52 protein-coding genes (1 of these 52 running past the window's edge) are annotated in these 57,371 nt (G+C 67.5%); 21 read left to right on the forward strand and 31 right to left on the reverse strand.

Going from position 1 to position 57,371, the window contains the following annotated elements:
* Positions 1-239: 239 nt before the first annotated feature.
* The 17 genes from LGM56_RS30675 to LGM56_RS30755 form a co-directional block, all read right to left on the reverse strand.
* The gene (locus tag LGM56_RS30675) at positions 240-887 is read right to left on the reverse strand and encodes a glutathione S-transferase family protein (RefSeq protein WP_226207722.1); all 648 of its coding nucleotides are present in this window, start codon (positions 885-887) and stop codon (positions 240-242) included.
* 100 nt (positions 888-987) lie between these two features.
* Positions 988-4,149, reverse strand: coding sequence for a multidrug efflux RND transporter permease subunit (locus tag LGM56_RS30680; protein WP_226207636.1), 3,162 nt, complete (start codon positions 4,147-4,149; stop codon positions 988-990).
* Between the two features lie 21 nt (positions 4,150-4,170).
* Positions 4,171-5,532, reverse strand: a complete 1,362-nt coding sequence (locus LGM56_RS30685) for a metallopeptidase TldD-related protein (protein WP_226207637.1) — start codon at positions 5,530-5,532, stop codon at positions 4,171-4,173.
* Positions 5,532-6,983 carry a TldD/PmbA family protein gene (locus LGM56_RS30690; RefSeq protein ID WP_226207638.1) on the reverse strand — a complete coding sequence of 484 codons (1,452 nt, stop codon included), beginning with the start codon at positions 6,981-6,983 and terminating at the stop codon, positions 5,532-5,534. Before LGM56_RS30690 ends, LGM56_RS30685 begins: the two co-directional genes overlap by 1 nt.
* Positions 6,976-8,619 carry an ABC transporter ATP-binding protein gene (locus LGM56_RS30695; protein ID WP_226207639.1) on the reverse strand — a complete coding sequence of 548 codons (1,644 nt, stop codon included), beginning with the start codon at positions 8,617-8,619 and terminating at the stop codon, positions 6,976-6,978. Before LGM56_RS30695 ends, LGM56_RS30690 begins: the two co-directional genes overlap by 8 nt.
* Positions 8,619-9,731, reverse strand: coding sequence for an ABC transporter permease (locus tag LGM56_RS30700; protein ID WP_226207640.1), 1,113 nt, complete (start codon positions 9,729-9,731; stop codon positions 8,619-8,621). Before LGM56_RS30700 ends, LGM56_RS30695 begins: the two co-directional genes overlap by 1 nt.
* The gene (locus LGM56_RS30705) at positions 9,685-10,734 is read right to left on the reverse strand and encodes a microcin C ABC transporter permease YejB (RefSeq protein ID WP_089494911.1); all 1,050 of its coding nucleotides are present in this window, start codon (positions 10,732-10,734) and stop codon (positions 9,685-9,687) included. Before LGM56_RS30705 ends, LGM56_RS30700 begins: the two co-directional genes overlap by 47 nt.
* A gap of 13 nt (positions 10,735-10,747) precedes the next feature.
* On the reverse strand, positions 10,748-12,670 hold the full coding sequence (locus LGM56_RS30710) for an extracellular solute-binding protein (protein WP_226207641.1): 1,923 nt from the start codon (positions 12,668-12,670) through the stop codon (positions 10,748-10,750).
* 238 nt (positions 12,671-12,908) lie between these two features.
* Entirely contained in the window at positions 12,909-15,689 is a 2,781-nt protein-coding gene (locus LGM56_RS30715; protein ID WP_089494913.1) for a TonB-dependent receptor, read from the reverse strand.
* A 336-nt stretch (positions 15,690-16,025) separates the two neighbouring features.
* Complete coding sequence (locus tag LGM56_RS30720; RefSeq protein WP_011352155.1) at positions 16,026-16,601, reverse strand: helix-turn-helix domain-containing protein; 576 nt, start codon at positions 16,599-16,601, stop codon at positions 16,026-16,028.
* Positions 16,602-16,901: 300 nt separating this feature from the next.
* Positions 16,902-18,092, reverse strand: coding sequence for a tetratricopeptide repeat protein (locus LGM56_RS30725; protein WP_089494914.1), 1,191 nt, complete (start codon positions 18,090-18,092; stop codon positions 16,902-16,904).
* Between the two features lie 16 nt (positions 18,093-18,108).
* The gene (locus tag LGM56_RS30730; RefSeq protein WP_089440151.1) at positions 18,109-18,540 is read right to left on the reverse strand and encodes an ExbD/TolR family protein; all 432 of its coding nucleotides are present in this window, start codon (positions 18,538-18,540) and stop codon (positions 18,109-18,111) included.
* A 174-nt stretch (positions 18,541-18,714) separates the two neighbouring features.
* Positions 18,715-19,137 carry an ExbD/TolR family protein gene (locus LGM56_RS30735; protein ID WP_021160935.1) on the reverse strand — a complete coding sequence of 141 codons (423 nt, stop codon included), beginning with the start codon at positions 19,135-19,137 and terminating at the stop codon, positions 18,715-18,717.
* Between the two features lie 20 nt (positions 19,138-19,157).
* The gene (locus LGM56_RS30740; RefSeq protein WP_089456263.1) at positions 19,158-20,072 is read right to left on the reverse strand and encodes a MotA/TolQ/ExbB proton channel family protein; all 915 of its coding nucleotides are present in this window, start codon (positions 20,070-20,072) and stop codon (positions 19,158-19,160) included.
* An 86-nt stretch (positions 20,073-20,158) separates the two neighbouring features.
* Positions 20,159-20,857, reverse strand: coding sequence for an energy transducer TonB (locus LGM56_RS30745; protein ID WP_226207723.1), 699 nt, complete (start codon positions 20,855-20,857; stop codon positions 20,159-20,161).
* Positions 20,858-21,681: 824 nt separating this feature from the next.
* Positions 21,682-22,167, reverse strand: a complete 486-nt coding sequence (locus LGM56_RS30750; RefSeq protein ID WP_031401741.1) for an aminoacyl-tRNA deacylase — start codon at positions 22,165-22,167, stop codon at positions 21,682-21,684.
* Positions 22,168-22,291: 124 nt separating this feature from the next.
* Entirely contained in the window at positions 22,292-23,269 is a 978-nt protein-coding gene (locus LGM56_RS30755) for a cysteine synthase A (RefSeq protein ID WP_226207642.1), read from the reverse strand.
* A 143-nt stretch (positions 23,270-23,412) separates the two neighbouring features.
* Here LGM56_RS30755 and LGM56_RS30760 point away from each other — a divergent pair, with 143 nt between their 5' ends.
* Positions 23,413-23,901, forward strand: a complete 489-nt coding sequence (locus LGM56_RS30760) for an adenosine-specific kinase (protein ID WP_226207643.1) — start codon at positions 23,413-23,415, stop codon at positions 23,899-23,901.
* A 224-nt stretch (positions 23,902-24,125) separates the two neighbouring features.
* Positions 24,126-24,419, forward strand: coding sequence for a YciI-like protein (locus LGM56_RS30765; protein ID WP_039357977.1), 294 nt, complete (start codon positions 24,126-24,128; stop codon positions 24,417-24,419).
* Between the two features lie 7 nt (positions 24,420-24,426).
* On the opposite strand, the gene corA is transcribed toward LGM56_RS30765, so the two are convergent.
* Positions 24,427-25,404, reverse strand: a complete 978-nt coding sequence (corA, locus tag LGM56_RS30770) for a magnesium/cobalt transporter CorA (RefSeq protein WP_089494918.1) — start codon at positions 25,402-25,404, stop codon at positions 24,427-24,429.
* Positions 25,405-25,582: 178 nt separating this feature from the next.
* Between corA and cydX the strand changes: the two genes are divergently transcribed.
* Together cydX and LGM56_RS30780 are read left to right on the forward strand one after the other, a co-directional pair.
* Complete coding sequence (cydX, locus tag LGM56_RS30775) at positions 25,583-25,729, forward strand: cytochrome bd-I oxidase subunit CydX (RefSeq protein ID WP_043182986.1); 147 nt, start codon at positions 25,583-25,585, stop codon at positions 25,727-25,729.
* Positions 25,726-26,343 (forward strand): AAA family ATPase, encoded by a 618-nt coding sequence (locus LGM56_RS30780; protein WP_226207644.1) that lies wholly within the window; start codon positions 25,726-25,728, stop codon positions 26,341-26,343. The genes cydX and LGM56_RS30780 overlap by 4 nt, the downstream gene beginning before the upstream one ends.
* A gap of 96 nt (positions 26,344-26,439) precedes the next feature.
* Here the strand turns inward: LGM56_RS30780 and LGM56_RS30785 are convergent, their stop codons facing one another.
* The gene (locus LGM56_RS30785; protein ID WP_039357959.1) at positions 26,440-27,540 is read right to left on the reverse strand and encodes a saccharopine dehydrogenase family protein; all 1,101 of its coding nucleotides are present in this window, start codon (positions 27,538-27,540) and stop codon (positions 26,440-26,442) included.
* Positions 27,541-27,787: 247 nt separating this feature from the next.
* On the opposite strand from LGM56_RS30785, the gene LGM56_RS30790 reads away from it, so the two are divergent.
* The 4 genes from LGM56_RS30790 to LGM56_RS30805 all read left to right on the forward strand — a co-directional run bounded on the left by LGM56_RS30790 (position 27,788) and on the right by LGM56_RS30805 (position 31,211).
* Positions 27,788-28,570: a hypothetical protein gene (locus tag LGM56_RS30790; protein ID WP_226207645.1), complete on the forward strand. Its 783-nt coding sequence runs from the start codon at positions 27,788-27,790 to the stop codon at positions 28,568-28,570.
* Between the two features lie 47 nt (positions 28,571-28,617).
* Positions 28,618-29,058 (forward strand): hypothetical protein, encoded by a 441-nt coding sequence (locus tag LGM56_RS30795; RefSeq protein ID WP_089494921.1) that lies wholly within the window; start codon positions 28,618-28,620, stop codon positions 29,056-29,058.
* Positions 29,059-29,139: 81 nt separating this feature from the next.
* A complete protein-coding gene (locus tag LGM56_RS30800) occupies positions 29,140-29,805 on the forward strand; it encodes a response regulator transcription factor (protein WP_089440160.1) in 666 nt (221 codons plus the stop codon).
* Entirely contained in the window at positions 29,781-31,211 is a 1,431-nt protein-coding gene (locus LGM56_RS30805; protein WP_226207646.1) for a sensor histidine kinase, read from the forward strand. The genes LGM56_RS30800 and LGM56_RS30805 overlap by 25 nt, the downstream gene beginning before the upstream one ends.
* Positions 31,212-31,214: 3 nt before the next feature.
* On the opposite strand, the gene LGM56_RS30810 is transcribed toward LGM56_RS30805, so the two are convergent.
* Complete coding sequence (locus tag LGM56_RS30810; protein ID WP_006481526.1) at positions 31,215-31,679, reverse strand: Lrp/AsnC family transcriptional regulator; 465 nt, start codon at positions 31,677-31,679, stop codon at positions 31,215-31,217.
* 254 nt (positions 31,680-31,933) lie between these two features.
* On the opposite strand from LGM56_RS30810, the gene LGM56_RS30815 reads away from it, so the two are divergent.
* Together LGM56_RS30815 and LGM56_RS30820 are read left to right on the forward strand one after the other, a co-directional pair.
* The gene (locus LGM56_RS30815; protein WP_089494923.1) at positions 31,934-32,485 is read left to right on the forward strand and encodes a Spy/CpxP family protein refolding chaperone; all 552 of its coding nucleotides are present in this window, start codon (positions 31,934-31,936) and stop codon (positions 32,483-32,485) included.
* Between the two features lie 135 nt (positions 32,486-32,620).
* The gene (locus tag LGM56_RS30820) at positions 32,621-33,052 is read left to right on the forward strand and encodes a PGDYG domain-containing protein (RefSeq protein ID WP_089494924.1); all 432 of its coding nucleotides are present in this window, start codon (positions 32,621-32,623) and stop codon (positions 33,050-33,052) included.
* Between the two features lie 33 nt (positions 33,053-33,085).
* Here the strand turns inward: LGM56_RS30820 and LGM56_RS30825 are convergent, their stop codons facing one another.
* From LGM56_RS30825 to LGM56_RS30865, 9 genes are all read right to left on the reverse strand, one after another.
* Entirely contained in the window at positions 33,086-33,448 is a 363-nt protein-coding gene (locus LGM56_RS30825; RefSeq protein ID WP_226207647.1) for a DUF3022 domain-containing protein, read from the reverse strand.
* A 13-nt stretch (positions 33,449-33,461) separates the two neighbouring features.
* Positions 33,462-34,253 (reverse strand): YhfC family intramembrane metalloprotease, encoded by a 792-nt coding sequence (locus tag LGM56_RS30830; protein ID WP_226207648.1) that lies wholly within the window; start codon positions 34,251-34,253, stop codon positions 33,462-33,464.
* 54 nt (positions 34,254-34,307) lie between these two features.
* Complete coding sequence (locus LGM56_RS30835) at positions 34,308-35,351, reverse strand: LacI family DNA-binding transcriptional regulator (protein WP_226207649.1); 1,044 nt, start codon at positions 35,349-35,351, stop codon at positions 34,308-34,310.
* A gap of 425 nt (positions 35,352-35,776) precedes the next feature.
* Positions 35,777-36,742: an NAD(P)-dependent oxidoreductase gene (locus LGM56_RS30840; protein WP_089495296.1), complete on the reverse strand. Its 966-nt coding sequence runs from the start codon at positions 36,740-36,742 to the stop codon at positions 35,777-35,779.
* 5 nt (positions 36,743-36,747) lie between these two features.
* Complete coding sequence (locus LGM56_RS30845; protein ID WP_089494927.1) at positions 36,748-38,028, reverse strand: MFS transporter; 1,281 nt, start codon at positions 38,026-38,028, stop codon at positions 36,748-36,750.
* A 261-nt stretch (positions 38,029-38,289) separates the two neighbouring features.
* Complete coding sequence (locus tag LGM56_RS30850) at positions 38,290-39,282, reverse strand: sugar kinase (protein ID WP_226207650.1); 993 nt, start codon at positions 39,280-39,282, stop codon at positions 38,290-38,292.
* Between the two features lie 28 nt (positions 39,283-39,310).
* The gene (locus LGM56_RS30855) at positions 39,311-40,075 is read right to left on the reverse strand and encodes a sugar phosphate isomerase/epimerase (RefSeq protein ID WP_226207651.1); all 765 of its coding nucleotides are present in this window, start codon (positions 40,073-40,075) and stop codon (positions 39,311-39,313) included.
* A gap of 200 nt (positions 40,076-40,275) precedes the next feature.
* Positions 40,276-40,596, reverse strand: coding sequence for an aminotransferase class V-fold PLP-dependent enzyme (locus tag LGM56_RS30860; RefSeq protein WP_089494930.1), 321 nt, complete (start codon positions 40,594-40,596; stop codon positions 40,276-40,278).
* Positions 40,593-41,600: an iron-containing redox enzyme family protein gene (locus LGM56_RS30865; protein WP_124583423.1), complete on the reverse strand. Its 1,008-nt coding sequence runs from the start codon at positions 41,598-41,600 to the stop codon at positions 40,593-40,595. Before LGM56_RS30865 ends, LGM56_RS30860 begins: the two co-directional genes overlap by 4 nt.
* A gap of 350 nt (positions 41,601-41,950) precedes the next feature.
* Between LGM56_RS30865 and LGM56_RS30870 the strand changes: the two genes are divergently transcribed.
* The 6 genes from LGM56_RS30870 to LGM56_RS30895 all read left to right on the forward strand — a co-directional run bounded on the left by LGM56_RS30870 (position 41,951) and on the right by LGM56_RS30895 (position 47,559).
* Positions 41,951-42,157, forward strand: a complete 207-nt coding sequence (locus tag LGM56_RS30870; protein WP_226207652.1) for a hypothetical protein — start codon at positions 41,951-41,953, stop codon at positions 42,155-42,157.
* 144 nt (positions 42,158-42,301) lie between these two features.
* Entirely contained in the window at positions 42,302-42,481 is a 180-nt protein-coding gene (locus LGM56_RS30875) for a hypothetical protein (protein WP_089494932.1), read from the forward strand.
* 76 nt (positions 42,482-42,557) lie between these two features.
* Positions 42,558-43,523: an iron-containing redox enzyme family protein gene (locus LGM56_RS30880; protein WP_226207653.1), complete on the forward strand. Its 966-nt coding sequence runs from the start codon at positions 42,558-42,560 to the stop codon at positions 43,521-43,523.
* A 37-nt stretch (positions 43,524-43,560) separates the two neighbouring features.
* Complete coding sequence (locus tag LGM56_RS30885) at positions 43,561-44,529, forward strand: hypothetical protein (RefSeq protein WP_226207654.1); 969 nt, start codon at positions 43,561-43,563, stop codon at positions 44,527-44,529.
* 8 nt (positions 44,530-44,537) lie between these two features.
* On the forward strand, positions 44,538-46,025 hold the full coding sequence (locus tag LGM56_RS30890) for a hypothetical protein (RefSeq protein WP_226207655.1): 1,488 nt from the start codon (positions 44,538-44,540) through the stop codon (positions 46,023-46,025).
* A 37-nt stretch (positions 46,026-46,062) separates the two neighbouring features.
* On the forward strand, positions 46,063-47,559 hold the full coding sequence (locus LGM56_RS30895; protein WP_226207656.1) for a GMC family oxidoreductase: 1,497 nt from the start codon (positions 46,063-46,065) through the stop codon (positions 47,557-47,559).
* 16 nt (positions 47,560-47,575) lie between these two features.
* On the opposite strand, the gene LGM56_RS30900 is transcribed toward LGM56_RS30895, so the two are convergent.
* Positions 47,576-48,469 carry a LysR family transcriptional regulator gene (locus LGM56_RS30900; RefSeq protein ID WP_226207657.1) on the reverse strand — a complete coding sequence of 298 codons (894 nt, stop codon included), beginning with the start codon at positions 48,467-48,469 and terminating at the stop codon, positions 47,576-47,578.
* Between the two features lie 112 nt (positions 48,470-48,581).
* On the opposite strand from LGM56_RS30900, the gene LGM56_RS30905 reads away from it, so the two are divergent.
* The gene (locus LGM56_RS30905) at positions 48,582-49,649 is read left to right on the forward strand and encodes a YeiH family protein (RefSeq protein WP_226207658.1); all 1,068 of its coding nucleotides are present in this window, start codon (positions 48,582-48,584) and stop codon (positions 49,647-49,649) included.
* A 103-nt stretch (positions 49,650-49,752) separates the two neighbouring features.
* Complete coding sequence (locus tag LGM56_RS30910) at positions 49,753-51,486, forward strand: ClcB-like voltage-gated chloride channel protein (protein ID WP_208450617.1); 1,734 nt, start codon at positions 49,753-49,755, stop codon at positions 51,484-51,486.
* Positions 51,487-51,540: 54 nt separating this feature from the next.
* On the opposite strand, the gene LGM56_RS30915 is transcribed toward LGM56_RS30910, so the two are convergent.
* The gene (locus tag LGM56_RS30915; protein WP_089494940.1) at positions 51,541-52,161 is read right to left on the reverse strand and encodes a TetR/AcrR family transcriptional regulator; all 621 of its coding nucleotides are present in this window, start codon (positions 52,159-52,161) and stop codon (positions 51,541-51,543) included.
* A gap of 186 nt (positions 52,162-52,347) precedes the next feature.
* On the opposite strand from LGM56_RS30915, the gene LGM56_RS30920 reads away from it, so the two are divergent.
* The 3 genes in view from LGM56_RS30920 to LGM56_RS30930 are tightly spaced (at most 2 nt apart) and all read left to right on the forward strand, a layout consistent with a single transcriptional unit that may run on beyond the window.
* The gene (locus LGM56_RS30920) at positions 52,348-53,457 is read left to right on the forward strand and encodes an efflux RND transporter periplasmic adaptor subunit (RefSeq protein WP_226207659.1); all 1,110 of its coding nucleotides are present in this window, start codon (positions 52,348-52,350) and stop codon (positions 53,455-53,457) included.
* Positions 53,454-56,600, forward strand: a complete 3,147-nt coding sequence (locus tag LGM56_RS30925) for an efflux RND transporter permease subunit (RefSeq protein ID WP_226207660.1) — start codon at positions 53,454-53,456, stop codon at positions 56,598-56,600. The genes LGM56_RS30920 and LGM56_RS30925 overlap by 4 nt, the downstream gene beginning before the upstream one ends.
* Positions 56,601-56,602: 2 nt before the next feature.
* Positions 56,603-57,371, forward strand: partial view of an efflux transporter outer membrane subunit gene (locus LGM56_RS30930; protein WP_226207661.1) — the start only. 797 nt of this gene lie beyond the right edge of the window; the window shows 769 of its 1,566 coding nt (coding positions 1-769); the start codon lies at positions 56,603-56,605; the stop codon falls past the right edge of the window.

A 57,371-nucleotide genomic window follows, 5' to 3' on the forward strand; every position in this document is an offset into this window, starting at 1 on the left:
GTGATCCGTTCCGTTACAGCCATCGCAGCCTCCGGCGCCGGACACCCGGCGACCGAACAGCTTACGCGGCCCGAAAGCGGACATTTCTATGTAGCCAAAAGCGGACATTTCAATCTAGCCACTACAACCAAATCCGTCGATAATGTTGATTATGTCAAATACTATATTTCAGCCCCAAACCCCACGACAAGCAGCCTTCAACCGACCGCTGCCGCACTTTTGAGCGCGTTCGAAAACGCTCAGGCAACCGGATTCAACCACTCCGTCAGTCCTTCGCGCGCGTTCAACTCGATGAACGTCGGCAACGCGCGAAGCGCGTGGATATAGCGCGCCAGATTCACCCACGTCGTTGCCGGACGCGGCATGTTGCGCGTCCAGCGCATGAGCATCAGCGCCAGGAAGTCGACCGTGCTCAACCGATCGTCGATCAAATACGAGCGGCCATCGGACAGCAGATCGTCGAGATGCGCCATCGCCCCCTCGACTTGCCCCTGCGAAAAAACTTTCACCATGTCAGCGCATCGCGGATCGCCATCCGTCTCCGCATAAAACCAGTTTCGCATCGCCGGCAAGACGGAATTGGCGAGATAGATCATCATCTCCAACCACGCGGCACGTTCAGGCGAGCCCGGATCCGGAGCCAGGCGCGGCTCCGGATGGCGTTCGGCGAGCAGCATCAGCAACGCGGCCGATTCGGTCCGCGGTTTGCCATCGACGACCAGCGTCGGCACTCGGCCCGCGGGATTCAACCGCAGGTACTCGGGCGTATGCTGCGCCCCCGTATCGATATCGACGAGGCGCGTTTCGAACGGCACGCCGAGTTCGATCAACATCCAGTGCACGGCCATGCTTGCCGCGCCGGGCGAGTAATACAGAACGTAGGACATGGTCTGAATTCGTCTCCTTGAATTGAAATGTCGGTGAACCGTCTGCACGGTAATCGCATTTAATCAACACAACGCTCGAAAATCACCTGTCGAAGCGACCTCACTCCCCCACCACCTCCGCCTGACGATCGTCCCGCTTCGCCACCGCCACCCGCCGTCCGCGTCGCCCGACCGACGCCACGACCCGAAACGCCACCGGCGCGAACACGAGCCCGAACACCGTCGCCGCCAGCACACCGCCGAACGCGCCCGTGCCGATCGACCGCCGGCTTTCCGCCCCCGCGCCCGTTGCCAGCACGAGCGGCACGACGCCCAGAAGGAACGCCATCGACGTCATCACGATCGGCCGGAATCGCGCGGCGGCCGCGTCGACCACCGCCTGCCGCAACGGCACGCCCTGCACGACCAGGTCACGCGCGTATTGCACGATCAGGATCGCGTTCTTCGCCGCCAGCCCGACCACGGTAATCATCCCGACCTTGAAATACACGTCGTTCGGCATCCCGCGCGCGAGCGCCGCCGCGATCGCACCCATCATGCCGAGCGGCACGATCGTCAGCACGGACAGCGGAATCGTCCAGCTTTCGTACAGCGCGGCCAGCGCCATGAAAACCGCGAGCACCGACAACCCGACGAGCAGCGGCGTCTGCCGCGCGGCAACCTGCTCCTCGCGCGCCGCATCGACCCAGTCGAAGCCGATCCCGGCCGGCAGCGCAGCGGCAAGCCGCTCCATCTCCGCCATCGCCGCGCCCGAACTCGTGCCGGTCGCCGCCCGGCCGCTGATGTCGAGCGACGGATAGCCGTTGTACCGGTTCAGCATCACCGGCCCGATCGTCCAGTGCGGCGCGGCAATGGCCGACAGCGGCACCATGTCGCCGGTACGGTTCGGCACGGTCAGCGCCATCAGCTGCGTATCGGTCGCGCGTGCAACCGGATCGGCCTCGATGATCACCCGTCGCATCCGGCCCGACGCCGGAAAGTCGTTGATGTAGTTCGAGCCGAACGTGCCGCCCAAGAGCCCCGCGATCCGCTCGAACGGCACGCCGAGCGCGTACGCCTTCGCGCGGTCGACATCGAGCTCGATACGCGGTGCATCCGGCAGGTCTTCGAAATGCACGGCCGAGAGCAATGGACTCGCCTTCGCACGCTCGGCAAGCTGCTCGCGGGCCGCCTTCAACGCATCGAGCCCGACCCCGCCTCGATCCTCGAGCCGGAACGTGAAGCCGTCCGAATGCCCGATGCCGCGCACCGAAGGCGGCAGCGCCGCCTCGACGTCGCCGTCGAGGATCGCACTGAAGCGCCCGTTGAGCCGGTCGCGCAACGCCATCGCATCGACGTCGCGCTTCGCCCAGTCCTTCAGTTCCACGAACGCCATCCCGACGTTCTGTCCGCTACCCACGAAGCTCCAGCCGATCACGCTCGTCACGTTCGCGATCGCCGGCTCCCCGTGCAAGATGGCCTCCACCCGCTCGACGACCGCGAGCGTGCGCGCCTGCGTGGCGCCCGCCGGCAACTGGATCATCACCTGCAGTTGCCCCTGGTCCTCGGTCGGCAGGAAACCGCCCGGCATCATCCAGTACAGCAGCCCGCACCCGATCACGAGCACCACATAGACGGCCACGACCATGCCGGTGCGGCGCACCGCAAACACGGCGACGCGGCGATAACCGGTTTCGGCGCACGCGAAAGCCGTACCGAACCGGTCGGCCAGACGCGCGCCGATGCCGCGTCGCCGCGCACGGCCGGCGCCGCGATCGTGCCGCGCGACCGGCTTCAGCAGGTTCGCGCACAGCGCGGGCGTGAGCGACAGCGCCATGAACGACGACACCAGCATCGACGCGATCATCGCCACCGCGAACTGCCGGTAGATGCCGCCGACGCTGCCCGGGAAAAACGCCATCGGCACGAATACGGCGGTCAGCACCGCGGTCACGCCGACGATCGCCCCGCCGATCCGCTTCATGGCCCGGCGCGTGGCGTCGCGCGGCGACACGCCCTCCTCCATCACGCGATGCACGCTCTCGACGACGACGATCGCATCGTCGACCAGGATGCCGATCGCCAGCACGAGGCCGAACATCGTGAATACGTTGATCGACAGCCCGAACGCCCACATCGCGACGAACGCACCCATCAGCGTGACCGGAATCACGACGGTCGGCACCAGCGTGTAGCGCAGGTCGCGCAGGAACAGCCACATCACGCAGAACACCAGCACGACGGCCTCGACGAGCGTCAGCACGACTTCGTGGATCGCGATCTTGACGAAATGCGCGCCGTCGAACGGAATCTCGACCGCGACGCCCGGCGGCAGCGTCCGCGAGAGTTCCGCGAGCCGCGCGCGGATCGCATTCGACGTTTCGAGCGCGTTGCCGCGCGGGCCCAACTGGATGCCGACCGTCGCGGCCGGCCGGCCGTTCAGCCGCGAATAGAACGAATAGTCGTCGCGACCGATCTCGACGCGCGCGACATCGCCAACACGCACCACCGAGCCGTCCTGTTTCGACTTCAGCACGATCCGGCGGAACTCCTCGGGCGACGTGAGCTGGCCCTTGACCACGACCGTCGCGGTGAGCTGCTGGCCGCGCACGAACGGCGCGTCGCCGATCGCACCGGCCGTGACCGTCGCGTTCTGCGCGCTGATCGCCGTGATCACGTCGTCGGCGCCGAGATCGTATTCGCGCAACTTGACCGGATCGAGCCAGACCCGCAGCGCCTCGTCGGCATCCCAAAGCTCGGCCGCGCCCACCCCCGGCGCGCGCTTCAGCTCGCGCAGCACGTAGCGGTTCAGGTAATCGCCGAGCTGCGCGGAATCGCGCGTGCCGTCGGTCGACGTCAGCGTGACGAGCATCAGGAACGTGTTCGCCGCCTTGAACACGCCGATCCCCTGCTGGACGACCTGCTGCGGTAGCCGCGGCTCGACCTGCTTCAACCGGTTGTTGACGTCGACGAGCGCGATGTCCGGATCGGTGCTCGGCGCAAACGTCACGTCGATCTCGAGGTTGCCGTGGCCATCGCTGCTGGTCTCGTAGTACAGCAGCCCGTCGGCGCCATCGAGGCTTTCCTCGATGATGCTGCCGACGTCGGCATCGACCGTCTCGGTCGACGCGCCCGGATAGGACGCGGTGACCACGACCCGCGGCGGCGCCAGGCGCGGATACTGCGCGATCGGCAGTTGTGGAATGGCCAGCACGCCCGCGACGACGATCGCGAGCGCGACGATCCACGCAAAGACGGGACGGTCGATGAAGAATGACGGCATCGGCGAGTGTCGGCGAACGCGCTACAGCGTGAGCTCGAACGAACGCGCGAGCAGCCCCGGCAACTGCGCGCCTCCGGTGGCGCGCTCGCCGTACGTGTCGTCGCTCGCGAGCAGCGCCGGCACCGCACCGAGCTGCTCGAGCTCCGACCCGAACAGCCGGTAGAAGCTGTCGTCGAACCGCATCGCATCGACCGGCGCGACGATGCGCCCGCCTTCGACCCAGAAAGTCGCGAACCGCGTCATCCCCGTCATCCGGCACGCGATCGGGTCCGAGAAGTTCAGGTACCAGAGGTTGCCGACGTAGAGCCCCGTGTCGAGCGCGGCCAGCACGTCGGCGTCGGCGAGCGTGCCGCCCGCGATCGACAGCGACTGCGGCGCTTCGGCGTTGTCCGCGCCATTCGGTGTGCGCCCGTGCTCACGCGCGGTGCGTGCACACACGAGCTGCCCGGCGCCCCGCCCTTCGACGACGAGCGGCACGCTGTCGCGCCGGTAGCCATCGGCATTGAACGCCGGCGCGAGGCCCAGCGTGAAATCCTCGGTGATCGACACGCGCGGATCGAGCGCGACCTCGCCGGCGTATAGGCGATGCAGCGGGCTGCGGGCGCTCGCCACCGCGCGCGCCGAAAAGCCGCTCCAGCCGAGCAGGCTCGTCATCTCGTGAATGGCGTCCGGCGCGAAATACGCGCGGTAGCGCCCGGGCGCAAGCGCCTTCGGCGCGCGGCCGAGCACGGGCAGCCGCGCGGCGGCCGCGTCGACCTTCGCCGCGAACGCCGCATCGCGCCAGTCGTCGCCCGCATAGACGGTCTTGATCGCGCGGCCGCTCGGGTCGTACAGCGACCAGCTGAAGTTGAAATTCTCGACCTCGTACCAGCCGCGGCTGCCGGTCGACGATGCGAAGCCGCGCGCCAGCGTGCCGCCCGCGTAAAAGCCGACGAAGTCGAGCCCGCGCGCGCATTCGGCCACGATTCGCGCGAGCCCGTCCGCATTCGGCAAGCGCCCGGTGCGGCGCGTTTCCTGCACCCACGACGAAGTATCGAACAGCAGGTGCGGATCGTCCTGCGCATCGCGCAGGCCGTCGCGCAGCACGGCGAGCGCGTCCGCCAGTTCATGCAGATCGGCCGCCGGATCGCCGCAGACGGTCAGCGCCGAGTGCGCCTGCCGCGCGCCGTCGATGAGCCGCACGGACAGCCGCCCCTGCGTGACACGCCCGGTCTGGCGAATCCTGCCGCCATTGAAACGGATGAAGTCGGACGTTTCGCCGGAGAAGCCGAGCAGGATGGTTTCGGTCGGTGCGGTCAGCCGTTGCGTAGCGTCGGCGAGCCGGGCGAAATACGCGTGCCAGTCGATTCCGGCCTGGCGGGCCATCGGATCGAATCCCGTCATCACGCGCCTCCGAAGACGTCGACGCCGGCGAACACGCAGGCCGGCGCGGCGTGGCCGACACGGATGATCTGTGCAGGCTCGCCCTTCCCGCAGTACGGCGTACCGTAGATGCCGAACGTGCCCGCATCGCCGACCGCGCGCAGGCTGCGCCAGAACTGGGCGGAGATGCCGCGGTAGTTCGGGCGCTTGACGACCTGCGTGAGCCGGCCGTTCTCGATCAGTTGCCCGAACTCGCAGCCGAACTGGAATTTGTTGCGGTGGTCGTCGATCGACCAGGACGTGTTGGTGCGCATCAGGATCCCGTGCTCCGTGCCCGCGATCAGCGCATCGAGCGACTGGTCGCCGGGTTCGACGTTCAGGTTCGCCATCCGGTCGATCGGCGCGCGGTTCCAGCTCGACGCGCGCGAGTTGGCCACGCCCGGCAGGCCCGCGCGCTGCTGCGACAACGCCCCGCCGAGCAGCCGTTCGAGCACGCCGTTGCGGATCAGGTACTGCTTGCGCGCCGGCGTGCCGTCGTCGTCGAATGCGTAGGACGCGGCTTCGGCCGTCGGCTCCGGATCGAACGTGACGTTCAGCAGTGGCGAGCCATATTGATAGTGGCCGACCATCTCCGGCCTGACGAAGCTCGATCCGGCGAAGTTGCGCTCGTCGCCGAGAATCCGGTCGAGTTCGAGCGGATGGCCGATCGACTCGTGGATCTGCAGCATCATCTGGTCCGGCATCAGCAGCAGGTCGCGCCGACCGGTCGGGCAGTTCGGCGCGGCGAGCAACTGCAGCGCCTCGTCGGCCACACGCGCGCCGGCGCCGTCGAAGCCGTAGCGCGCCAGCACGTCGATGCCGCCCTGCGCCAGCGTGCCCGATTGGCCGAGCGAGCGCGTCTGCGTGTCGCCGTCGCCATGGGCGACGGCTTGCAGCTCGGGCATCAGGAAGCGGAAGCGCTGGTCGATCCGTACGCCGTCGCTCGTCACGTAATACTGCTCGGTGTGCACGATCATCACGCTCGTCGAACGCTCGACGATGCGCGCGCCGAGGTTTGCCGCCGCACATTCGTGCGCGAGACGCTCGATCCATTCCGCGCGCGACGGCAGCGTCGCATCGACATCGGGCGACGCATAGGTGCCGCTCGCCTGCGGACGCGCGGCCTGGCGATGATCGACCAGTGCCCACGGCGCGCTGGCCCGAGCCCGCGCGGTCGCGATGTCGAGCGCCGCCTGCAGCCCGGCCGGGGACAGGTCGGGCGTCGCCGCATAGCCGGCGCCCGTGCCGGCCCAGGCCGTCAGCATCGCACCGCGCTCGCGCGTGCGCGAAAACGGCTGCGCGACGTCGTTGCGCACCGCGTGTTCGTCGATCGTCTCGTCGACGATGCGCAGCGACCAGAAATCGGCGTCGCTGCGCAACCCCTGTGCTGCCTGCACGGCTCGGGCGCCCGGCGCCCGGTTCTCGTCAATCATCGGCTCTCTCTTGCCTCTCCTGCGGGCCGCGCTCGGGCGCCAGCATGGACGACGCGAGCAGCGCCCGCGTATACGGATGGGATGGCGCGTGCAGTACGTCGAGCGTCTCGCCCGCCTCGACCACGCGCCCCGCCTTCATCACGATGACCCGGTGGGCCATCGCGCGCATCACCGCCAGATCGTGCGTGATGAACAGGTAGCTGAGTTTGTACGTCTTTTGGAGATTCGTCAGCAGATTCAGCACCTGCTTCTGGATCGACACGTCGAGCGCGCTCGTCGGCTCGTCGAGCACCAGCAGTTCCGGCTCCACCGCCAGCGCCCGCGCGATCGCGATCCGCTGCCGCTGCCCGCCGGAAAACTCGTGCGGATAGCGCAGCATCGCCTCGGGCGGCATGCCCACCTCCTGCAGCAGCGCGGCGATCCGCGCGCGCCGCGCGTCGCCGGCCACCTGCGGCCGGTGCACGGCGAGCCCCTCGCCGACGATCTGCTCGACCGTCATGCGCGGCGACAGCGAGCCGAACGGATCCTGGAACACCACCTGCATGCGCCCGTACAGCGTGCGCCGGCCCTGCGTCGTGCGCAGCGACGCCAGCGGCATCCCGTCGATCTCGATCCCGCCCGACGCCGGCCGCTGCAGCCCGAGCACGGCCGACGCGAGCGTCGATTTCCCCGAGCCCGACTCGCCGACGATCCCGAGCGTTTCGCCGCGCTTCAGGCTCAGCTGCACGTCGTGCACCGCGCGGAACGTCGTCTTGCCGAGCACCGAGCGCCAGCCCTTCGCCGCGATGCGGTAGTCGACGGCGAGGTGCTGCACGTCGAGGATCGTCTGCGCGCCGGCGGCGACCGGCTCGACCGCCCGTTGCGGCGCGCTGTCGAGCAACCGGCGCGTATACGGATGTTGCGGCGCCGCGAACAGTGCGGCGGTCGTGTTGGTCTCCACCAGCACGCCCTTCTCCATCACGGCCACACGCTGAGCGAAGCGCCGCACGAGGTTCAGGTCGTGCGTGATCAGCAGCACGGCCATCCCGCGCGCGGCGGCCTCCTGCTCCTGCAGCTCGATCAGCAGGTCGACGATCTGCTGGCGCACCGTCACGTCGAGCGCGGTGGTCGGCTCGTCCGCCAGCAGCAGGCGCGGCCGGCACGCCAGCGCCATCGCGATCATCGCGCGTTGCCGCTGCCCGCCCGACAACTGGTGCGGAAAGCTGTCGATGCGCCGCTCCGGCTCGGGAATCCCGGTGCGCCGCAGCAGCGCGATCCCGCGCTCACGCGCGTCGCCTGGACGCAGCCCCTCGTGCAGCCGCAGGCTCTCGGCGATCTGCTTGCCGATCGTATACAGCGGATTGAGCGCGGTCATCGGCTCCTGGAACACCATCGCGATATCGGCGCCGCGAATCCCGCGCATCTGCTGCTCGCTCTTCGCGAGCAGATCCTCGCCGTCGAACAGCATCCGCCCCGACAGCGTCGCGTGCTGCGCGAGCCGCAGGATCGACAGTGCCGTCACACTCTTGCCCGACCCCGATTCGCCGACGAGCGCCACGCGCTCGCCGCGGCCGATCGACAGGCTGAGGTCCTGTACGGCCGCGTTCGCGCCGAAATGCGCGGAAAACCCGTCGATCTGCAGCAACGGTCTCGTCATCACCGCCCTCCGCCGAATGCCGAACCGCGCGTGCGCGTGTCGAGCGCGTTGCGCAGCGCATCGCCCATGAAGGTGAGCAGAAGCAGCGTCACCACCAGCGCCGCGAACGCCGCGATCGAGATCCACCACGCATCCAGGTTGTTCTTGCCCTCCTGCAGCAGCTCGCCGAGGCTCGGCGTCGGCGGCGGCACGCCGAGGCCCAGGAAATCGAGGCTCGTCAGCGACAGGATCGCCGCGCTCATCCGGAACGGCAGGAACGTGATCACCGGCGTGAGGCTGTTCGGCAGCACGTGGCGCCACATGATCTGTGCGTTGGTCAGCCCCATCGTGCGCGCGGCCTTCACATAGTCGAGCGCGCGGTTGCGCAGGAATTCGGCGCGCACGTAGTCGGACAGCACGAGCCAGCCGAACATCGACAGCAGGATGAACAGCAGCCACAGCGACGGCGTGAAGATCGACGCGAAGATGATCAGCAGGTACAGGTCCGGCAACGCGCTCCAGATCTCGATCAGGCGCTGCCCGACCAGGTCGGTGCGGCCGCCGTAGAAGCCTTGCAGCGCGCCCGTCAGCACGCCGACCAGCACGCCCGATACGGTCAGCGCGAACGCCATCAGCACCGACAGCCGGAACCCGTACAGCAGCCGCGCGAGCACGTCGCGGCCGAACTGGTCGGTGCCGAGCCAGTTGCTCGACGACGGCGGCGCCGGATACGGCCGCGACGCGAAATAGTCGATCGTGTCGTAGCGGTACCGGTTCGGCGGATAGATCGCGAAGTTGCCGTGCGACTCGATCTTCGTGCGGATATACGGATCGAGATAGTTCGTCATCGCGGGAAAGTCGCCGCCGAACGCCGTCTCCGGATAGTCCTTCACGATCGGGAAATAATAGTGCCCGTCGTAGCGCACGATCAGCGGCCGGTCGTTCGACAGCAGGTCCGCACCGAGGCTGAGCGCGAACAGCACCGCGAAGATCACGAGGCTCCAGTAGCCGAGCGGCTGCGCGCGAAAGCGCAGCCACGTGCGCCGCCACGGCGACGGCGACGCCGCGCACGCGGCGCAGGCCGGGTCAGTGGTCCAGGCGGTTGAACTGGATACGGGGGTCGACGAGGACATAGCAGATATCCGCGATGAGTTTGGTCAGCAGGCCGATCAGCGTGAACAGGAACAGCGAGCCGAGCACGACCGGATAGTCGCGGCGGATCACCGAGTCGTACGACAGTTGCCCCATGCCGTCGAGCGAGAACAGCGTCTCGATCAGCAGGTTGCCGTTCAGGAAGGCGCCGACGAACGCGGCCGGCAGCCCGGTGAGCAACGGGATCGCCGCGTTGCGCAGCACGTGCTTCCACAGCACGTCGCGCTCCGGCGCGCCCTTCGCGCGTGCGGTCAGCACGTACTGCCGGCCGATTTCCTCGAGGAACGTGTTCTTGGTCAGGATCGTGACGATCGCGAAGTTGCCGACGACCGACGCCGTCACCGGCATCACGACGTGCCACAGATAGTCGAGCGCCTTGCCGATCAGCGTCAGGTCGTCGAAGTTGTCGGACGTGAGCCCGCGCATCGGGAACACCTGCCAGAACGTGCCGCCGCCGAACAGCATCAGCAGCAGCACGCCGAGCACGAAGCCCGGCACCGCGTAGCCGGCCAGCACCAGCACGCTCGTCACGGTGTCGAACCGCGACCCGTTGCGCACCGCCTTCGCGATGCCGAGCGGCACCGACACCAGGTACGTGAGGATCACCGTCCACATCCCGAGCGTGATCGACACCGGCAGCTTCGAGCGGATCACGGCCCACACGCTGCGGTGCGCGAAATAGGACTGGCCGAGGTCGAACGTCGCATAGCTTTTCAGCATCAGCACGTAGCGTTCGAGCGGCGGCCGGTCGAAGCCGAACTGCTTGCGGATCTGCTCGATCTGCTGCGGGTCGACGCCCTGGCTGCCGTGGTAGCCCCCTGCGCCGCCCGCCTCCCCGCCGCGCGCGCTGCCGTGGCGCAACTGCGCGAGCACCTGTTCGACCGGGCCGCCCGGCACGAACTGCGTGACCGCGAACGTGATCGTCACCACCCCGATCAGCGTCGGGATCATCAGCAGCAAGCGCCTGAGTATGTATGCCAGCATCGTCGTTCCTCCGTCAGGCGGCCGGCGCGGGTTTCGCCGCCGGTTGCTTCACATACCAGTAGTCGATGATCCAGTCCTCGTATTGATAGGAGTCCGGCACGATCGCCGGGTGGCCGAGCGTCGCCTTGTACGCGATCCGCGCATTCGGCAGGTAGTACTGCGGGATCAGCGCGTACAGGTTGATCAGCACGCGGTCGAGCGCGTGCGTGGCCGTCTCGAGATCGTCGAGCGTGTCGGCCGCGAGCGCCGCGCGGATCAGCGCATCGACGGCCTTCGATTTCACGCCCGGATAGTTCTCGGAGCCCGGTTGCGACGCGGCCGCACTGCCGAAGCGGCGCGTCAGCTCCGCGCCCGGAATCGTCACGGGCAGGTAGATGTACGTCGTCATGTCGTATTCGAAATTGTCGAGCCGCTTCAGGTAGAGCGCGCTGTCGATCTCGTGGAGATACGCGTGGATGCCGAGCATCGCGAGCGCCTGCGTGTACGGCAGGATCAGGCGGTCCATGCCGGGCTGGTCGTCGATGATCTCGATCGTCATCGGCGTGCCGTTCGCGTCGCGCAGCGCGCCGTCGCGGTAATGCCAGCCGGCCTGCGCGAGCAGGTCGCGCGCCTCCTTCAGGTTCGCGCGCAGCGAGTTCGGCGGCAGCGTCGACGGCTGCCGGACCATCGGGCCGAACACCTCGGGCGGCAGCGTCGAACGGAACGGTTCGAGCAGCGCCAGCTCCTTCCCGCTCGGCATGCCGGATGCCGCGAACGGGCTCGCCTCCCAGAAGCTGTTGGTGCGGCGATACTGCCCGTAGAACATCATCCGGCTCATCCAGTCGAAATCGAACGCCAGCGCGAGCGCATGCCGCACCCGCACGTCCTGGAACATCGGCTTGCGCATGTTCATCAGGAAACCCTGCATCTGCGCGGGGCCGTCGGGAAACTCGCCGCGCATCAGCATGCCGTTGCGAAAATTCTTGCCGACGTACTTGCGCGCCCACTGCGTCGCGCTGTATTCCATGCGCGCGTCGATGTCGCCGGCCTTGAACGCTTCGAGCGCCGTGTATTGATCCAGGTACAGTTTGAACGACACGTGTGCGAAGCGGAACATGCCGCGTCGCGACGGCAGGTTCGCCGCCCAGTAGTGCGGGTTACGCACGTAGCTGATCTGCTTGTCGTTCCTGCGCTGGTCGATCAGGTACGGGCCGCTCGCGATCGGCGGCACGTTCGCGATCTGGTCGAACGGCGGTCGCGTGCCGTCCGGGCGCTGCCCCCATTTCGGCGAGAACACCGGCAGGTCGCCCGCGATCAGCGCGGCGTCGCGCTCCACGTGCTTGAACTCGAAGCGCACCGTGTGGCCGTCGACCACCACCGCGCGCTTGATGATCGAAAACTGTGCGTTGTACAGCGGCGACGCCTGCGGGCTCGACAGCGTGTCGTACGAATACTTGACGTCGGCGGCGGTGATCGGGTCGCCGTTCGAGAATCGTGCGGCCGGGTTGATGTGAAACGTCGCCGACAGTCCGTCGGGCGCGATGTCGACGTCGTCGGCGATCAGTGCGTATTCGGATGCGAGCTCGTCCCAGCTGCGCTGCATCAGCGTGTCGAACATCAGGTTCTTGATGTCCGGTGCGGGCGCGCCGCGCACGAGGAACGGGTTCAGCGAATCGTAGCTCTGCGCTTCGTCGTAGTTTTCGAACTGGAGCGTGCCGCTGTCCGGCGCATCCGCATTCGCGTAGTCGAAATGCGCGAAGCCCGGCGGATACTTCGGATGGTCGTATTGCGAGATCGCCGGCACGGCGAGCGCGGCCTGCGGCATGACGCCGCCCGACACGAGCCACACGGCGCACGCGAGCAGCGCGGCGCGCGTGGCGGTGCGCATCCGCCCGTGCGTGCGCGTCAGGTGCGAGTGGCGCGGCACGCGTGCCCGTCGCCCATTCAACAGTCTCATGGTCAGTCTGTCCGGAAGCGTGCGGGTGTGAAGCCTGCGCGCGGTCGATGCCCGTGCCGGACGCCGCATACGGCCGCGTCCCGCGGATGGTTCGTGCTGTTCACGATCGGATGAACTGCGCCGCCGCGCGTCCCGGTTGCGGGCCGTCGTGGCGCCAGGCGAAAAAAGGCCGCCCCGAAAAGGGGGTAGTGGACGTGGAGCGGCCTGTCCAAAGCCTGTCAGTGCATCGCGATCGCCGTCAGAACTTGTACGTCGCGCCGACCTGCGCGAACCGGCCGATGTACGAGTACACCGACGTGTCGTACCCGCTCTGGCTCAGCGTGCCGTTCGCGAAGATCGGGTCGTACGGCGGCGTGCGGTTGAAGAGGTTGTCGATACCGCCGTAGATCGTCCAGTTCTTGAAGCCCGTGTACGTCACCATCAGGTTGAACTGGCTGTACGAACCGACCTTGCTCGGCTCGGGCATCAGGTTCTGCGCGTACGGGCCCGTGAACTGCCACGTCAGCGCCGCATCGAACTTCCGGTAGTTCCAGTCCAGCGTCGTGTTGCCGCGCCAGCGCGGGAAGCTGCCGCCGAACGGCTGCGTGATCGTGAAGTTGTTGCCCGCGCCGTTGACCGGCGCGGCGCCCGGGAAGCCGATCTTGTAGCTGTTGACGTAAGCCCAGTCGCCCGACAGCGTAATCGTGCCCCAGCCCTTCAACGGCAGGCCCTGGCGGAACGTGCCTTCGAAGCCGTTCGTGTCGAGGTAGCCGAGGTTCTGGTACGGAATCACCTTGTACAGCAGCTGGCCGGTCGTCGGGTCGGTCACGACCTGCGATGGCTTGCCCTGGCCGATCACGTTGTCGATGCGGATCTTGTACCAGTCGAAGCCGAGGTCGGTGTAACGGCTCGGCGAGACCTGGAAGCCGATATTGAGGTTGCGCGTGCGTTCCGGCGCGAGGTTCGGATTGCCGACGGTGATCGACGTGTAGTTCTGGCCGGTGGCCGGATCGACCTGGATGCCGAGCGTCTGCGACTTGCTGTCCTCGACGAAGGTCGGCGCGCGGAAGCCGCGGTTGTACGACGTATACAACGTGAGCGCCTTGATCGGCTGGTATCGCAACGCGAAGCGCGGCGAGAAGGCCCCACCCACGTCGGTGTAGTGATCGTAGCGGCCTGCCTGGCTGAACGTCAGGTTCTCGATGATCGGTATGTTGATCTGGTAATAGATGGCCGCGACGTTGCGCTGGCCATCCACCGTCTCGAGGTCCGGCGTGATGACGGCGCCGCTCAGGTACTCGGAGCCCGGCGTCAGCGTTTCGCTCTGGTGCGTGAACTGCGCGCCGAAGCCGATGCCGACGTCACCAGCCGGCAGATGGAACAGGTTCGGCGTCGACAGCGTCGCATCGATCGTGTCGAGCTTCGAGATGCCGAGGTTGTTCGCCTCCTGGAACAGCCCGTTGAACGCGTTCGGCGTCGCGGCCGGGTTCGCGAAATTCAGCGTGCCGTTCTGGTAGATGTTGTTCAGCGCATTCACGTTCAGCTGGTTCGTGAACACGTTCGACACCGTGCTCTGCGAATGGCTGACCGACGTCGCCCAGTCCCAGTCGCCGTACGGCAGCGTGAACGACCCCTTGATGCCGGCGGCCGCCCGCCAGTAGTTGGCCCAGGTCTTTTGCGCGACCGTGTTCGGAAACGCGTAGGTGAGCGGCGTGGCCGCGCCGGTCGTGTTGTACGGGTTGCTGGCCGGCACCGTGTAGTTGAACGGCGACAACAGCTTCGTCTGCGGATTCCACACGAGCGCCGGGTTCTGCGAGTTGCCGATCACGTTGTTCCACAGGCCGTCGTTGGTCGTGGTCGTGTTGTAGCTCTCCATAAAGTCGGCGAACGCGGTCGTCTTGTCGTCGATCTTGAAGTCACCGTGGAGCTTCGCGTTCAGGCGCTCGGTCATCGGCAGGATCGACGTGCTTTCCGCCGTGTTGTACCCGCAGATGGTGCCCGGCAACCCGGCCGACAGCGAATTCGGCGCGGCCGGATGAACCGAGCCGCCGAACGGACAGCCGCCGTTCAGCGCCTGCGCACTGCCGTCGGGCATGTTCCAGTACGACGGCGCGAGCAGCGAGAAGCCGCCCGGCTTGCCCGTGAAGTCCTGGTTGCGCGTGGAATCACGGTCGGCCAGCGTGAAGCCGTTCGACTTGTAGTAGCTGAGCGCGGCCGTCACGTTGAAGCGGTCAGCGTTCAGGTCGCCGAAGCCGCCGAGCACGCCGAATTTCATCGTGCCGTCGCCGTTGCCGGCGTTGATCGCGCTGCCGAGGCTGCCGTCGAGCTGCAGGCCGCGGAAATTGTGTTTCGTGATGATGTTGACGACACCGCCGATCGCGTCCGAACCGTACTGCGACACGGCGCCCGTCTTCACGATTTCGATCCGCTCGATGTCGTTGAGCGGGATCGTGTTGAGGTCGAAGAACGAATCGACGCTGTTCGAGAAGAATGCATACGGCGCGACGCGCTGGCCGTCGACCAACACGAGCGTGTACTTCTCCGAGAGGCCGCGCAGTGCAATGCCGGCCGCGCCGGCCGCGAAGTTACCCGATTGCCCTTCGCCCCAGCTGTTCGCCGAGTTGGCTGCCGCATCGCGCAGGAAGTCGGCGACGGTCACCGCGCCGCTGGCCTGGATTTCCTTCGGCGTGATCGTCTGCACCTGCTGGAAACCCGTCTTGTCGGCTTGCCGGATCAGCGAGCCCGTCACTTCGAACCGCTTGATCTGCGCGACCTTGCCCTGCCCGTTCGCGGCGGGTGCGGCAGGCGTCGCGTCGGCCGCTGCACCGGGTGCCGCATCGGGCGCCGCAGCGTCCGGTGCAGCGGCGCTGCCCGCCTGTGCAACGGTCACGGGCGCGCCGCTCGCGACCGCATCCGCGATCGCGACGGCGCCCGGCGCCGGCTGGCTCTGGGCGAACGCCGGCGGCGCCAGTACGGCCGTCAACGCGAGTTCCGCCCAGACTATCCTGTTGATGGCCAACGCCAACACTCTCTGCTTCATCTTGTTCCCTCTCGCTCGTAGTAAGACCCCACCTGCTGTGCGCCGGAACCTTGTGAATTCCTTGCGCGTCCTGGGTGCCCGTGTACCGGAACCCGCGATTGCCACGCTATCGACTGCCACGACTCGAACGGATCGGCCTCGTAGCACCAGCGCCATTCGGCATCACCGTCTTTTTCTGTTTTGATTCGTCATACTAAACACCTACATTGAGCGCATTGCCTGCTTCTTCCCGGCTCGACGGGCAGCGGATTCCGTACAACGCGAACCTGTGCATGCGCCGTACCGCGCACCCTCTGCCCTCGACCGGGTACTGCTCCTTCCTGCCGGCCGCCTTCGCTAGAACAGCCTCGGCGTGCCGACCCAGACGATCACCGCCTCTTCGTCGGCCGTATTGCGCCACGCATGCGGCATCGTCGATTCGTAATGCGCGGTATCGCCCTCGTTCAGCGTGAACGTGCAATCCTCGAGCGTCAGCGCCACCTGCCCGCGCAACACGTAGACGAACTCCTCGCCCGCGTGCGTCGTCATCTCGGACGACAGCTGCCCCGCCGGCATCCGGACGAGAATCGCGTCGAGCTTGCGGCCGTCCACCAGGTTCGTCAGCCTGGCGAACCGGCTGGCCGAGTTCGTGAACTGGAAATACTGCAGCGCGTTGCCGCGGCATACCGAACGCGCCTCCGTCGGCGTGTCGATGAAGTACTGCATCGTCACGCCCAGCGCCTTCGCGATCCGCACCAGCGACGTGATCGACGGCGTCGCCCGCCCGCGCTCGACCTGCGACAGGAACGGCTTCGAAATGCCGGCGATCGTCGACGTTTCGTCGAGCGTGAGCTTCAGGCGCTGGCGTAGCGCCCGGATCTTGTTGCCGAGCGACATGGCGACGAGCACCGACTCATCAGGGGGCAAAACCATGGAAAGACGGTTCCTCGCAGTCGAAATCGGTTTGATGTCGTCAAGCCTCGACCGATGCCGCGACGCAGCCGGCCCGGCGCGATCCCCCGCCGCACGCTGTCGCGACGTGCAAGCCACGCGCGGTGCGGCAGCGCACCGGCGCCGTGGGGCCGCGCGGCACTCGCCCATTTCATTCGGTTTACTAATTAACAAGGTTTCCCCTTTCCATCGGCTGACATGCCCGTCGTGCATGGGTGCGATCGCGGCGGCACACCGCTTTCCGACCGCTCGCGTTGCGCGCGGCCGTGTACTTCCGTTGCGTTACCGGGAGGCCACCACTGTCCAGAGCCGTGCCAGATCACCGGAACCATCGGTGCCCTTGACCGTGCGCAGCACCTGGACCGCACGCGCCTTCTGGCCAGCCACGTAATACGCCTCGCCGAGCCGCAGCCGCGCCGCGTCGGGATGCTCGAGGCCGCCCTTCGCGATCGCCTGCTCCATCATCGGCAGCCCCTGTTGTGCATGGCCCTCGAAGACGAGGTTCATGCCTGCGTCGATCGGCGCTGCCGGCGTCGTGGCGTCGCCGCCCGATTGCGCGCGCTTCGCCGCAAGCGCCTGCAGCCGCTTCTCGCGATCCGCCTGCGCGTCCTTGCCGAGTACGCCGGATGCGAACCCCTGGTCGATCACCTGCTTGCCCTCGGCGGCCGAGCCCGCCACCAGCGCGAGCTGCGTCATTTCCATGTACGCGTTGGCGGTCGTGAGCGAGCCCGTCGCCCGCCGCAACCGGTAGATGTCGAGGTCGAGCGACGGCAGATACCCGGTATTGCCGCGAATGGCCGTGACCATTTCGTCCCAGTACGCGGGGCTCGGGTGATAAGCCACCAGCAGCCCGAGCGCACCGCGATACGCGTTGCCGTCCTTCAATTTCTGCGCGCAGGTCGCCAGCATCTGCAACTGCCCTTCATCCGGTGCGTGTCCGCCATTCGCCTGCGCGTCGGTGCTCGCTTTCAACTGGTTCACGAGCGGAGCGCAATCGTTTGACAGGTAGTAAGACTGCGTGAGCAGCGTGCGCATTTCCGGATCCGAGCCACCCGCCTTCAGGTAGCGCTGTGCGACGCGGATCGCCAGCGGGTAGTTCTTCTGCTGGAAGTAGATGCCGGCGAGCGCCGCCGTAGTCTTCTGCTCGTCGTCGCCCGAGAGCCGCCCCGCGTTCAGCACGCTCTCGTACGCCTGCGCGGCCGTACCCGAGTCACCAGCCGCCATCGCTGCCGCCCCGCGCATTTCTTCCACCACGGTGGTTTCGTACGGCGTCCGGTTCGGCACGGCAGCCGCCTGGGCGATCTTGCCCAGCGCGTCGCGATACTTGTGTGCGCGGTACAGTTCCTGTGCGGCCGCCAACGGTTTCGCCACGTCCGGCCGCAGCGCGTCCGCCGGTAGCGCCGGGCGGCCGAGCAGGGCTGCCGCGCCGAGCGCCGTCACCGCCATCATCCGTTTCCATCGTCGCTGGTTCATCGGCTCGTCCGTGTCGTCATTGCATGAACTGTTCGTTACCGATCAGGCCGATCTTGGTCGCGCCCACGCGTTGCGCGGCGGCGAGCACCGCGGCCACGTCCTTGTACGGCACCAGCTTGTTGGGGCGCAGATGAATCTCCGCCTGCACGGGCTCCGCCGCCACCTGGGTCAGTTTCGACTCGAGCGCCGCGCGGTCCGGCACCGGGGCGCCGTTCCATGTCGTCGTGCCGTCGAAGTCGATATCGATCTGCACGATTTCCGGCGGTGCGGCCGGCGGCGGCGGATTCCCCACCGGCAGGTCCATCTTCACCGAATGCATCTGAATCGGGATCGTGATGATCAGCATGATCAGCAACACCAGCATCACGTCGATCAGCGGCGTGGTGTTGATATCGACCATCACTTCCGGTTCGGCGTTGCTCCCGCCCGAAGGCACATTCATTCCCATCGTCGACTCCTGTCGACCCACGTTAGCGCTTTAGCGCTTACGTGGGTCCCATGCTTCGCGGTCGATCCACGTTAGCGCTTAGCGCTTACGTGGGTCCCGAGCTTCCCGGTCGACCAGCGTCAGCGCTCCACCACTTGCCGCCAGCCCCATGCTCCCCCCGATTCCGCTGCGCGACTATCCCCCGCGCGCCGGCGGCTCCGTAATGAACGACAGCTTCGCAATCCCCGCGCGCTCGCACATCGTGACCACCCGGCCGATGAACTCATAACGCGTGTTCTGATCGCCCCGCACGTGGACGCTCGGCTGCGGCTGTTGCTGCGACACGTCCTTCAGTTTCGCGAGCAGCGTCTGTGCATCCACCAGCTGCTCGCCCCAGAAGAAATCGCCATCGCGGTTCACCGCGATCTCGATGCTTTTCGGCGTCGTCTGCAGCGGCTGCACCGTCTCCTTCGGCAACTGAAGCTGGATCGTGTGCGTCACGACCGGAATCGTGATCAGGAAGATGATCAGCAACACCAGCATCACGTCGACGAGCGGCGTCGTGTTGATGTTGGCGATCACCTCGTCGCTATCGTCCTGCCCGACGTTCATGGCCATCGCGCGTCTCCGTCAGCCGGTCAGTTCGCGAGCGACGCCGCGGCCGGCGACGACGACGCGCGTGCCGGGCGCCGATTGCCGGCCAGCAGCACGGTATGCAGTTGCGCGCCGAAGTTGCGCACCCGCTCCATCACCGACTTGTTGCGGCGGACCAGGAAGTTGTAGCCGAGTACCGCCGGCACGGCGACGGCGAGGCCGATCGCGGTCATGATGAGCGCCTCGCCCACCGGGCCCGCGACCTTGTCGATCGACGCCTGCCCGGCGATGCCGATGGCCGTCAGCGCGTGATAGATCCCCCAGACGGTGCCGAACAGCCCGACGAACGGCGCGGTGGAGCCCACCGTGGCGAGGAACGCGAGCCCGTCCTGCATCCGGTTCGACACGTTCGTGATCGAGCGCTCGACCGACACGTCGATCCACGTGTTGCGGTCCACCGCTTCCAGTAGCGCGTCTTCATGATGCTCGCCGGCCTCGATCGCCGTTTCGGCGATGAACCGGAACGGCGACGCCTCGTCGAGCAGCTTGGCGCCCTCGGCCAGCGACGGCGCAGTCCAGAGTTGTGCATCCGCCAGCTTCGCGCGGCGATTGGCGCGCAGTTGCTCCAGGAACTTCGTGATCATGATGTACCAGCTGCCCATCGACATGATCACCAGCAGGATCAGCACGAAACGGGCGACGAAATCGCCGTTCTTCCATAGCGCACCGAGCCCGTACGGATTCTCGACCGCTTCCGTCGTGGCCGGCGCGGGCGGCGGAGCCGGCTCGGCGGCCGCCGGAACCGGGGCCGGCGCGGCCGACGGCGCCGCGGCCTGTGCCGATGTGCCGGCTGCGCCGCTCGCCTGCGCGTGGGCGAGCTGTGGTGCAACGAACCCGTCGATTGCGGCGACGGACATCAGGATGCTTGCCGCCAGTGCGGCCAGTGAACGCTTCGTCATACCCCACTCCAGTTAATTCGAAGAACTGAATACCCCAGTTCGAGATGGTTTTTTCCGGCCCGGATCGCACCGGGCCGCCCACTGCATCAATTCAGATTGAACGAGAACGGAACCTGGACCCGCACCGACTGGCCCTGCGCGACGCACTTGAAGCGCTTCACGGTGTTGAAGGCAGCACGATCGAGGATCGGATCAGCCGACTGCGCCACACGCTCGTTCGTGATGTTCCCTTCCGCATCCACGACGAACTCGATCGTCACGTCGCCCGTGATGTTGTTTTCCTGCGCCTCTTTCGGATACTGGATCGACGCGCGAAGCGTGTCCGAATTCGGGCAGACCACCCCCACGTCATGGCTGACGGGCTTGGCCGGCGCGGGAGGCGCCACGACCGGCGCCTGCACGGCCGGTGCGGACGGTACCGGGGCCGCCTGGTGCGTGATCGTCGCCTGCGGCGGCGCCTGCACCGGCACTTCCGGCGGCGGGACGAACGGCGGCGGCGGCGGCGCGAATTTCGGCGGCGGGAGCTTGACCACGGGCATCGGCGGTGGCGGCGGCGGCTTGACCGGCTCGATGATGCGGGTTTCGATCGGGTGCTGGATCACCTGCACGACTTTCGTCGCGAGGCCGTTGAGCAGCGCGTAGATCAGCACGGCGTGCAGCACCAGGACGATTCCGATGCCGCCGAACCGGCGGACCGGATTCTGTTGCTTCTTGCCGAACTCTCGCGGACGGCCCAGCGTAGCCAGTCCGCTGTTCGACGTAGCCAGACGTTCTTCGACTTTCATGCCCACCATCCATCCCCCAAGCGATTCGCCCAGTATCGGATTGCTGCTGGCGGCGAAGCCAGGTCGGCATCGCCACCGCATCAATCCGAACATTTCATTTCAAATTCAATTAGCAATCCGAATTGAAAGAATTCAATTCGAATGCAAATTCATTCTTTTTCAAGGAATCGTTCCGGCCGGCGCGGCCCGGTTATGCACCGAAAAAAACGCGCCAGCACGTTCAGGCAATTGTCAGCTGAGCGGGCGGCACCTTACATTTCGTATGACGACCCACCGTTCGTTACACGGTGATGTCAGTGGCGCCGCTCACTTGGGTGCAGACAATAGCAAGGAAAAAATTTTGACGTCAAACTTTATTTGATGCCCGAATACAAAGTTTGGAGGGTTTATTCAAATAATATTCCGGTAAGCACAAATCAAACTTTTATTATAAAAACGGTAATTGAATTGTATGGATATATACAAAACCGGATATTAATCTGCTTCAGCATAAATATCGGCATATTTCCCGCGCCGCACCAAAATGGCCCGCTCCGGATGCGACCGCCAAGACGCACGCCTCTCCTCATCGGCGTCCCCATCGGTCACCGGATACGCTGATCAACCGCCTCGAGCTGGTCGACGCAGCTTCTTCAGAACGCCCGAAACACTCTGGATATCCGGAAAGTTAGTCTGCAATGCGATACAAATTTCATGATGGATTGGGCACTCGACAAACCGTCGCAAATAATTTCGCATACCGAATTAACTATCGCACGACCATTTACCTCCTCTACACGCGACCCGTCAGACACGCACCGACCGGCGCCCACACACCGCGCGCGTCAGGAGTGCATGCCCTGCATCTTGTGCGAGAAATGCGCGCGCTCGGCCGTCTCCATCAGCATCAGGAATTCGTCCTGCATCATGTGGATCAGCGCTTCGTGGTCGCCGGCCTCGAAATAGACTTCCGGCTGCTGCGCGAGACGTTCCTCGAGAAACGTCTTCATGCCGTACGCCATGCACACCGGCGGCAACGCGCCCATGTCGCAATCCTTGAACAGCTCGCGCAGCTCGACCTCCCGGGCGAGCACGAGATGGCGTCCCGTCTTCACCCAGAGATCCGACAGGCGCACGGCGTGCGTGGTCGGCAATACGGCGGCGACGTAGCCTTCGTCGTCTTCGAGGAGCACGGTTTTCGCGAGGCGATCGCCGGGGATATGCGCGGCGGCGGCCGTCTCCATGCTCGTATGGCTATAGGGGTGGTACACCACTTCGTACCGCGATGACTTCTGACGCAGGCAATCCTGCAGGGTGGCTGACACAGGCATGGCACACCTCGTCTGGGCGAAACGGGCGAACGGCGTTCGCACCGGATTCGTTCAGCATAGGTCGCATTCCGGCGGATGGAAAACCTCACCGCTCCCGCGCTTCGCACCGACTCGACACACGGGTTCAGTCCCCCGGATCCAGTCCCTTTTCACGTAGCCATTCCCGATTGAACAGCCGCGCGCGATAGATGTCGCCACGGTCGCACAGCAAGGTCACGATCGTGTGCCCCGGGCCCATCCGGCGGGCCAGCCAGACCGCCGCCGCGACGTTGATGCCGCTCGATCCGCCGACATACAGCCCCTCTTCGCGCAGCAGCCGGTAGACCATCGTCACGCACTGCTGATCGTCGATCCGCACGGCATCGTCGATCGGCGTGCCTGCAAGGTTCATCGTGACCCGCGTCGATCCGATGCCTTCCGTGATCGAGCTGCCTTCCGCGCCGAGGTCGCCCGTTTTCACGTAACCGTAGAGCCCGCTGCCGTGCGGGTCGGCCAGCACGATCCGGACGTCCGGCTTCTGCTCTTTCAGATAACGGCTCACGCCGGCCAGCGTGCCGCCCGTCCCGGTCGCGCACACGAACGCATCGATCGTGCCTGCCGTATCGCGCCAGATCTCGGGCCCGGTCGTCTCGTAGTGCGCCTGGCGATTGACGACGTTGTCGAACTGATTGGCCCATACCGCGTTGTCGAGTTCGTCCGCGAGCCGCCCGGCAATCTTCTGATAGTTGTTCGGGTCACGGTAGGGCGCCGCCGGCACCGGGCGCACCTCGGCGCCGAGCGTGCGCAGGATCGCCATCTTGTCCGGCGATTGCGTGTCGGGAATCACGATCACGCAGCGATAGCCGCGCGCCGCGCAGATATGCGCCAGGCCGATGCCGGTGTTGCCCGCCGTGCCCTCGACCACGGTGCCGCCCGGCTGCAGCACGCCACGCCGCTCGGCGTCGCGGATGATGTAGTGTGCCGCGCGGTCCTTCACCGACCCGCCCGGATTCATGAATTCCGCCTTGCCCAGAATCTCGCAGCCCGTCTCGGCGCTGAGCTTCGCCAAGCGAATCAGCGGCGTGCGTCCCACGCAGTCGACGAAACCTTGTCGCACGTCCATGTCGCCCTCCGTTGCCTTCGCGCAGCGCGCGCCACACACAACGAAGGATAGGCCGCCCGCGCCGCTTTCGTCGCCGGCTGCAGCGTACTAAGCTTGAAGCGCCCATTGCGGCCCACGCGCCGCATCGCGAGACGAGGTCCGCCATGCTGCAACTGCAAACCGTTGCCGTCGACAAGCCCGAGACCGTGAACTTCATCCTCGGCCAGTCGCATTTCATCAAGTCCGTCGAGGACATCCACGAGGCGCTCGTCGGCACCGTGCCCGGTATCCGCTTCGGGCTCGCCTTCTGCGAGGCGTCGGGCAAGCGGCTGGTGCGCCACTCCGGCACCGATGCGGCGCTCGTCGACCTCGCCTGCCGCAACGCCAGCGCGATCGGCGCCGGTCACGCGTTCATCGTGTTCCTCGGCGACGGATGCTTCCCGGTCAACGTCCTCAACGCGATCAAGGCCGTGCCGGAGGTCTGCCGGATCTATTGCGCGACCGCGAACCCGACCGACGTGATCGTCGCGGAAACCGCGCAAGGACGCGGGATCGTCGGCGTCGTCGACGGCTTCGGGCCGCTCGGGGTCGAAAATGACGACGACATCCGCTGGCGCAAGGATCTGCTGCGCACGATCGGCTACAAGGCGTAGGGACGCCCCCCCGCCGGTGGCCTGTAGACCTGGCTGCATGGAAAGCGCGTTGCCGCCGGGATTCGAAGACGGGCAACACTCAGACCGTTAGTTGCATTTATGACCACAGATGCGCGCCGCCCTCCGCGTCGTGTCGCCGCCGTCCGCCTGCCCTATACTGCCCGCAGCAGACTGACTGACGGCGCGCTGACGCACCGGCCGCCGCGATCCTTTCCGGAGCCGCCATGCATTACCAGTTGACTTACGAACTCGTCGACGATTACCTGTCCCGCCGCGAACCGTTCCGCGCCCAGCACCTCGCGCTTGCGCAGGCTGCGACCGAGCGCGGCGAACTCGTGCTCGCCGGCGCGCTGTCGGATCCGGCCGACCAGGCCGTGCTCGTGTTCGAAGGGGATTCGCCGGAGGCGGCCGAATCGTTCGCACGCGCCGATCCGTACGTGCAGAACGGCCTCGTGAAATCGTGGCGCGTGCGTCCGTGGCGCGTCGTGGTCGGCAAGCACGCGCCGCCCCGCGCGTGACGCGTGGCTACAGCCACCCTGCCCGCTTGAAGCGCCACCACAACCCGAAGTCGGCGGCCACCATCACGGCGATACAGCCGTAGAAGCCGTATTTCAGGTGCAGTTCGGGCATGTTCGCGAAGTTCATCCCGTAGATGCCGGCGATCATCGTCGGGATCGCGAACAGCGCGGCGAACGAGCCGAGCCGCTTCGTCACCTCGTTCTCGGCCAGCGAGATCATCCCGAGGTTGACCTGGATCGCCGTGACCACCATCTCGCGCCGCCCTTCGATCGTCTTCACGATCCGCTGCAGATGGTCGTACACGTCGCGAAAGTACGGCTCCATGCCGCTGCAGACTTGCGGGATGCGCCCGCCGGTGAGCTTCGCCAGCGGCTCGAGCAGCGGCGCCGTGTGCTGGTACAGCATCACGAGCCGGCGCTTCAGCGAATAGAGATCCTCGATGATCGCGCGCGACGAGGCGGGCGTGGCCTTCGCGAAGATGCGGTCCTCGAGTTCCTCGAGCTCGGCGCCGAGCGTTTCGAGGATCGGGAAATAGCGGTCGACGACCTGGTCCATCAGCGCGTAGAACACGAATGCCGAACCTTCCTGGAGCAGATGCGGCTCGCGCTCGCAGCGCTTGCGCACGTCGCGAAAATCGTGCTCTGTATGGTTGCGGATCGACAGCACGTAGTTCGGGCCGACGAACACGTTCAGCTCGCCGACATTGAATTCTTCGTCGTCGTCCAGCTCGACCGTATGCAGCACCGCGAACAGCGAATCGCCGTACTCCTCGATCTTCGGCCGCTGATGCCCCTTGCGGGCATCCTCGATCGCCAGTTCGTGCAGCCCGAATTCCTCGCCCATCAGGTCGAGTTCCTCGGGCGTCGGATCCTTCAGCGCGACCCACACGAAGCACTCGGGCTTCGACACGTAGTCGCTGATGGCGTCGATATCGATGTCGGCCAGCTTGCGGCCGTCCTGGTATGCAGCACAGTTGATCAGCATGGTGTCCGTGACGTTGCGGTTTGCGCATCAGTTTACCGGTTTGCTGCGCGGGCAACCCGGCTTGCGCGGCTCGGCGATATTGGTCATGATCGGGCTGCGTGCGCCGCAGCATGCGCACCCGGCAGTTCGAACCACCCGCCGCACGGCCGTGCGGCCCAACCGTCAAGGAGACAGACCCATGTGGTATTTCTCGTGGATACTCGGCATCGGCGTGGCGCTCGGCTTCGGCATCATCAACGCGATGTGGCTGGAAGCGGAAGTCTTCTCGCGCGGCGACAAGCGCAACGGCGCGTCGAGCCCGCGCTCGGGAGGCAAGGCTTCGTGACGCATCTGGTGTTCTTCTGCGGTCACGCCGGCACCGGCAAGACCACGCTCGCGAAGCGGCTCATCGGGCCGCTGATGCGCGCGACCGGCGAGGCCTTCTGCCTGCTCGACAAGGACACGCTGTACGGACGCTACAGCTCGGCCGCGATGGGCGCGCTCACCGCGGATCCGAACGACCGCGACAGCCCGCTCTACCTGAAGCACCTGCGCGATCCCGAATATCAAGGGCTGCTCGACACGGCCCGTGAAAATCTCGCGCTCGGCATCGGCGCGCTCGTGGTCGGCCCGCTGTCGCGCGAAGTGCGCGATCGCCGCATTCTCGACCGCGCCTGGCTCGGCATCGCGCCCGACGTCGCGCTGACGGTCGTCTGGGTCCACACGTCGGAAGACGTCGCGCACCAGCGGATCGTGGCGCGCGGCAACCCGAACGACGCATACAAGCTCGCGCACTGGGACGAATACCGGCAGCGCCGCTTCGTGCCGACCGGCCACGAATGCGACGGCATCGTGATGTTCGACAACACCGCGCCCTCCGATGCCGACGTCGATGCGCTGCTGTACCGCATCGCGCCGCCTCCGCCTGCTGCCACGATCGTCCCGCCGCTGCCGGCCTGATCGGCCGCTCTTTTTCGTCACCCGCAAAAAACAACGCCGGAAGCGCTGTTGCGCTCCCGGCGTCGTACGGCCCTCGTGCCAGAGGCTGACGGGTGGTCAGGCCACTTCGTGCACGCGCTCCATCGTGCCGCCTTCGTACAGCTTGCCGAAGCGGTTCGACAGGAACGCCTTCAGCGACACCTTTTCCTGCGGGATGAAACCGCTCTGCGGCAGCTTCTTTTCGCGGAACAGATCCAGCACCGCGCACATCGCGCCGGCCGTCGTGATCTGGATCGCGCTCATGTGCATCCCGCACACGTCCTTCGCGAAGATCTTGCGCGTGAACACGTCCTGCACCAGCTGGCCGTCCTTCACGCCCGTCACCGTGATGAACACGAGCACGACGTCCTGCTTCGTCGACGGCACCGCGCGGCGCATGATCGACTTCAGCGTGTCGCGGTCGGTCGACAGGCGCAGGTCTTCCAGCAGGAACTGCACGAGATCGCGGTGGCCCGGATAGCGCACCGACTTGTAGTCGAGCGTCTCGACCTTGCCCGACAGCGTCTCGCACAGCGTGCCGAGGCCGCCCGACGTGTTGAACGCTTCGTATTCGGTGCCGTCGAGCGAGAAGTGCTCGAGGCCTTCGAGCGGCTGCACCCACTGCTTGCGGCCGTCGCGGATCGCTTCGCACGGCTGGCAGTATTCGTTGATCAGGCCGTCGACGCTCCACGTCAGGTTGTACTTCAGCGCGTTGGTCGGATACTCGGGCAGCGCGCCGACGCGCATCTTCACGTCGCGCACTTCGCTGAAGCCGTTCACCAGCTCGTGTGCGGCGAGACCGATGAAGCCCGGTGCGAGGCCGCACTGCGGCATGAACGCACGGTCGGAGCCTTCGGCCAGTTCGCGGATCGCGTGGGTTGCGCGCACGTCTTCGGTCAGGTCGAAGTAGTGAACGCCGGCAGCCTTCGCGGCGGCGGCCACGTTGACCGCGAGGTAGTACGGCAGCGCGTTGACGAGCGCATCGAAGCCCTTCACGGCTTCGCGAATCGCGTTTGCATCGGCCGAATCGACCCGTTGCGTCGCGATGCCTTCGCGCGACAGCTTCGCAAGCGCATCCGCGTCACGGTCGAACGCGACGACTTCGTAGTCGCCCGTTTCACGCAGCATGTGAGCAATGGTGTGGCCGATCAGACCTGCGCCGACGATGGCGATTTTCATGCGCTTATCTCCTGATGATGGGTTGGTGTTGTGAACGGCGTTGAGCCATGAACACAGTGTAAGGACGCTCAAAATCAGTTCCAAGGCGAAGAATGATGCGAATCGACCGATAATTTCGACGTTTCGACGACACATTTCGTCTAAACGTCGAAATGACGTTTTTTCCCGCCGCCAGCCCCGCTATGGCTGGCCTAAGTCTTCCGTTTCAGACTGCATGCCGACCACCCGACTTCCAAGGAGGCATCGCATGCAATCCCTGCCCGCTCATCGCACGCCGCACTGGCTGAACAAGGTGCCCGACGTCGCGCTGTCGTTCTGGATCATCAAGATCATGTCGACCACCGTCGGCGAGACCGGCGCGGACTTTCTCGCGGTCAACGCGGGGCTCGGCCAGACCGTCACGCGCGTCGCGATGGCGTCGCTGCTCGCGATCGCGCTGTGGCTGCAGTTGCGCACGCGCCGCTACGTGCCGTGGATCTACTGGCTCACGGTGGTGCTGGTCAGCATCGTCGGCACGCAGATCACCGACCTGCTCACCGACGGCCTGAACGTCAGCCTCTATGCGAGCACCGCCGCGTTTGCCGTCGCGCTCGCCGCGATCTTCTTCGTGTGGCATCGCGTCGAAGGCACGCTGTCGATCGACACGATCGTCACGCCGCGGCGCGAGCTGTTCTACTGGTCGGCGATCCTTTGCACGTTCGCGCTGGGCACCGCCGCAGGCGATCTCGCGACCGAGGCGCTCGGGCTCGGCTTCACGCTCGGCGCGCTGTGCTTCGGCGGCCTGATCGCGGCCGTGTTCGTGATGTGGCGGCTCGGCGCCAATGCGGTACTGGCGTTCTGGATCGCGTACATCCTGACGCGCCCGTTCGGCGCATCGCTCGGCGACCTGCTCACGCAGGCCCGCACCTACGGCGGGCTCGGCTTCGGCGCCGCCTGGACGAGCCTGCTGTTCCTGACCGTGATCGTGCTGCTCGTCGCCGTCGCGCAGTTCGGCAGCGGCCCGCGCACGCAGGCCGGCACCGCCGAATGACGCCCTTTCCTTTCCGCGCTTTCCATTCATCGAATCGAGGACACGCCATGCGCATCCCCCATCCCGTTTCCCGTCTCGCCGTTGCCGTTGCCACGATTGCCCTGCTGAGCGCCGCCGCCGGCTGCTCGAAGCAGCAGGACGCGAACGCAGCGACGTCGGCGCCGGCCTCCGCCGCCGCATCGCCCGCGGCAGCCCACGCATCGAAGCTTGGCGACCTGTCGCAGTTCCGCACGATCGCCGTCGACGTGAACACGCTCGTCGCCAAGGGCGACCTGCCCGGCGCGAAAACGCGCATCAAGGATCTCGAGATCGCGTGGGACTCGGCCGAAGCCGGCCTCAAGCCGCGCGCCGCCGCCGACTGGCACATGGTCGATCAGGAGATCGACCGCGCACTCTCCGCGCTGCGCGCCGATCATCCAACCCAGGCCGATTCGGCCGCCGCGATGAAGAACCTGCTCGCGACGCTCGACCGGTTCAGCGGCAAATAAGGATCGCCGCGCGCCGCCGCACGTGACGCCCGTGCGGGAATCGCATACGCTGGCGGCGTTTGCGCCGCACGGAGAACACGCATGCGAATACTGCTCGTCGAAGACGACCCGATGATCGGCGAGGCCGTCCATGCCGCGCTGAAGGACGCGTCGTACGCCACCGACTGGGTCACCGACGGCGTGCGCGCATTGACCGCGTTCGCCGCGCAGCCCTACGACCTGGTCCTGCTCGATCTCGGCCTGCCCGGCCGCGACGGGCTCGACGTGCTGGCCGCCATCCGCGCGAAGGACGCAAGCGCGCCGCTGCTGATCGTCACCGCCCGCGACGGGCTCGACGATCGGCTGGCCGGCCTCGACGGCGGCGCCGACGACTACATCGTGAAGCCGTTCGAGATGGCCGAGCTGCTCGCGCGAATTCGCGTCGCGATCCGGCGCCGGGCCGGTTCGGCCGCGCCGCTGTTGAGCAACGGGATCGTGTCGCTCGACCCGGCGACGCGCGAGGCCGCCGTCGACGGGCACGCGCCGGTGCCGCTGTCGAATCGCGAGTTCGCGCTGCTGCGCGCGCTGCTGGTGCGCCCGGGCGCGATCCTGTCGCGGCGCGAGCTCGAGGATCGCCTGTACGGCTGGGGCGAGGAAGTCGAAAGCAATGCGGTCGAATTCCTGATCCATTCGCTGCGCCGCAAGCTCGGCAGCACCGTGATCAAGAACGTCAGGGGTGCGGGATGGATGGTTTCAAGAAGCGCCTGAGCGAGTCGATCGGCTTCCGGCTGTCGGTCGCGCTGTCGGCCGCGATCCTGGTCGTCGCGACGGCCGCGGCCGCGTTCGCGTTTTCATCGGCGTTCGACGAAGCGCACGAACTGCAGGACGACGTGCTGCGCGAGGTCGCGACGCTGCTCGACCGCGAGCACGCGTCGTCGCTCCATGCCGACGGCACCGGGCCCGCGCGCGAAAGCGACGAGCTGTCGCGCGTGTTCGTGCAGCCGCTCGGCAGTGCACCGCAACCGCAGCCGGGCAGCGACGGCACGCCGCGGCTCGCGCTGGCGCCGACGCTCGCCGACGGGCTGCATACGGTCGATGCCGGCGGCAGCACGTATCGCGTGATGGTTCGAACCTTCGCGAACGGCGAGCGCATCGCGGTCGCGCAGGAAGCCGGCATGCGCGACGATGTCGCACGCGAAAGCGCGTGGCGCACCGCATTGCCGCTGCTGATCCTCGTCCCGATCCTGCTGCTGCTCGTCGCCGATCTCGTGCGCAAGCTGTTCCGCCCGGTGGCCGCGCTGTCCGCCGGCATCGACGCCCGCGACGAGCACGACCTGCGCCCGGTGCCGGCCGAGCGCGTGCCGGTCGAGGTGCGGCCGTTCGTCGTCGCGATCAACCGGATGCTGGCGCGCGTCGCGCAGTCGGTCGCCGCGCAGCGCCGCTTCGTCGCCGATGCCGCGCACGAACTGCGCTCGCCGCTCACGGCGATGTCGCTGCAGGCCGAGCGCCTCGCCGAGGCCGACCTGCCGGACGATGCGCGCGCACGGCTCGCCGCGCTGCGCGGCGGGCTCGACCGCAGCCGCCACCTGATCGGGCAGCTGCTCGCGCTCGCGCGGGCGCAAAGCGCGCCGGCCCCGCCGCCCGGTGACGTGTCCGTCCATGCGATCTATCGACGCGTGCTGGAAGACCTGATGCCGCTCGCCGACGCGAAAACCCTCGACATCGGCATCGAGGACGGCCCGGACGCGCACGTGCCCGTCGACGAGCTCGAACTCGTGTCGCTCGTGATGAACCTGGTCGACAACGCCATCCGCTACACGCCGCCGGGCGGACGCGTGGACCTGTCGACGCAACGCACGGACACGCACGTGTGCGTGACGATCGCCGACACCGGGCCGGGCATCGCGCCGCACGAACGCGAACGTGTGTTCGACCCGTTCTACCGGGTGCCCGGCAACGCGCAGATCGGCTCCGGGCTCGGCCTGTCGATCGTGAAGATCGTCGCGGACCGGATGGGTGCCGACATTACGCTCGCCTATGCGGATGAAACGGAAGCGCGCGGTTTGCGCATCTCGGTGCGGATTCCGCTCGTGCGGCCGCCTGGCGCGGCGCAGCCCGACAGCCGGGCCGATACCCCGGCGCAACACGCACGACGCGACGCAGGCCGCGCATGAGCGTCAGCCGCCGATGGTCCCGCGATCGATCTTGCGCGACAGGATGATCGACGTCGTCGTGCGTTCGACGCCTTCGAGCGTGCCGATCTGGTCGAGCAGGTCGTTGAGCCGTTCGGGCGAATCGGCGCGCAGCCACGCGACGTAGTCGTACTCGCCGCTCACCGCGCACAGCAGTTGCACCTCGGGCATCCGGTCGAGCTTGCGCAACACGTCCTTGCCGAACTTCGGCGTGAGGATGATGCCGACGTACGCGTAAATGCTTGCATCGAGCACGTCCTGCCCGAGCCGGACGCTGTAGCCGGCGATCACGTTGGTGCGTTCGAGCCGCGCGATGCGGGCGACGACCGTCGTGCGCGCGACGTCGAGCTGGCGCGCGAGATCCGCGACGCTGGCACGCGCATCGGCCTGCAGCAGCGCGACGAGTTGCCGGTCGAGATCGTCGAGTTGGTCGAGGCGGGGTGGACGCATGAGGCTGGGCCGGGGCACGACGCGCCGGCTGAGTGGAAGGTGACGCGATGATAGCGCCGAACGCCGGCCCGCCCAAACGGCGCCGCCACGATCCGGCCGGATCCTTTCAATTTCGATTCGTATCGGATGTAAGCAAGTGTCGCATTCGCTGCTGCACCGCATTCAACGTGCTACTAATAGCTGGCGACGCGAGAAGCGCGCTTGCGGCACTCGCCGCCGCGCCCGCTCGCAAGACACCACCCGGAGAGCCAACCATGAAGAAAATCTCGCTCACCCTCGCTACGCTCGCCGTTGCAGCCAGCGCGTTCGCGCAAACCCCGGCGCAGCCGCAAGCGCCCGCCCAGGCCCCCGCAACGACGGCCGCGGCGTCGGCCCCGAGCGCCGAGCAGCGCGCGGCGCGCCACGAAGCGCGCGTCGAGCAGCGCATCAAATACCTGCACGACCAGCTGAAGATCACGTCGGCGCAGGAACCCCAGTGGAAGGCGTTCGCGGACACGATGCGCGATAACGGCGACACGATGGGCCGCCTCTATCGCGAGCGGATGGCGAAGCACGACGTCTCCGCACTCGACGACATGAAGCAGTACGCGGAACTGTCGCAGGCGAACGCCGACGGCGCGAAGAAGCTCGCCGACGCCTTCGCGCCGCTCTACGAGAGCTTCCCGGCCGACCAGAAGGCGCTGGCCGACACGACGTTCCGCAGCTGGCTGCACCACGGCAGCGAGCACCGCGGCAAGGGCAAGACGAAGGGCACGGATGGCAAGGCGGCAGCCGCGCCGGCCGCCAGCGCACCCGCGCAGCCCTGACGCCCGCCCTGCCGGCGCCGTACCGCCCGTCCGGGCCGAACGGCGCAGCGCCCCTCCAGGCGACCGGCGCGTCACACGACGCGCCGGATTCGGGATAAGCTCCCGGCTTTTACCGCTTTCCCGCCCTTTCCCGCCATGCTCGAACTCAAGCACCTCGACCTGCGTACCGATCCGCAGGCCCGTCGCGTCGTCAAGGACGAAACCGTCGCCGTTGCCTTCGCGGAGGCCGACGGCGAACTGATGAGCCTCGAAGGCCCGAACCGCTATGCGGCGGGCGACGCGCTGATCACGGGCTCGACCGGCGACCGCTGGGTCGTGTCGCGTGCGCGCTTCGACGCCAAATACCTGCCCGCCGATCCGGCACTCGCACACGGCGCACCGGGCGCCTACCGGAACCGGCCGGCCGTCGTGCTCGCGCGCCGGATGGACGAGCCGTTCACGATCGCCCGCTCGGAAAACGGCGACACGCTGCGTGGCGTCGCCGGCGACTGGGTGATGCAGTACGCGCCCGGCGACTACGGTGTCGTGCAGGCGCAGCGCTTCGCGCAGGTCTACCGCGACGCGTAATGCAGCGCGCCGGCATGGCGCCGGCGCGAACGGTCACGCAAAGTCTTCGTCGAGTACGAGTTCCGCGTCGCGCTCCACGGCCTCGCCGGCCGCGTGACGCTCCTCGAGCGACCCGAGCATCGCTTCCGTATACGCATGCAGCACCGCATGGCTGCGCGCCCGTTGCATCGGCTTGAGCGCCAGGTAGCGCGCGAGCGCGGCCGGCACGAAGCGGATATCGAGCGTCATCCGCTTCGGCGCCGAGCCGAAACGCATCGCGAGCCACTGCACGGACAGGAACCGCCCGCGTGCGTCGCTGCTTTCGGCGAAACGCGTCTGCTCCGGAAAGAGATCGCAGATCACGCGTGCGAGCGCGTCGAATTCCGCGCTCTGGCATTCGATCAGATAGTCATCCATCCCGTCTCTCCCGTCAGGCTGCCGATTGCGACGGCCGGCATGCCTTCACCAGCACGACGACCAGGATCGCGGCGAGCACGAAATACGCGGCCTCGACCCCGGCGGCCGGCAGCACGCGCACCTGGTACAGCAACGCCGGCGCGGCCGCGAGCGCGTGCAGCACGATCGCGAGCGGCAACACGCCCCCGCGGCCGGCGCGCACGCCACGCCAGACCAGCACCGACAGCGCGAGCTGCAGCACGAATGCCGTGCATCGTTCGAGCAGCAACAGCAGCATCGACTGCGCCGACAGCGTCGCGAGCATCACGTGCAGGCGCACGACGGTATCGCCCGGCAGGTCGGCGAGCTGCGTCTCGAGCTGGCCGCGGCTCGCGAGCCACGCGAGATACGACCACTGGCCCCACACGAGTACGCCGACGAACCATGCTTCGGCGCCACCGTGACCGATCCCGTAGCCGATTCCGCGGCTGTCGCCGGCCGACGACGGGCCGTAGCGGCGATTCAGGAAACGCATCCCGAGATAGCGGCCGGCTTCCTCGAACACGGCGGTCGCGAGCGCGCTGTACGCGACGAACGCGAGCGGCTGCGTGAGCCAGCCATCCGGCGGCGTCTGGCTCAGCACGAGCCCGTGGAACGCGCGTTCGAGGATCATCGCGAACAGCGTGAAGACGGCCACGCCGACGATCGTGTCGCGGCGGTTCAGCGCCAGCGGCTTGCGCAGGAGTCGGTAGAGGACGAGCGGCAGGAGCGCGATGATCAGCGTGGCGGCGATCAGCACCGCCAGCGTGACGGGAGCGACAGTCATGTATTTCCTTGTTCGGGGCAGCGCACCTGACGCGCTGCGTGCCCCGAATGATACTCAGCTTGCGGTCGACGCGCGCGCAACCAGCTCGCCCGGCAACAGCGAGACGCGTACGTCGCCCGCCGCGCCGTCGATCCGCTCGTGCACGAATTCGACGGCCTTGTAGCCGATTTCGTAGGTCGGCTGGCGGATTGTCGTGATCCCGATCAGCTCGGCCCATTCCGGATCGTCGATCGACAGCAACGCCGCCCGCTGCTGCCATGCGGTGCCGAAACGCGCGCGCAGGTGGCGCGCGATCGCGAGTGCGACCGGCGCGTTCGCGGCGAACAGCACCGCGCGCACGCCACGCCGTGCCGCGTCGTCGATGCGGGCATCGATGTCGGCCAGCGCCGCCGTGACCGCGTCGGGCGCGTCCAGATCGAGCACGACCGTCGACGGCACCGTCAGCCCGCGCGCCGCCAGTGCCGTGCGGAACGCGGCCTCGCGCAGGCGCCGCGAGCTGACGCGCTCGAACGGCTGCACGACGAAATGGATCGCGTCGAAGCCGTGTTCGACCAGGTGCGCGAGTGCCGTCTCGATCGCGTCGGCGTTGTCGAGGCCGATCAGGTCGGCCTCGAAGCCTTCGACCGTGCGGTCGACGAGCACGGCCGGGATGCCGGCGCCGCGCAGCGGGCGCAGCACGTCCTCGTCGGCGCCGAGCGCGTTGACGATCAGCCCTTCGACGCGGTAGGTCGTGAGCAGCTGCAGGAAACGGCGCTCCATCTCGACTTCGTTTGCCGCGTGGCAGATCAGCGGCATGTAGCCGAGCGCGTGGCACGCGGCCTCAACGCCCTGGAGCACTTCGACGGTATAGGGATTGGTCAGGTCGGCCGCGAGCATGCCGAGCAGGCGGTTGCGGCCGCGCTTGAGCCCGCGCGCCATCTGGTTCGGCCGGTAGTTGAGCCGCGCGATCGCCGCTTCGATCCGCTGGCGCAGATCGGTGGACAGCACATGCGTCTCGCCGTTCAGGTAGCGCGACACACTGGTCTTGCCCGTGCCGGCCTCGCGCGCGACATCGCTGATCGTCGCCGGACGCGTCGTGGTTGGTTGCGAATCGGTCACTGTCGTGCCTCGCGACGTACGATCCGCGCCGCTTCGTGAGCAGACGGACCTTTGTTGTTGGAAACGTAAGCCACCCGGTGGAATCTCCCTGTCGGTCAGCGTTGGCGCTTTAGCGCTTACGCTGACCCCATGCTTCGCGGTCGGTCAGCGTTAGCCCTTCAGCGCTTACGCCGCCCCCCCTGCTTCGCGATGATCAGCGCCGGCGCGTCGGCATCCGCCCCAGTCACCTGCAACAGCAGTCGGCCGCACCGGATCTGGCGCGGATACCCGTCGCGAAACGCCGCCGGCAGCATTGCCGGGCGCGTCGATACGACGCGCGGGGATCATAACGCAGCCAGCCCTCCGGCACCAAGACCATCGACTCTAACGAAGCCGGCGCCCCGCCGGCCGGGGGTCGGCCGGGGTCGCCCCGCTACCGCCGCGGCTCAAGCGCGTGCGCGCGCGTCCGGATTGACGAGATTCGTGCGCAGCGTGCCGGCCAGCGCGCCGACCAGGTTTTCCGCGGCGCAGCGCGCCATCGCGTGGCGCGTCTCGTGCGTCGCCGAGCCGATATGCGGCAGCGCGACGACGTTCTTCATCTGCAACAACGGCGAATCCGCCGCCAGCGGCTCCTTCTCGAACACGTCGAGCCCCGCGCCGCGGATCGTGCCCGCGCGCAGCGCATCGATCAGCGCTGCTTCGTCGACTACCGGCCCGCGCGACGCGTTGATCAGGATCGCACCGCGCTTCATCTTCGCGAATTCGGCCGCACCGATCAGGTGGTGTGTTTCCGGCGACAGCGGCACCTGCAGGCACACGAAATCCGCTTGCGCGAGCAGTTCGTCGAGCGTGACGCGCCGCGCGCCGTACTGTGACTCGGCTTGCGCATGCGCGGAGCGGTTCGCGTACAGCACCTGCATCCGGAAGCCGAGCGCCGCGCGGCGCGCGACCGCGCCGCCGATCCGCCCGAGTCCGACGATGCCGAGCGTCTTGCCCTGCACGTCGGTGCCGTACAGGTCGGGGCCGATGCTGCGATGCCAGTGGCCGGCCTTCACCCACTCGGCCAGCTCGACCACGCGTCGCGCGGACGCGAGGATCAGCGAGAACACCGTATCGGCGGTCGATTCGGTCAGCACGTCCGGCGTATGCGCGAGCACGATCCCGCGCCGCGTGAGATCCGCGACGTCGAAGTTGTCGTAGCCCACCGAGATCGTCGACCACGCTTTCAGCCGCGGTGCGCGGTCGAGCATCTGCGGCGTGACCTTCAGGCTCGCGCCGATCGCGCCGTCCGCGTCGCGGAGCGCATCGGCGAGGGCGGCGGCGCCGTCGGCCGGCACGACGTCCGCATGCTCGCGCAGGTACGCGAGGACGTCATCGGGCAGCGGCTTGTACGCGACGATACGGGGCTTCATCGGATTCATTTTCCTTGCAGCGGCGTCGCGAGCGGATGCGTATCGCGCGCCTGGGGTTTGACGGACAGCGTGAGGATCACCGCGGCGACGAGCGCGGCGCTCATGAACGCGTACGACGCGACGGGCGAGCCGGTCGCCCCGTTCAGGTAGCCGACGAAGTACGAGCCGACGAACGAACCGAGCGCGCCCATGCTGTTGATCAGCGCCATCGCGCCGCCGGCGACGTTCTTCGGCAGCAGTTCCGGCACGATCGCGAAGAACGGGCCGTACGGCGCGTACATCGCGGCGCCGGCCACGACCAGCAGCGCATACGAGATCCAGAAGTGCGACGAGCCGAGTGCGTACGATGCGGCGAACGCAGCCGCGCCGATCAGCAGGAACGGCCACACGAAACCGCGGCGGGAGCCGACCTTGTCGGACGCCCACGACGCGGCAATCATCGCGATCGTCGCGGCGAGGTACGGCAGCGCCGACAACCAGCCGGTCGCGACCATCCCGAGGTCGGAGCCGTTCTTGACGATCGACGGCAGCCACAGCACGAAGCCGTACACGCCGATGCTCCAGCAGAAATACTGTGCGCACAGCTTGATCACGGCCGGCGAGCGGAACGCTTCGCCATAGTTGCGCACGGGCTTGATCGTTGCCTGCTCGGCCGCGAGCGCGGCGTCGAGGTCGCGCTTTTCCTGCGCGTTGAGCCACGGCGAATCGGCCGGCTTGTCCTGCACGAGGAACCACCAGCACACGGCCCAGAGCACGGCCGGCACGCCTTCGGCGATGAACATGTGGCGCCAGCCAAATTCGTGCACGAGATAGCCCGACACGATCGACATCCACAGCACGGTGACCGGGTTGCCGAGGATCAGGAACGTGTTCGCGCGCGAGCGTTCGTTCTTCGTGAACCAGTTGCTGATGTAGATCAGCATCGCCGGCATCACGGCCGCCTCGACGACGCCGAGCACGAAGCGGATCGCCATCAGCGACGGGATGTTGCTGACCACGCCCGTGAGCGCCGCGCACGCGCCCCACAGGATCAGGCTGACGAACACGAGCTTCTTCACGCTGCGGCGTTCCGCATAGATCGCGCCGGGAATCTGGAAGAAGAAATAGCCGAGGAAGAACAGCGCGCCGATCAGCGACGACAGGCCCTTGCTGATCCCGAGGTCCTGGTTGATGCCGGCCGCGGCCGCGAAGCCGTAGTTCGCGCGGTCGAGGTAGGCGAGGCTGTACGTGATGAAGACGATCGGCATGATCGTCCACCAGCGGCGGGCAGCGAGTGTGTTGGCCATCAGAATGTCTCCTGTGTCGATCCACGTTAGCGCTTTAGCGCTTACGTGGATCCCATGCTTCGCGGTCGATCCACGTTAGCGCTTTAGTGCTTACGTGGATCCCATGCTTCGCGGTCGGCCGAAGTTAGCGCTTTTGCGCTTATTCCGGCCCCACGCTTCGCAGTCGACCAGAACAAACGCTTTAGCGCTTACTCCGGCCCCGTACCTTGCCGTGCGCCTGCACGACGAAATGAGTCCGCGGATTGTGCCGTGTCCGGCCTCTCATTGCGCGGTGAAGCTTTCCTCTAAGCGATCGGTGCGATTGCTGACGTTTTCGAATCGATCGAGCGCGGCGCGGGTCGGCAACCCTTCCGAGTCGCCGATCACCTGGATCGCGAGCGCACCGATCCGGTTGCCGCGCGCCACCGCCTGCTCGACCGTCCTGCCCTCCAGCAGCGCGCTGACCACGCCGACCGCGAAGCCGTCGCCGGCGCCGACCGTATCGACGACGTTCTGCACGCGCACGCCCGCCACGGTTCCGTCACGGCCGTCGGCCATCCGGTAGTACGCGCCTTCCGCACCGAGCTTGATCACGACACCGCGCGCGCCCTGTGCAAGATAGAAGCCCGCGATGTCGGCCGGCGTGTCGTGCCCGGTCAGTTGCCGCCCTTCGGCGATGCCCGGCAACACCCAGTCCGCGAGCGACGCGAGCGCGTTCAGCGTCTTCGCCATCACGTCGGCGGACGGCCACAGCGTCGGGCGCAGGTTCGGGTCGAACGAGATCGTCTTGCCGGCCGCGCGCATTTCGCGCGCGAGCTTGAACGCGAGCTCGCACGACGTCGCGGAGATCGCCGGCGCGACGCCCGTCAGGTGCAGGTGGCGCGCGCCGAGCACGTAGTCGGCCACGTAGTCGTCGCACGACAGGTGGCTCGCGGCCGAGCCCTTGCGGAAATATTCGACGGTCGGGTCGCTGCCGTCGTCGTTGCGCGACTTGAGCTGGAAACCGGTCGGGTAACGCGGATCGACGCTCACGCACGACGCGTCGATGCCCTCGCGCGCCAGCGTGTCGAGCACGTAGCCGCCGAACGAATCGCGGCCGACACGGCTCATCCAGCCGACCCGGAAGCCGAGCCGCGACAGGCCGATCGCGACGTTCAGGTCGGCGCCCGCGACCCGCTTCGTGAACTGCGTCGCGTGCGCGAGATGGCCGGGCTCGGTCGCGACGAACATCGCCATCGCTTCGCCGTAGGTCACGACATCGAGTGCTGCTTTCATGAATGTACTCTCCAGGATCCTTCCGCCGTCACGCCGTGGCGAGCCACGCAACGCGCCGGCATGCATCGCCCGCCAGGTCGGCCGCGTCGAACGGGAACTCGATGCCGCGCGGCGCGTGTTGCGGCAGCACCGCGAGCACGCCGGTCACGAGCGGGTCGTTCGGGGCCGGCGCGGTGGCGAAACGGCGCGCGCCCTCGCCCGCGACTGCCTTGCAGTGAATGTATTCCACATGCGGCGCGAGCACTTGCGCGCAATCAAGCGGCGCTTCGCCCGGCCACTGCCAGTTGCCGATGTCGAACGTCATCCCGAGCGCATCGGGCATGCCCGCCGCGGCCAGTGCGTCGAACAGCCCGCGGAACTGCGCGAGCGCGCCGCCGGCCGGAAGCTGACCGTTCTCGACCACCACGCGGGCCCGCGCGCCGCGCGACAGCGCGACGATCTCGGCCGCGTGCGCGTCGCCGGCGAAGCCGCCGAGCTGGAATTTCACGAAGCGCGCGCCGAGCGCGTCGGCTTCCGCGAGCGCGCCGCCCAATGCGTCCGCATCGAGCGCGCCCGCTTCCGTGTACAGGTTGGCCGGCGTCGAATAGACCGACCACAACCCGTGGCTGGCCAGTTGCGCGCCAAGCGCGGCCAGCGCGCCGGGCGCAGTGTCGTCTTCCGACGCGAACAGTTCGCGCCGCACCTCGAAACCGGTCGCACCGGATGCCGCCGCGGTCGCGACGAATGCACGGTGGCCCTCCTGTCGCACCCGGTCCATCCCGAATGCGCTCGCCACGATCACGATGTCTGCCATATTGCCCTTCTATTTCCGGAATGGAACCGGTTCCATTCATTTGAGACGGATGGTGCGCCTCGGGCCGGGTCCGCACCATAGTGGAAATCCCTAGGGCCTGTTCATCGCGGGACGGCCGGCGCCATCACGCTGCGTGGCCGCCGCGGACTGGATCGACGGATACTCGACCGCGCGCACGATGATCCGCCGGGCCGGTGTAGTCATGGCGAAGGCCCGGCGCGCGCGTTGTCCGACCACGCGAAGCCGGCAAGCGCGAGGTTGTTCGCTTCGGTCGCGCCGCTCGTGAACACGATCCATTCGGGCGTGACGCCGACGCGTGCCGCGACGGCCGCCCGCGCGCCGTCGAGCGCATCGCGCGCGAGCCGCCCCTGCCGGTGCGACGCCGACGGGTTGCCGTACACGCCGCGCCAGTACGGCGCCATCGCATCGATCACTTCCGGCGCGACGGGTGTGCGCGCATTGAAGTCGAGGTCGACGAACCGTTCGCCCGCGCCCCGCCCTGTCGCGTCGGCCCCGCTCATAGCGAGAAGAAGTCGACCTTCAGCCGCGGCACGTAGTTCGACATGTCGGTGTAGTACTGGATCACCTGGTCATGGAACTGATCGAACGCGTGCTTCACGTCGTGCATGTGATTGATCGCGACGTGCGCGGCGTCGGCCGACACGTCGGGCGTGCGCGCGAGCGCCTGCTCCAGCAGGCCCGCATGGCCCGCGCCGACGTCGATGCGCATATGGCGCATCAGGCCGTCGAACACGTCCGCGTCGAGCCCGGCGGCGCGCGCGATCTCGCCCCACGCGCCGCGCGCGCCGGCCTCGTCCTCCGGGCTCGCCTCGATCAGCTTCAGGCAGCACAGGTAACCGAGCGACGACGCGCGGCCGACCTCGCACAGCATGTTCACGAGCGACAGCGTACCGATCACGGGATGCGCGTCGCGGATCTGCTCGCGCGGGATGCCGAGCTTCTCGACCGATGCGGCGATCAGCCCGTGATGCGCGTACTCGTCGGCCAGGTAGCCGCACAGCAGCTCGGCCGTCGCCTGGTCGCGGCAGTGCGCGATCGCCGCGCCGACGTGACGCGGCGCGAGCCGCACGAAGTGGTAGGTCTCGAGCAGCAGCCCGGCGATCAGGTCGCGGCCGGCCTCGCCCCGCTCGAGCATGCCGAACAGCCGGTGATAGCCGATCTGCGCGCGCCACATTCGGGCACTGCGCTCGACCCGCTCGAGAAAGTCCGCCGCGGCGATCGTGGCGGCCGGCCGTTCGCGGCGCAGCAGGCCGAGTTCGTCCAGTTGCCCGACGATCGTCCGCACGCTGCCGAACGACACGTCCGAGCGCTGCGCGATGTCCTCGAGCGTGTGCCGCCCGTCCAGGTAGCGCTTCATGCGCAGGAACGCGTCGCGCGTGCCCTGCACCTGCTCGAGCTCGAAGCGCTCGTCGCCCACGATCATTGCCAGCCGCTCGCCGGCCAGCGCGACGAGCGTGCAATGCCGCAGCCTCGGCCGCGCGCCGGTTTCCGTCGTCTCGCCCATGTCTTGGTCTCCTGGTTCGCTCGACCACCCGTCGATGCATTTTTCGAAACGATCGACGCATGTGCTGATTCAGGGAAAATAATCGCACATGCCATTAAATCGATCTTGAATCGCGCAAACGTTGTACTAGATTATCTCCAGGATTCCGGTAATTCAAGAAATCCGCAGATGCTTAAAATAACTTTCACTTTTACAAGAAGATAAAACGGGGCTCCATTCCAGCGAATCATTCCACCATATTTGAAGATCGGAGATGCCGCCGCTCCGGTGCCGCCTTGGCCGCGGCATGGCTGCGTGCCGCGCTAATGGCGGCTGGGCGCTTGCGCCCGTTCTCATCGTCGGAGGTTGCTATGAGTGAACCGCTTACTGTCATCGTGCCGCGAGGCACCAAGGTCGCCGTCAAGGAGGTCGACGCGTTGCAGACCGTCGACCCGCGCGCCGGCGCCGATCGCCACGCGCTGATCGTCGGCGGCGCGGATCTCAAGGTCGCGATCGCGAAACAGGCGGACGGCTTGCCGCTTTCGGCACGGGCCGCATTCATGACCATGTGCGGATGAATATCGACCAATTAATCATCCGCACAACGGATGAAAGGAAATAAACCAGACATTCTCATTTCGTTCCGGATTTCGCTGCAAATTCTCCAGCCCGATTATTCGAATCAGGCTGGATGCCCTTTCATTTTTCAAACGGTGATCGATATGGCAAATACTCAGCAGGCAACGGTTCATGAAGTGAAAAACGCCGAACCGGGCAAGAACGTGTTCGACGGCCACAAGGTGGATCTCTACATCAATACGGGCACGCTCGGCGGCAAGCACTACCTTGTCACCGTCAACAAGCCCGATGGCACGCCGACGCTGATCGCGATCCACCTGTAATCGCCGCCGCACCGGTTCAGCCAGTTGCGGGGCGAGCCGCACGCCCGCCCCGCGCGCCCACTTCGGGAGCCTCATCATGGAACGGATCGAATCGCCCGCGCCCCGCCCGCGGCTGGTGGCGCCCGTGGCGCTGCGGCACGTCGACGCGCTGCCCGGCAGCCCGCATGCCGCCGTCGCGCTGGCCCGCACGCTTGACCAGTTCGACGGCCGCCACGATCTCGACGAGATCGCGCGCGACGAGCCCGAGCTGCCGCGCGCGCTGCTCGACGAACTGGTCGGCACGCTCGACGAGGCCGGCCTGATCGACGACGACGCGCCGGTCGCGAGCCGCGCGGGCTCGGAAGTGATCCTCGAGATCGAGGATCTCGTCGAGCAGTACTGCGAGCAGACGCTCTACCGCAATCCGTTCTGGCGCGCGTGCCTCGACACGCGCTCGCCGGGCGACCTGCCCGAACGGCTCGCGATCGGCATGGTGATCGAGAACTGGCACTTCCTGTTCCGCGAAAGCTATTTCGATGCGCCCGTGCTGTCCTACGTGCCGAGCACGCCGGTGCGACTGACGCTCAACCGTTTCTTCTCCGAGGAGTACGGGCACGACGAGATCCTGCTGCGCGCACTGAATTTCGCGGGGCTGAGCCGCGCCGACATGCTCGATGCGATCCCGCTGCCCGAGACGATGGGGCTGTGCAACGCGCTCGCGTACTGGTCGCACAGCGATCCGCTGTTCTTCTTCACGACGCTCGGCCTGCTCGAAGGCCAGGGCATGCAGCACGACAGCTTCATCCAGGCGTGCGAGCGCGCGCAACTGCCCGACGGGCTCGTCGGCCCGCTCAAGACACACGCGAACATCAACCTCAACGCCGCGCACGGCAGCCTGACACGCGCGATCTTCCAGGACGTCCCGGTGCTCGACGCCGCCACCGTCGCGCGCGTGAAGGCCCAGCTGCGGCTGTTCGTCGAGCTCTACGACGACTTCTACACGGCCGTCTGGCATTACTACACTTCCGACGCGCCGCTGCTGCGGCGCGTGTCCGACCTGTGAGGCGACCACCATGGACAGCTCGCTAGCAGCTCCTGCGATGCCGAAATTCCGCGGCATCGTCACCTCGCAGCTCACGGATACCAACGCCGTGCTGTGTGCCGGCGTCCGGCAGTGCACGTTCCGCTTCGCGCCGGACGAGGCGACCGACGTCGCACGCCTGATCGGCGACCTGCACGTGGGCGGCCTGACGCCCGAGGAACTGGCCACGCGCTCGCGCCGCATCGCCGACAAGATTCCGCCTCTGCTCGCCGATTTCAACGCGCTGCGCCTGCTGATCGAATCGGATCCGCGCCGCGCCGCGGTCGCGACGAGCGGCGCGCAGCTGTACCGCGACATCCGCCGGATCGCGGATCGCACCGCCGCGCGCAGCGCGCGCTCGGCATTCCTGCGCGCGCTGGTCGAACAGCGCGCGACACGCCGCCAGCTGATCGGCTATGCCCTCGAGTATTACTGGATCGTGCGCGCGGCGCCGGGGCTGATCGGCCCCGCGCTCGGCTGGGCCGCCAGTACCGCGGAGCGCACGCTGCTGCAGGACTTCCTGAAATCGGAGCTCGGCCACGACCGGTTTCTCGCGGCGGCGCTGAAGGCCGCGGGGCTCGCCGATGCCGAGATCGAGCAGCACCAGCCGCTGCCCGCGACGTTTTCGCTCGCGGCCGCGCTCGGCGTGCACGCGCGCCAGCATCCGCTGTCGTTCAAGGCGAGCCTGTTCCTGTTCGAGCGCGCGCAGCCCGCGTTCATCGACGCGTTCGACGCGCGCTGCGTCGCACTCGGCCTGCCCGAAGGGTTCTACCGGCCGCTGCGCGCACACGCGGACCTGAACGACACGTACCGGCACGAGGACATCTCGCGGCAGTTGATGGCGCTCGACACCGCGATCGATCCCGAAGCCTGCACCGTCACCAAACGCAACGTCTCGCTGATGGTCGAGACGCTGGTGCGCCAGGAACACACCATCCTCGCCTACTACGCAGACGACAGCGCGCCGCTGCCGCGCATCTTCCACTGAGGGCCGCCATGGAGCTCTGGACATTTCAGCGTTATCAGTCGCCGCGCCTCGTCATCGACGCGATCCACCACGAGCCCGGCTCGGCGCTCGTCAGCATGCGCGCGGGCGCCCACGAATACCGGCTGGCGTTCGACGCGAGCGACGCCGCCGACCAGATCGCGGCGCAGCTCCACGGCCTGACCGACACGGCGTCGCCGCTGTGGTCGACGCTGCTCGACAGCGAACCCGACTCCGGCTGGCACGCGCTCGGCACGTTTCTCGACACGCATTCGCTGATTGGCGAGGCCGTCGATACGGCCGCCGATGCGCTCGCCGCGCAGGCCGCGCGGATCGACTCGTGCATCGCGCAGACGGTCGCCGCGAGCCTGGCCGGGCTCGACTCCGCGCGGCGCGATGCGATCGCGCGCGACGCCGCGACGCTGCGGCTGCACCTCGACCGGCCCGCCTCCGCGCGCACGCTGTTCGACGCGCACGACGATCCGTTCGACGCGCAGGTCGAACCCAACTTCCATCTCGCGCTGCTGCGCATCGAGTTCGAATACTTCCGCCGCGCGGCGCCGCTCACGCTGGCAGCCGTCGACCTGATGCTCGACGTGTTTTCCGGCGCGCCCCGCGCGAGCGCCGCGCAGGATCCGCGGTTCGACACGGCCGGACTGTACGACGAGCACGATCTGATGTCGCATCTGTGGCTCGTCGCGTCGAGCCTCGTCGCCGCGAGCGGCGACGACGCGCAGCGGCTGCCGTGCGCGGACCTGCCGGCCGTGTCGCTGTCGAGCGGGCTCGAGTTCATGCGCCAGACCGAACTGATCACGCGCGAAACGCTGAACCGCTGGGGCGCGAATCCGTACGTGAGCGCGATCGATGCGCTGAACGGCGGCTATTCGCCGCTCGTCGCGGGCCCGTTCATCGAGCAGTACCACGTGACGCGGCGCTTCGTCGAAATCATCGCGCCGCTGCTGAGCATGCGGCTCAGCATCCCGCTGCGCGCGATGATGTTCCGCTACTACGGCGAGGAATACGGCCACGAGGCGCTCGAAAGCACGACCTGCGAGGCGCTCGGCGTCGCGCGCCACCTGCTCCCGCAGATCGTGCCGCTGCCGCTGCACTTCGCGTTCGTCGACGCGCTCACGCTGCTCGCCGATGCCGATCCGGTGTCGTCGTTCGCCGCGATCATGGTCGTCGAGGGCATCTTCGGCGAGCCGCCGAAGATGTCGCTGCGCCTGATGGCCGCGGTCAAGGACAACGACGCGTTCCACAGCGTATCCAGCGATCACGACGAGCTGAACGAATCGCTGAACCACAACAGCATCTCCCGCGACATGTTCGAGCGGATCGCCGCGATCGATCCCGCGCGCCAGGCGATCGCGATGCACCGCATCCTGTTCCTGCTCGAACTGAACCACCGCGCGTGGAGCGGCATCGCCGGCTTCTACGGCGCGCAGTCCACGCTCGCGCTGCACGGCCCGTACGGCCGGCTGCTCGACCCGCGCGGCTGACGGCACCGCGCCGGCTCACACGCACCAGGAGAACCCCATGGACGAACACTACGACTACATCGTCATCGGCTCCGGCTCGGCGGGCAGCATCGTCGCCGCGCGACTCGCCGCCAACCCGTCGATCAAGGTGCTGCTGCTCGAGGCCGGACCGCTCGCGTCGCATTACCCGCCGATCCGCGACCCGAACCAGATCAACTGCCTGTATCGCATCGACGCGATTCACTGGGGCTACAAGAGCGTGCCCCAGACGCGCATGAACGACCGCGTGATGGACGTCTGGCGCGCGAAGGTGACGGGCGGCTGCACCGCGCACAACGACATGGTCTACGTGCGCGGCGCGCCCGCCGACTTCGACCAGTGGGCGAGCCAGTACGGCTGCGCCGGCTGGCGCTACCAGGACGTCGCGCCGCACTTCGAGCAGGTCGAAAGCATGCTGCAGCCGACCACCACGACGCGCAACGCGTTCGGCGAGGCGTTCGTCAGCGCGAGCGAGCAGCTCGGCCACCGCTACAACCCGAACTACAACGACGGGCGTCCGATGGCCGGCGTGTCGCCGCTGCGCTCGACGATCGACACGCGCTTCCAGCGCGTGACGAGCTACCAGCGCTACGTCGAGCCGCTGCTCGCGCGGCAGTCGAACCTGACGCTGGCCGCCGAATCGCTCGTCGAACGGATCGAGTTCAACGGCACGGGGCGCGCCGCCGCGGTGTTCTACATCCGTGGCGGCACGCGCGTGCGCGCGGCGGCCGACCGGGAAATCCTGCTGTGCGCCGGCGCCATCAACTCGCCGCAGATCCTGATGCGCTCGGGCGTCGGCGACGCCGCGCAGTTGCGGCGGCTCGGCATCCCCGTGCAGGCGGACCTGCCGGGCGTCGGCGCGAACCTGATGGACGCGCTGATCTTCCAGGGCATCTGGACGTCGCGGCAGCCGATCCTCGACCAGCCCGTCAACGAGGGCTACGCGATCGTCTGGGCGAACGCGAATGCCGACGGCCAGCCGGCCAATGCGGCCGAGATGATGCGCGGGCGCTATACGTGCGGCCAGTCCGAGCAGGAGCTGCGCGGTTTCTATTCGGTCACGGGCGACATGATGCGGCTGCAGAGCCGGGGCCGCGTCGCGCTGCGCTCGGCCGATCCGGCCACCGCGCCGCTGATCGACATGAACTTCCTGTCGGCGCCGGGCGACTTCGAGCAATGCGTGCAGGGCTTCGAGCTGATGCGCTCGCTCGGCAACGCGCCGGGGCTGTCGGCCTGGCGCGGCGAAGAGCAGACGCCCGGGCCGTCGGTACGCACGCCCGCCGAGATCCGCAACTGGATCCTGAACAATGCGGGCTCGCTCAGCCACCCGGTCGGCACGTGCCGGATGGGCACCGGCAACGACGCGGTGGTCGATCCGCAATTGCGCGTGCGCGGGGTCGAGGGGCTGCGGGTCATCGACGTGTCGATCATGCCGCGCATCACGTCCGGGCACACGCAGGGACCGGCGCTGATGATCGGCGAGAAAGGCGCCGCGCTGGTGCTCGCACACGCTTGACGGCGCGCGCGGCCCGTCACGCGGGCGTCTGCGCGAGGCTCATCGCGAGGAACTGCGCGGCGAGCCGCGACGGCGCGCCGCCATGCGGCACGAGGATCGAGAAGTGCCGCGTGAGCGGCTCGGGCGCGAGCGATCGCATCGCGAGCGCGGCATCGTCGTGACGCAGCGACATCGCCGATACGAACCCGACGCCCATCCCGGCCCGCACGGCTTCCTTCACGGCCTCGACGCCCGCGATCTCGAACGCGACGCGCATCGGCGCCGCGCCTTGCGCGAACGCGCGCTCGACGAGCTGCCGCACGGCGGAACCTGCCTCGCGCAGCACGAGCGGATGGGCCGCCAGCGCGTCGAGCGTGACCCCCGACGCGTATTCGGGCGCCGCCAGCGGATGCCCGGTCGGCACGATCGCCACGATCTCGTCCTCTCGCCACGCGTGCACCGCGGTGCCCGGCGGCAGCGCCTCGCCGGGCGGCCCTTCGATCATCGCGATATCGAGCGACGGCAGCGCCGCGACCACGTCGGCCGTGTTGCCGCTCATCGTCTGGATCGACACGCGCGGCGCGCGCGGCTGGAACGCCGCGATCAGGTACGGCAGCAGGTAACTCGCGGGCGTCGTGCTCGCGCCGATGCGCAGCGTGCCGGCCTCGAGGCCGCGTACCGCGTCACGAAACGCACGCGCCTGCGCAAACGTGTCGCGCTGCGCCTTCGCATACTGCGCGAGCTGTTCGCCGACGGGGGTCAGGCGGATGCCGCGGCCGTCGCGCTGGTACAGCGGCTCGCCGAATTCGTCCTGTAGCAGCCGCAACTGGCCCGACACGGCCGGCTGCGACAGATGCAGCGCCACGGCGGCGTGGCTGATGTTCAGGTGCTCGGCGACGGCGGCGAACGTTATCAGTTGATCCGGGGTCATGGGGATAAATTATCGGCCTTCCGGATAGTTTACGTCACAAATCACAATTTTCCATATCGATATAACGAAATTAGGATTACACCATCGCCACACGCTCCATCACGGTGCTTCCATGTCCACTGCTCCGAGTCCCCATCTCAGCCCCGCCGCGCCGTCGATGCGCGGCCAGTTGAACGGCGTGCTGTTCGTCGCGCTGTTCGCCGCCGCCGTCACGAGCCTGTCCCAGCTTCCCGCGATCGCGGGGCTCGGCCTGTCGCCGCTGATCGTCGGCATCGTTGCAGGCGCGTTGTACGGCAACGCGCTGCGCGACGGCATGCCGGCCAGCTGGGCGGCCGGCGTCAATTTCTCCGCGCGCAAGCTGCTGCGCATCGCGGTCGCGTTCTTCGGGTTGCGCGTGAGCCTGCAGGAAATCGCGCAGGTCGGGCTGCCGGGCCTGACGGTGTCGGTGCTGGTCGTCGTCAGCACGCTCGTGATCGGCACCTGGGCCGGCATCAAGATCATGAAGCTCGACCGCGATTCGGCCCTGCTGACCGCCGCCGGCAGCGCGATCTGCGGCGCGGCCGCCGTGCTCGCGTTCGAATCGACGCTGCAGTCGAAGCCGCACCAGAGCGCGATGGCCGTGGGCAGCGTCGTGCTGTTCGGCACGCTGTCGATGTTCCTGTACCCGATCGCGTATCACGCCGGGCTGCTGAACCTCGATCCGGCTGGCCTCGGCCTGTTCTTCGGCGGCACGATCCACGAGGTCGCGCAGGTGGTCGGCGCGGCGAGCGACATCAGCCCGCAGGTCGCGCACATCGCGACGATCGTCAAGATGACCCGCGTGATGCTGCTCGTGCCGGTGCTGCTGGTGCTCGGCGGGTGGCTGGCCCGCTCGGCACGTGCGACCGCCGGCGGCGCGCAAGGCAAGCGCAAGGTGGCCGTGCCCTGGTTCGCGCTCGGTTTCCTCGGTTTCGTGATCGTCAATTCGCTGAACGTGCTGCCCACCGACGTCACCCACACGCTGAACGTGCTCGACACCTTCGCGCTGACGATGGCCATGACCGCGCTCGGCATCGAAACCCGCGTCGCGCAGATCCGCGCAGCCGGCCCCCGGGCGCTGATGACCGGCCTGATCCTGTACGTGTGGCTGATCGCCGGCGGCTACGGGATCACCTGGGCCGTTCAGCACTGGCTTGGCTGAGTTGCCCGCCCGTGACACTTCGCGCGCCGCGCCCGGCGGGAGGGTCCCGCGGGCGCGGCGCAATGCTATGCTTCGCGTCGTTTTCCATCGCCCTCTTTCAGCCGTGCTCTCGTTCCTGCTGAAGCTGCGCACTCGCGCCCAAACGCTGTTCCGCCTGTCGGACGCCCATACGATGCTGATCTGGTCGGCCATCGTCGGCGTCGGCGGCGCCTTTGCCACGATGGCGTTCCGCGAAGGCATCGACCTGATGCAGCACCTGATCTCCGGGCAAAGCGGCAGCTTCGTGCAGATGGCCAAGCGCCTGCCGTGGTACGTGCGGTTCTGGATGCCGGCCGCGGGCGGCTTCCTCGCCGGCTGCGTACTGCTGCTCGCGACCCGCGGCGCCAAGCAGGCCGCCAAGACCGACTACATGGAATCGGTCGCGCTCGGCAACGGCATCGTGCCGGTCCGCCAGAGCCTGTGGCGCAGCGTGTCGTCGCTGCTGACGATCGGCAGCGGCGGCTCGATCGGCCGCGAAGGCCCGATGGTGCAGCTCGCGGCGCTCGCCGCGTCGCTGGTCGGCCGCTTCGTGCACTTCGACCCGCCGCGCCTGCGCCTGCTGGTCGCCTGCGGGGCGGCCGCCGGCATCACGTCCGCGTACAACGCGCCGATCGCCGGCGCCTTCTTCGTGTCGGAGATCGTGCTCGGCGGCATCGCGATGGAAAGTCTCGGGCCGATGATCGTCTCGTCGGTCGTCGCGAACATCGTGATGCGCGAATTCGCCGGCTACCGGCCGCCGTACGAGATGCCGGTGTTTCCGGCCGTCACCGGCCCGGAAGTGCTGCTGTTCGTCGTGCTCGGCGCGCTGTGCGGCGTGCTCGCGCCACAGTTCCTGCACCTGCTCGATGCGTCGAAGAACCAGTTCAAGCGGCTGCCCGTGCCGCTGCCCGTGCGGCTCGCGCTCGGCGGCCTCGTCGTCGGCGTGATCTCGGTCTGGGTGCCGGACGTGTGGGGCAACGGCTACAGCGTGGTGAACCTCATCCTCCACTCGCCGTGGACCTGGCAGGCACTCGTCGCGGTGCTCGTGTTCAAGGTGATCGCGACCTCCGCCACCGTCGGCTCCGGCGCGATCGGCGGGGTGTTCACGCCGACGCTGTTCGTCGGCGCGGTGTTCGGCTCGCTGTTCGGGCTCGCGATGCAAGCGGTGTGGCCCGGCCATACGTCGGCGTACTTCGCGTACGCGATCGTCGGGATGGGCGCGTTCCTGACGGGCGCCACGCAGGCGCCGCTGATGGCGATCCTGATGATCTTCGAGATGACGCTCAGCTACCAGGTCGTGCTGCCGCTGCTGGTGTCCTGCGTATTCGCGTACTTCGTCGCGCGCGCGACCGGCACGACGTCGATGTACGAGATCACGCTGCACCACCACCAGGATGCCGAGGAACGCAGCCGGATCCGCACCACGCAGATGCGCGAACTGATCCAGCCCGCGCAGACGGTCGTGCCGCTCACCGCGAGCGTCGCCGACATGACGCGCGTGTTCCTCGAATATCCGGTGAAGTATCTGTACGTGACCGACGACGCCGGGCGCTTTCGCGGCGCGGTCGCGCTGAAGGACATCACGTCGGACCTGCTCGACAAGCGCGACACGGCCGACAAGACGGCCGCGCACTATGTGCACACGCCGTTTCCGCTGCTCACGCCCGACATGCCGCTCGCCACCGCGCTCGAACGCTTCATGGCGTTCCAGGGCGAACGCCTGCCGGTGATCGAAAGCGAAGCCGAGCCGACGCTCGCCGGGGTCGTCTACAAGACGTCGCTGCTCGATGCGTACCGGCGAATGACCGGCGAACGCTGACCGGCCGGTTCGCCGCCGGCAGCGTGACGAAGGGGGTTCGAGGCCGGGGCCCGCTCAGTCCGGCGCGCGCCCGAGCACCACGCGCGCGAAGAATCCCGCCAGCACCGACTCGGCCACCTCGGCCGACACGTGCTGCGGATCGGCCGAGTAGTACGACTGCACGCCATCGCACAGGCACATCAGCCCGAACGCCAGCGTCTCCGCCGGCAGCAGCAGCGGCGTGCCCGCGCGTTCGGAGAAGCGCCGGATGAACTCCGCCATCTGCAGGCGCTTGCCATGCAGGAACTGGTTGAAGCGCACGCGGAATTTCGCGTCGCGCGCGGCCTGCAGCTTCGCCTCGCCCCACAGCAGCGAATATTCGTCGTCCTGAAACAGCGTCCGGTAATACGCGAGCGACATCGACTCCATCTGCTCGCGCGTTCCGCCCCCGTCGAAGATCGCCTGGAAATCGGCCTGCACCTCCGCGTGATCGCGCTCCAGCAATGCCAGCAACAGGTCGGACTTGCTGCGGAAATTCGAGTAGAACGCGCCGCGCGTATAGCCGGCCGCGGCCGCGATGTCTTCGACGCTCGCGGCGACGAAGCCTTTCTTCAGAAAAATACGGTGTGCGGCAATCAGCAGACGTTCGCGCGTCTGGTCCCTGCTCTGCTCGCGAGTTAAGCGCTGAGGTTTCATGGCGCGCAGTCTAGCACCCTTTCCCTTACGGATTCATCTTTGCATTCAGATACAGGTGTGTATTAGAATTCGCCACAGTTTCTGAAAGATGGTGTCCGCACGCCCGTGCCGGCGCCGCTCGGGGCAAGCGCCCGCCGCGCTTGCCGGCTTCGTTCCGCTCTCGCTCTCACCTCATCTGGGGGTTTCGTGAATCGCTCCGGTTCCCGCGTCGCGCTGCTGGTCGGCGCCGCGCTCGTCGTCGCCGCCTGTCATCCGAAAGAATCCGCGTCGCCCGCCCCGCGCCCCGTCGTCGCGCTGCCCGCCCATGCCGACGACGCTGCCGTCGCACGCACGCTCCCCGGCGAGATCCAGCCGCGCTACGCCACCCCGCTGTCGTTCCGCATTGCCGGCAAGATCATCGAGCGCAAGGTGCGCCTCGGCGATACGGTCAAGGTCGGCCAGGTCGTCGCGCTGCTCGATCCGTCCGACGTCGAGAAGAATGCCGCGAGCGCGCAGGCGCAACTCGATGCCGCGACGCACAGCCTCGCGTTCGCGAAGCAGCAGCTCGACCGCGATCGCGCGCAGGCGCGCGAGAACCTGATCGCGACCGCGCAGCTCGAGCAGACCGAGAACAGCTACACGTCGGCGCTCGCGCAGCGCGAGCAGGCGCAGCAGCAGCTCGCGCTCGCGAAGAACCAGCTCCGCTACGCGACGCTCGTCGCCGATCACGCGGGCTATATCACCGCCGAACAGGCCGACACCGGCCAGAACGTGTCGGCCGGCCAGGCCGTCTACCAGCTCGCGTGGTCCGGCGACGTCGACGTCGTCAGCGACGTGCCCGAGGCCGCGCTTGCATCGCTCACGCCGGGCCACGCGGCCACCGTCACGCTGCCGTCGCTGCCGGGCCGCCCGTTCGCCGCGAAAGTGCGCGAAATCGCACCGGCCGCCGATCCGCAAAGCCGCACGTATCGCGTGAAGCTCACGCTCACCGCGCCCGACCCGGCGATTCGGCTCGGGATGACGGCCAGCGTCGCGTTCGACGGCGCACCGGCCGCCGGCGACGCGCAGTCGATCACGCTGCCCGCGACCGCGCTGTTCCACGACGGCCAGCAACCGGCCGTGTGGGTCGTGCGCACGAAGGACGACACGCTCGAGCTGCGCCGCGTCGACGTCGCGCGCTTCAACGAGCGCACGGTAACGGTGTCGCACGGGCTGCAGCCCGGCGAGCGCGTCGTGCTGCAGGGTGTGCATACGGTCAGCGCGGGCGAGAAGGTCCGCGCGATCGCGCCGCTGCATCCGGAGGACTTCGCATCGTGAGCGTTTCCTACGAAGAAGGCCGCTTCAACCTGTCGGCGTGGGCGCTGCGCCACCAGGCGCTGGTCGTCTACCTGATCGCGCTCGCGACGCTCGCGGGCATGCTTGCCTACACCCGCCTCGCGCAATCCGAAGACCCGCCGTTCACGTTCCGCGTGATGGTGATCCGCACGTTCTGGCCCGGCGCGACCGCGCGGCAGGTGCAGGAACAGGTCACCGACCGGATCGGCCGCAAGCTGCAGGAAACGCCGGCCATCGACTTCCTGCGCAGCTATTCGCGCCCCGGCGAATCGCTGATCTTCTTCACGATGAAGGATTCGGCGCCGGTGAAGGACGTGCCGGAAACCTGGTACCAGATCCGCAAGAAGGTCGGCGACATCGGCCATACGCTGCCGCCCGGCGTGCAGGGCCCGTTCTTCAACGACGAATTCGGCGACGTCTACACCAACATCTGGACGCTCGAAGGCGACGGCTTCACGCCCGCGCAGCTCCACGATTACGCCGACCAGCTGCGCACCGTGCTGCTGCGCGTGCCGGGTGTCGGCAAGGTCGACTATTTCGGCGACCCCGGCCAGCGGATCTTCATCGAGGTGAACAACGCACAGCTCACGCGCCTCGGCATCTCGCCGCAGCAGCTCGGGCAGGCGATCAACGCGCAGAACGACATCTCGTCGGCCGGCACGCTGACGACCGCCGACGATCGCGTGTTCGTGCGGCCGAGCGGCCAGTTCGACAACGTCGACGCGATCGCCGACACGCTGATCCGCATCAACGGCCGCACGTTCCGGCTCGGCGATCTCGCGACGGTGAAGCGCGGCTACGACGATCCGGCCGTCACGCAGATGCGTGCGGGCGGCAAGGCGGTGCTCGGCATCGGCGTCACGATGCAGCCGGGCGGCGACGTAATCCGGCTCGGCAAGGCGCTCGACGCCGAATCGAAGGATCTGCAGGCGCAACTGCCGGCCGGCCTCAAGCTGACGCTGGTATCGAGCATGCCGCATGCGGTCGCGCATTCGGTCGACGACTTCCTCGAAGCCGTCGCCGAAGCCGTCGCGATCGTGCTGGTCGTGAGCCTCGTGTCGCTCGGCCTGCGCACCGGGATGGTGGTCGTGATCTCGATTCCGGTCGTGCTCGCGGTCACCGCCCTCTTCATGTACCTGTTCGACATCGGGCTGCACAAGGTGTCGCTCGGCACGCTCGTGCTCGCGCTCGGGCTGCTGGTCGACGACGCGATCATCGCGGTCGAGATGATGGCCGTGAAGCTCGAACAGGGCTACACCCGTGCCCGCGCCGCCGCGTTCGCCTATACGAGCACCGCGTTCCCGATGCTGACGGGCACGCTCGTCACCGTGTCGGGCTTCCTGCCGATCGCGCTCGCGAAATCGAGCACCGGCGAATACACGCGCTCGATCTTCGAGGTGTCGGCGATCGCGCTGATCGCGTCGTGGTTCGCGGCGGTCGTGCTGATCCCGCTGCTCGGCTTCCACCTGCTGCCCGAGCGCAAGCGGCAAGCGCATGAAGCGCACCTGCCCGACGACCACGAGCACGACATCTACGACACGCGCTTCTACCGGCGGCTGCGCGGCTGGATCGACTGGTGCATCGAACGGCGCTTCGTCGTGCTGCTGATCACGGGTGCGCTCTTCGTCGTCGCGCTGATGGGCTTCACGCTCGTGCCGCAGCAGTTCTTCCCGAGCTCCGACCGCCCCGAGCTGCTGGTCGACCTGCGGCTGCCCGAAGGCGCGTCGTTCGCGGCGACGCTGCGCGAGACCGAACGGCTCGAGAAAGCGATCGACAAGCGCCCCGAGATCGATCATTCGGTGAACTTCGTCGGCAGCGGCGCGCCGCGCTTCTACCTGCCGCTCGACCAGCAGCTTCAGCTGCCGAACTTCGCGCAGTTCGTGATCACCGCGAAATCGGTGAAGGACCGCGAGAAGCTCGCGACCTGGCTCGAAACCACGTTGCGCGAGCAGTTCCCGGCCGTGCGTTCGCGGCTGTCGCGGCTCGAGAACGGCCCGCCGGTCGGCTATCCGGTGCAGTTCCGCGTGAGCGGCGACAGCATCGCGACGGTGCGCTCGATCGCCGAGAAGGTCGCGGCGACGATGCGCGGCGACGCACGCACGGTCAACGTGCAGTTCGACTGGGACGAGCCGGCCGAGCGCTCGGTGCGCTTCGAGATCGACCAGAAGAAGGCGCGCGAGCTGAACGTCACGTCGCAGGACGTGTCGAGCTTCCTCGCGATGACGCTGTCCGGCACGACCGTCACGCAGTACCGCGAGCGCGACAAGCTGATCGCGGTCGACCTGCGCGCGCCGCGGGCGGATCGCGTCGATCCGGGCAAGCTCGCCGGCCTCGCGCTGCCGACCCCGAACGGCCCCGTGCCGCTCGGCTCGCTCGGCCGCTTCAAGCCGACGCTCGAATACGGCGTCGTGTGGGAACGCGACCGCCAGCCGACCATCACCGTGCAGTCGGACGTGCGCGCCGGCGCGCAGGGCATCGACGTCACCCATGCGGTCGACGCGAAGTTGAACACGTTGCGCGCGCAACTGCCGGTCGGCTATCAGATCAACATCGGCGGCTCGGTCGAGGAAAGCGCGAAGGCGCAGAAGTCGATCAATGCGCAGATGCCGCTGATGGCGATCGCCGTGTTCACGCTGCTGATGATCCAGCTGCAGAGCTTCTCGCGCGTGCTGATGGTCGTGCTGACCGCACCGCTCGGGCTGATCGGCGTGGTCGCGACGCTGCTGCTGTTCGGCCAGCCGTTCGGCTTCGTCGCGATGCTCGGCGTGATCGCGATGTTCGGGATCATCATGCGCAACTCGGTGATCCTCGTCGACCAGATCGAGCAGGACATCGCAGCCGGCCACGGCCGCGTCGACGCGATCATCGGCGCAACCGTGCGGCGCTTCCGCCCGATCACGCTGACGGCCGCGGCCGCCGTGCTCGCGCTGATCCCGCTGCTGCGCTCGAACTTCTTCGGGCCGATGGCGACCGCGCTGATGGGCGGCATCACGAGCGCGACCGTGCTGACGCTGTTCTACCTGCCCGCGCTGTATGCGACGTGGTTCCGCGTGAAGCACGACGAACGCGACCCGCAGGACGGCCCGCCGCCTGGCGGCACGCCTGCCGCGCCGTCGGGAGCCTGACCATGGATCGATCGATGAACCTGAAAACCCAAGCCGTGCGGGCACTCGCGGTGGCGAGCCTCGCCGGCCCGCTCGCGGGCTGCGCGTGGTTCGCGCCGAGCGGCGAGCCGCCCGCGATGCCGTCGCCCGCGCACTACGGCGCCACGCCGCAAGTGCAGCAGACCGTGTCCGCGCAAGGCGTCACGCAGCAGTTCGAGGTCGGCGCGAAGCCGGTGCCCGACTGGTGGAAGCAGTACCGCTCCGACGCGCTGAACGCGCTCGTCGACGAAGGGCTGCGCAACAGCCCGACGTTGAGCGCGGCATCCCACTCGCTCGATGCCGCGCGCGAACAGTTGCGCGGGCAGATCGGCAGCTCGATGCTGCCGTCGATCGACGCGGGCGGCCAGGCCACACGCCAGCGTGCGCTCGGCGTGCCGATTCCCGCGCTCGGAGCGCCGACGCTGCTGTACGACACGTTCGTCGGGCAGCTGCAGGCGAGCTACACGATCGACCTGTTCGGCGCGTCGCGTTTCGCGAACCGCGCGCTGGCGCGCCGCGTCGACGTCAGCGCGTTCCAGCTCGACTCCGCACGACGCGCGCTGGCCGCGAACATCGTCACCGCATCGATCACGGTGTCGGTGCTGAATGCGCAGATCAATACGACCGAGCGGCTCGTCGCGCTCGCCAACGACCAGGCGCACGATGCCGAACGCCGTTACGCGCTCGGATCGGCGTCGCGCAGCGACGCGCTGAACGCGCGGCAAAGCGCCGAAACGTTCGCGGCGAGCCTGC

This window comes from Burkholderia sp. AU38729 (assembly GCF_020419725.1).
GTDB lineage: Bacteria > Pseudomonadota > Gammaproteobacteria > Burkholderiales > Burkholderiaceae > Burkholderia.

Coding starts and splice junctions, on each gene's coding strand:
- LGM56_RS30675 (WP_226207722.1), bottom strand. CDS start 887: ATGTCCTACGTTCTGTATTACTCGCCCGGCGCGGCAAGCATGGCCGTG.
- LGM56_RS30680 (WP_226207636.1), bottom strand. CDS start 4,149: ATGCCGTCATTCTTCATCGACCGTCCCGTCTTTGCGTGGATCGTCGCG.
- LGM56_RS30685 (WP_226207637.1), bottom strand. CDS start 5,532: ATGACGGGATTCGATCCGATGGCCCGCCAGGCCGGAATCGACTGGCAC.
- LGM56_RS30690 (WP_226207638.1), bottom strand. CDS start 6,983: ATGATTGACGAGAACCGGGCGCCGGGCGCCCGAGCCGTGCAGGCAGCA.
- LGM56_RS30695 (WP_226207639.1), bottom strand. CDS start 8,619: ATGACGAGACCGTTGCTGCAGATCGACGGGTTTTCCGCGCATTTCGGC.
- LGM56_RS30700 (WP_226207640.1), bottom strand. CDS start 9,731: ATGTCCTCGTCGACCCCCGTATCCAGTTCAACCGCCTGGACCACTGAC.
- LGM56_RS30705 (WP_089494911.1), bottom strand. CDS start 10,734: ATGCTGGCATACATACTCAGGCGCTTGCTGCTGATGATCCCGACGCTG.
- LGM56_RS30710 (WP_226207641.1), bottom strand. CDS start 12,670: ATGAGACTGTTGAATGGGCGACGGGCACGCGTGCCGCGCCACTCGCAC.
- LGM56_RS30715 (WP_089494913.1), bottom strand. CDS start 15,689: ATGAAGCAGAGAGTGTTGGCGTTGGCCATCAACAGGATAGTCTGGGCG.
- LGM56_RS30720 (WP_011352155.1), bottom strand. CDS start 16,601: ATGGTTTTGCCCCCTGATGAGTCGGTGCTCGTCGCCATGTCGCTCGGC.
- LGM56_RS30725 (WP_089494914.1), bottom strand. CDS start 18,092: ATGAACCAGCGACGATGGAAACGGATGATGGCGGTGACGGCGCTCGGC.
- LGM56_RS30730 (WP_089440151.1), bottom strand. CDS start 18,540: ATGGGAATGAATGTGCCTTCGGGCGGGAGCAACGCCGAACCGGAAGTG.
- LGM56_RS30735 (WP_021160935.1), bottom strand. CDS start 19,137: ATGGCCATGAACGTCGGGCAGGACGATAGCGACGAGGTGATCGCCAAC.
- LGM56_RS30740 (WP_089456263.1), bottom strand. CDS start 20,072: ATGACGAAGCGTTCACTGGCCGCACTGGCGGCAAGCATCCTGATGTCC.
- LGM56_RS30745 (WP_226207723.1), bottom strand. CDS start 20,857: ATGAAAGTCGAAGAACGTCTGGCTACGTCGAACAGCGGACTGGCTACG.
- LGM56_RS30750 (WP_031401741.1), bottom strand. CDS start 22,167: ATGCCTGTGTCAGCCACCCTGCAGGATTGCCTGCGTCAGAAGTCATCG.
- LGM56_RS30755 (WP_226207642.1), bottom strand. CDS start 23,269: ATGGACGTGCGACAAGGTTTCGTCGACTGCGTGGGACGCACGCCGCTG.
- LGM56_RS30760 (WP_226207643.1), top strand. CDS start 23,413: ATGCTGCAACTGCAAACCGTTGCCGTCGACAAGCCCGAGACCGTGAAC.
- LGM56_RS30765 (WP_039357977.1), top strand. CDS start 24,126: ATGCATTACCAGTTGACTTACGAACTCGTCGACGATTACCTGTCCCGC.
- corA (WP_089494918.1), bottom strand. CDS start 25,404: ATGCTGATCAACTGTGCTGCATACCAGGACGGCCGCAAGCTGGCCGAC.
- cydX (WP_043182986.1), top strand. CDS start 25,583: ATGTGGTATTTCTCGTGGATACTCGGCATCGGCGTGGCGCTCGGCTTC.
- LGM56_RS30785 (WP_039357959.1), bottom strand. CDS start 27,540: ATGAAAATCGCCATCGTCGGCGCAGGTCTGATCGGCCACACCATTGCT.
- LGM56_RS30790 (WP_226207645.1), top strand. CDS start 27,788: ATGCAATCCCTGCCCGCTCATCGCACGCCGCACTGGCTGAACAAGGTG.
- LGM56_RS30795 (WP_089494921.1), top strand. CDS start 28,618: ATGCGCATCCCCCATCCCGTTTCCCGTCTCGCCGTTGCCGTTGCCACG.
- LGM56_RS30800 (WP_089440160.1), top strand. CDS start 29,140: ATGCGAATACTGCTCGTCGAAGACGACCCGATGATCGGCGAGGCCGTC.
- LGM56_RS30805 (WP_226207646.1), top strand. CDS start 29,781: ATGGATGGTTTCAAGAAGCGCCTGAGCGAGTCGATCGGCTTCCGGCTG.
- LGM56_RS30810 (WP_006481526.1), bottom strand. CDS start 31,679: ATGCGTCCACCCCGCCTCGACCAACTCGACGATCTCGACCGGCAACTC.
- LGM56_RS30815 (WP_089494923.1), top strand. CDS start 31,934: ATGAAGAAAATCTCGCTCACCCTCGCTACGCTCGCCGTTGCAGCCAGC.
- LGM56_RS30820 (WP_089494924.1), top strand. CDS start 32,621: ATGCTCGAACTCAAGCACCTCGACCTGCGTACCGATCCGCAGGCCCGT.
- LGM56_RS30825 (WP_226207647.1), bottom strand. CDS start 33,448: ATGGATGACTATCTGATCGAATGCCAGAGCGCGGAATTCGACGCGCTC.
- LGM56_RS30830 (WP_226207648.1), bottom strand. CDS start 34,253: ATGACTGTCGCTCCCGTCACGCTGGCGGTGCTGATCGCCGCCACGCTG.
- LGM56_RS30840 (WP_089495296.1), bottom strand. CDS start 36,742: ATGAAGCCCCGTATCGTCGCGTACAAGCCGCTGCCCGATGACGTCCTC.
- LGM56_RS30845 (WP_089494927.1), bottom strand. CDS start 38,028: ATGGCCAACACACTCGCTGCCCGCCGCTGGTGGACGATCATGCCGATC.
- LGM56_RS30850 (WP_226207650.1), bottom strand. CDS start 39,282: ATGAAAGCAGCACTCGATGTCGTGACCTACGGCGAAGCGATGGCGATG.
- LGM56_RS30855 (WP_226207651.1), bottom strand. CDS start 40,075: ATGGCAGACATCGTGATCGTGGCGAGCGCATTCGGGATGGACCGGGTG.
- LGM56_RS30860 (WP_089494930.1), bottom strand. CDS start 40,596: ATGAGCGGGGCCGACGCGACAGGGCGGGGCGCGGGCGAACGGTTCGTC.
- LGM56_RS30865 (WP_124583423.1), bottom strand. CDS start 41,600: ATGGGCGAGACGACGGAAACCGGCGCGCGGCCGAGGCTGCGGCATTGC.
- LGM56_RS30870 (WP_226207652.1), top strand. CDS start 41,951: ATGAGTGAACCGCTTACTGTCATCGTGCCGCGAGGCACCAAGGTCGCC.
- LGM56_RS30875 (WP_089494932.1), top strand. CDS start 42,302: ATGGCAAATACTCAGCAGGCAACGGTTCATGAAGTGAAAAACGCCGAA.
- LGM56_RS30880 (WP_226207653.1), top strand. CDS start 42,558: ATGGAACGGATCGAATCGCCCGCGCCCCGCCCGCGGCTGGTGGCGCCC.
- LGM56_RS30885 (WP_226207654.1), top strand. CDS start 43,561: ATGCCGAAATTCCGCGGCATCGTCACCTCGCAGCTCACGGATACCAAC.
- LGM56_RS30890 (WP_226207655.1), top strand. CDS start 44,538: ATGGAGCTCTGGACATTTCAGCGTTATCAGTCGCCGCGCCTCGTCATC.
- LGM56_RS30895 (WP_226207656.1), top strand. CDS start 46,063: ATGGACGAACACTACGACTACATCGTCATCGGCTCCGGCTCGGCGGGC.
- LGM56_RS30900 (WP_226207657.1), bottom strand. CDS start 48,469: ATGACCCCGGATCAACTGATAACGTTCGCCGCCGTCGCCGAGCACCTG.
- LGM56_RS30905 (WP_226207658.1), top strand. CDS start 48,582: ATGTCCACTGCTCCGAGTCCCCATCTCAGCCCCGCCGCGCCGTCGATG.
- LGM56_RS30915 (WP_089494940.1), bottom strand. CDS start 52,161: ATGAAACCTCAGCGCTTAACTCGCGAGCAGAGCAGGGACCAGACGCGC.